This is a genomic window from Calidithermus terrae (assembly GCF_003574345.1).
Lineage (GTDB): Bacteria > Deinococcota > Deinococci > Deinococcales > Thermaceae > Calidithermus > Calidithermus chliarophilus.
Map to the genome: position 1 here is coordinate 1 of NZ_QXDL01000008.1, position 42,713 is coordinate 42,713.

Consider the following 42,713-nt stretch of genomic DNA (forward strand, 5'->3'; position numbering starts at 1 on the left):
CTCGGGGGCCTCGGGGGGCGGGGGGTTGCCCAGGCGCTCCAGCGCCAGCCGCACGCCGCGCAGCTCGGCGCGGGCGGCTTCCTCCTGCTGGCGCGCCTCCTTGAGCGCGGGGTCCTGGAGCTGTTGCCGCAGCTCGGCGGCCCGGGCGCTGAGGGCCTGGACCTGGGCGCTGAGGGCTTCGGCCTCGGAGCGCACCTCGGCCAGGCGGCGGCGCTGGGCCAGCATCTGCCCGCCGCGCTGCACCCGGCCGCCGGTGATGGCGCCGCTGGGCTCGAGCAGCTCCCCCTCCAGCGTGACCAGCCGCGGGTGGTCGGGGTGCTGGCGGGCGAGGGTGAGGGCGGCCTCGAGGCTCTCCAGCACCAGGGTGTCGCCCAACAGGGTGGGCAGCGCCTCGGGGTGGGCGAAGCCGACGAGCTCGCGGGCCAGGCCGCGCACGCCGGGGAGCCGCGACCAGTCGCGGCGGGGCCGGTGGGCGGGCTTGAGCAGGGTCAGGGGGAGGAAGGTGGCGCGGCCGCCCTCGCGCTTGAGGTACTCGACGGCCTGCTTGGCGGCGCGCTCGTCGCGGGTGAGCACCCACTGCAGCCGGCCGCCCAGCGCGATCTCCAGGGCCAGCTCGAGGCCCTCGGGCACCTCGAGCAGGTCGGCCACCACGCCCAGCACCCCGGCGACCCCGGCGTTGCGGGCCTTGCGCGGGCCTTCGGCCAGGTCGGTGCCGCTTTGCAGGTAGGCCTCCAGGCGCTGGGCCTCGGAGCGGCTGGCCCGGAGGTCGGCGCCGAGGCCGCCCTCCTGCTTGACCACCCGGTCGAGCTCGGCGCGCAGCTGCTGCTCGCGGGCCTCGAGCCCCTGGCGGCGGGCCTCGAGCCCGGCCAGGGCGCCCTCCAGGCGGGAACGCTCGGCCTCCAGGTGCTGCTGCTGCTCCTGGGTCTGGCGGAAGGCGGCGAGGCGGGCCTCGTAGGTGGCCTGGGCCTTGAGGAAGGCCTCGTAGCGGGCCTGGGCCTGGCGCAGCTCGCGCTGCAGCTCGGCGAGGCGGGCCTCCGCCTGGCGCTGGCGTTGCTCGAGGCCCTCGACCTGCTGGGCGCCGGGCTCCGGGGTTTGGGGCTCCTGGGGCACGGGCAGGGCCTCGAAGCGGGCGACCTGGGCGCCGAGGCCCTCCGCCTCGCGGCGCAGGCGGGCCTCGAGGTCGCGCAGGTGGGCGGTCTCCTGCTCGAGCAGCCGCCGCTCGCCCTGCAGGGCCTCGGCCTGGCGCAGGGCCTCGCCGTGGGCGCGGTTGAGCCCCTCGAGGCCCTCCTGGAGGGCGGTCTTCTCCTGCTGCAAGGCGGCCAGCCGCCCGGCGAGCTGGGCCTTCTCGGCCTCGAGCTCGCCCAGCCGGGCCTGGGTCTTGCGGGCTTCGGCCTGGGACTCCTGGATGCGGGCCTGCACCAGGCCCCGCCGGAGCGCCAGGATCTGGCGGGAAAGCTCGCGCGCCCGGCGGGCGGCCTCGGCCTGGGCGGCCTTGGCCTGCAGGCCCTCCTTGAGCTCGGCGTGCTTGCGGCTCAGGGCCTCCATCTCCTGGGTGGCGGCCTCGAGGCGCTCCTCGGCGGTGCGGGTGGCGAGGGTGACGGCCTTGAGGCCGGCGGCTTCCTCGAGGTAGCCCAGCAGCACCTCGGGCCCCGCCTGCAGCACCTCGCCCACCTCGCCCTGGCCGATGATCGCGTAGCCGCCCCGGGCCAGGCCCGAGCCGGCCAGGGCCCGCTCGATGGCCTTGAAGGTGGCCTTGTGGCCCGACAGCCGCACGTCGCTAGCGCCGTCACGGTCGAGGCGGCGGGAGATCACCAGCCGCTCGCGGCCGCGCGAGAGCACCAGCTCGACCTCGGCGAAGCCCATGGGGGCGCGGCCCTCCGAGCCGTGGAACAGCAGGGCCTGGGCCTCCTCGCCCCGCAGCTCGCGGGCCCGGGCGCCCACGATCCAGCGCAGGGCCTCGACCAGGTTGCTCTTGCCCGACCCGTTGGGCCCCACCACCCCGGTCACGCTGGGGCCGAAGTCCAGCCGGGTGCGCTCGCCGAAGGATTTGAAACCCTGGAGGGTGATCTGCTCGATTCGCATGGTGTTCCTGGCCCCGGGGGCCGCTGATCGAGGGCTGAGTGTACCGCATGGGCGGGCGTTTGCCTACCGGCGGCTAATAAGTGAATAGATTCACGATAAATCCAGCTCGTGAAAACCTTCTGAACTTGTTGTGGCCCCCTACTGGGGCCGGACGATCGGCTCCAAAAGGCTCAGGTGGCCGAGGGATTCGACCTCCTTGCCCTCGAGCAGGAAGCGCACCGACTTGACCTGGGGGAACTCGAGCAGCGTGTAGGCCATGCCGTAGACCAGCATGACCTCGGCGGCGCTGCCCTGCTGGAGGCGGGCGTAGGCGGCGGGCAGGTTGACCATGGCCTGGTCGCCCAGGAGGTAGACCTTGGGCACGGGCAGGCCCACGGGGGCGATGGGGTAGGCGCCCTGGGCCTTGGGGCCCTTGAGCAGCTCGGCGAGGGCGAGCTCGAGGGGGCTGTCGCCCTCGGAGATCTCGAGGGTGCGGACCTCGATGGAGAATCCGTCGGCCTTGGCGTTGGCGAAGTGCAGCCGCACCGGGCGCTCGCCCAGCCGCTCGTCGCCCTTGCTGGGCAGGTTGACCACCGGCACCCGCAGCACGCCCTGGGTGTAGAACGTCACCCACAGGCCGCCGACGAGCACCAGCAGGCCGAAGATGTTGAAGAAGGTCAGGAAGCGTCTCATCGGCTGTTGCCTCCCCCGCCCGGCGCGGTGGGGTTGGCGGGCACGGGCTCCTCCAGGGGGACGTCGAGGTAGCGCAGGATGGCCTCGGTGAGGGCTTCGGCGATCTGCTTGCGCCGTTCGGGGCTGGCGGCCTCGTCCATGCCGACCTCGAGCAGCACCGCCGCGCCCCCCGCCTGCGAGAGCACGAAGTAGGGGCCCTGGGCCTCGAGGGGGACGAGCGCCCGGTTGGCCAGGGCCCCGGCGATCTCCTTCGACAGGCGCGCGCTCGCGTCGGGCTCGGCCACGAAGCGGCCGAGCACCTCGCGGCGGGGGGCGGGGGTCTTGGGCAGGAGCTGGCGGCCCTTGTCCAGGAAGGCCAGGCCGCGCTCGTCGGGGTAGGTGTAGGCGACGAGGTTCTTGCCGCTGGCGGCGTGCAGGCTGACGAAGACCTGGGCGAAGGTGGCCTGGCGGGCCCGCTCCGGGAGGGTGGGGTTGCGGTCGTCGCTGCGGGTCAGGCGGACGTCGAGGTTGCGGGCCTTGAGGCCCTCGGCCACGCGCTGCGCGAGGTTGAGGGTGACGTCCTTCTCGCGCACGCCGCCCACCGCGATGCCGGCGTCGGCGCCGCCGTGGCCGGGGTCGAGCACGACCCGGGGGTTGAACTTGCGCTCGCCCCACTCGAGCACCGCCTCGTTGGCGGAGTAGAACAGCCGCAGGGGGCCGGGGACGGGCGGGAGGGTCAGGCGCAGGCCGTAGCCGGCGGGGCTCAGCTCGTAGCCGCCGTTCTCGCCGGCCTCCACCACGCCGATGAGGGCGAAGGTCGGGGGGGTGGCGCTCAGGAGGCGCACCTGCACGTCGCGGTCGAAGCGCAGCACCACGCGGCTGAGGGCGTCGCTCGAGCTCTTGCGCACCGCCAGCAGCCGGGCCGGGCGCAGGCCGAGCACGTAGATGGAGCCCACCTGGCGGTACTCGAGGCCGAAGGCCGAGGCCAGCCCGCGGACGGGCAGCCAGGGCTCGCCCTCGCGCCGCCAGGCCTTGCCGGTGCTGCCCGCCTCCGCCGCGCTGTTGGCGTAGGGGAACCACTCCACCCGCCCGCCCAGGCTCACGTAGACCCCGGTGCGGTAGGCCACGAAGCCCAGCCCCAGCGCCTGGGCCATGGGCTCGGCGGGGCCGTAGGGGGCGTTGCCCGCGAAGGCCACGGCCACCGTGCGGTTGCCGACGGCCAGCGAGTACAGGCTCTGGGCGCCGGTGAGGTTGAACAAGAGCACGAGCGCCAGCGCCAGCAGCGGCCAGCGCCTCGAGGGCTTATCCACCTTGCCGAACATCGCTACAGTTCTAACGGCTGTGCCCGCGGCTTGCAAGCTCACCAGCTCTCCAGCTCGCGCTCCACGGCCCGGCGCTTGTCGTCGTCCTTCTTCTGGAAGGCCTTCTTGCCCCGCCCCAGGCCCAGCAGCAGCTTGGCCAGGCCGCGCTCGTTGAAGAAGATCTTAAGCGGGACCAGCGTGAGGCCCTTCTGCTCGACCCTAGCCCGCAGCTTGGCCAGCTCACCCTTGTGCAGCAGGAGCTTGCGCAGGCGGCGGGGGTCGTGGTTGGTGTAGCCGCCCTTCTCGTAAGGGGCGACGTAGAGGTTCTCGAGGAACAGCTCCCCGTTCTCGAAGCGGGCGAAGGCCCCGGTGAAGTCCACCTGGCTGGCCCGGATGGACTTGACCTCTGTACCCCGGAGCACCAGCCCCGCCTCGTAGGTCTCGAGGATCTCGTAGTCGTGGCGTGCGCGGCGGTTTTCCAGTCCGGCCATGAGCACTTCAGTCTAGAGGTAAAGCGGCTGAGATGCAAAGGTGGGAAAAGCGGTAAGCCGTCAGCGGTCAGCCGTCAGCGAAGGGCGGAAGGCATGTGGTGGACCCCTCCCTGGCTCTCCCTGCACACGGGGAGGGTGTATCCCCCCCAGCCCCCCTTGCTAAGGGGGGTGAAGAAAAGGGCGTTTCGCGTTTGGCGTTTTGCGTACGGCGTACGACGTAGGACGTACGACGTCCGACCCGCGCCCGGCTATGGGCTATCCGCTATGAGCTACCGACCATCGACATCTCGCGCTGAGCACCCGGCGCAGGCTGATATACTCTCGCCGATGAACGGTCTGAGGCTCACGGGGCTGCTGGGGGCGGCCGTGGTGCTGGGCCTGGCGCGCCTGGCCTGGGCGGTCGGGCTAGGGGGGGCCTGGCTCTACGGGGCGCTGGCGCTCGTGGCCGCCGGGGTCGCGGCGCTGGCGGTGGCGCGGCTGCCGCGGCGCACGCCCCTCACCCTGGCCGGCGGGCTGCTGGTGCCGGCGGGGGCGGGGCTGGGCTACCTCGAGCCCTGGCTCGTGCTGTTGAGCCCGCTGGGTGCGCTCCTGGCCTTCGCAGGGGCGCAGGGGCAGCTCTCCGAGCGGGAGCAGGCGAGCTTCTGGGGCTGGCTGCTGGTGTGGCCGGCGGTAGGCCTGCTGCTGGTGTGGCAGGTGCTCCCGGCCTTTTACGCGCTGTGGCTGTCCTTCCTCGACCGCTTCAACTTCATCGGGAACAGCCGCTTCGTGGGGCTGCTGAACTACGAGATCCTCCTGACCCGCGACCCGCTGTTCTGGAAGGCCATGAGCAACACCTTCTGGTTCGTGGCCTTCACGGTGCCCGCCGGGATCGGCCTCGCAACCCTCACCGCCATCCTGCTCAACGAGAAGGTGAAGCTGCAAGGGCTCTTCCGCACGCTGTACTTCCTGCCCTACATCACCGCGCTCACCGCGGCGGCGGCGGTGTGGGACTGGATCTACAACCCCGAGTTCGGCTTCCTGAACTGGCTGTTGGGCACGCCCGGCTTCCAGTGGCTGAGCACGCCGGAGGGGATCTTCGCGCGGCTGCTGGCGCCGCTGGGGGTCAAGCTCAGCGGGTTCTGGGCGGGGCCCAGCGTGGCCTTCGTGGCGGTGATGGTGATGAGCGTCTGGCACTTCCTGGGCTACCAGGTGGTGGTGCTGCTGGCGGGCCTGCAGAACATCCCCAAGGAGTACTACGAGGCCGCCGAGCTCGACGGGGCGAGCTGGTGGCAAAAGGTGCGCTTCATCACCTGGCCGCTGCTCTCCCCCACCACCTTCTTCCTCTTCACCCTCTCGCTCATCGGGGCGTTCCAGGTGTTCACGCAGGTGCTCATCCTCACGCCCACCGGCGGGGTGCTGCAGGACACGCTGACCATCGCGCTCTACCTCTACAACAAGGGCTTCCGCGACTCCAACTTCTCCTACGCCTCGGCGCTGGCGGTGGTGGTGTTCGTGGTGATCCTGGTGCTGACGCTGGTGCAGCGGCGGGTGCTCGAGCGGAGGGTGACGTATGAGGCCTAAGCCCCTGCGCTGGCGGGCCCTGCTGGGGCAGGTCGCCGTCTACGCCGTGCTCATCGCGGGTTCGGTGGTGATGGCCTTCCCCTTCTACTGGATGCTCGCCACCAGCCTCAAGAGCCCGCAGGAGGCCCAGCAGGCCGTGCCGGTGTGGGTTCCCGAGCGGCTCAAGCCGGCCAACTGGGCCGCGGCAGCGCGGCTGGGGGCGCAGGGGGGCTCGAGGTGGTGGGGCGGTTACCGCGCCGGGCGCAGCGTGGTGCTGCGGGTCTATACGGGCGAGAGGGGACCCGAGCCGGTGGTCACCATCCCCACGCCCCCGGCGGCCTTCTCCGACCCCCGGGCCGACAACACCCGCATCACCACGGCCTTCAAGGACGGCTGGTGGGAGGTCAGGCTCACCAACGGCGGGCCGGAGTCCTTCCGGCTGCTGCCGGTGCGGATGTACATCGCCAAGAGCTACCGGGAATTCCGCCCCGAGCTCCAGCCCGACAGCGTCAGCAGCCGCGGCGAGGACTGGGAGCTCTCCTGGAGCAACCTGGCCCCGGGCGTGCTGGGCTACGTGTTCCACAACTTCCGCGAGGCCTGGTACGCCGCGCCCTTCGGCCGCTACTTCTTCAACAGCTTCTTCACCGCGCTCGCGCAGGTGCTCGGCGGCCTGGTCATCGCGGCGATGGCGGCCTTCGCGCTCGCCCGCATCCCCTTCCCCGGCAAGGAATTCGTGTTCAGCCTGATCATCGCCACCCTGATGATCCCCGGCGAAGTGCTCTTAATCCCCAACTACATCCTGCTGGCGCGGCTCGAGTGGCTCGACACCTACTACGCCCTGATCGTGCCCTGGCTGGCCTCGGTGTTCGGCATCTTCCTGCTGCGCCAGTTCTACCTCTCGCTGCCCCAGGACCTCTTCGACGCCGCCCGCATCGACGGGGCGAGCTACTGGAGCCAGCTCTGGCGCATCGCCCTGCCGCTGTCGGTGCCGGGCATGATCACCTACGGCATCTTCACCTTCCTGGGCGCCTACAACGCGCTCTTGTGGCCGCTGATCGTGACGAACTCGCCGGAGATGCGCACCATCCAGCTCGGGCTGCAGTCGTTCATCGGGGAGGCGGGCAGCGACTACGGCGGGCTGATGGCGGCCTCGACGCTCTCGATCCTGCCGATCGTGCTGGGGTACTTCCTGGCGCAGAAGCAGTTCATCCAGGGCGTGGCGAGGAGCGGGATCAAGTGAAGGGCATAGCGGCTGCGGTCACCAACCGGATGCCACCTACCCGTTCTCGCCGGGGGCCCTTCCAGGCTCGAGCCGGATGATCGGGCGAGGTTGGGCAAGCACGGCCCCAACGCCTGCTTGAAGAAGCTGATGCTTGCATGCAGTTGGCTGTGAGCGAGAGCGCACCCTCCACCCTGCTGGGTCGTTCATCAAAACTCATGGCATTTGCAGGGTGGTTTTCTCAGTGAAGTACACGTCATCTTCCATCGTTACGCTAACCAACCACCTCCCATTTCGGGCAACGAAGTACTTATGACCCGGCATATTAATGAAGTCGGGAATGAGTTTGGCAAAATCCCTGTAGCTTAGCTCCAAAGCACAATCAGCGTAGTGGTCCTCGAAGAAGATCCCGAGCTCGCCAGCAATGCCAAAGTATTGGCCGATTGACAGAACAAGCTCCTTCTGTTGTTCGGCGTAACCAATACCGCTTAGCGCTTGTGTCCCAGAGTAACCGGCAGGTGGATGCAGGCTGATGTGTGGTATTTTTTCCCACGAGGTTCGCTGAGCATTATTGGGGAGAGCGGCAACAGCCCTGAAGTACGGATCAGCAGCTTTGATTTGCATTCTTCCTTGCGCCAACCCTTCCAGGATTGTCGTTAATGAGGCCTCGCTAAAGAGCGAAGCAGTATTGCTCTTGGTGAAGGTCTCGGCATTCACGGGCATCCGATCTCCTTGCCAGCAAAAACGTTGATATGCGCTCCATTTCTGCCATCGTGTTCAAGCCGTGCTGAATACGATAGCCAATCTTGCCATCAGCCGTGTTCATCCTAACAAAGCTCTTCAAGGCGGATGTTATTGGTGCCGGGGCTCGCCAAAACCTCCCGTGCCTTGTCGGTTACATAGACCTCATTAGGGTTTAAGTCGAGGTTGAAGAAATCTGAACCGTCCCATCGGGAAACATCGATGCGGGAGGATATTTTTGGTGGGTGCTTCCGTCTACCACACCGCTTACAAACAACCATGTCCTCCAGGTTAGAGCCCTCTCTCCAGCCGTGGCCTACCACCCTCAAGACAAACAGTCGAGGTATGGTTCCTCCTTCCAGTTCGAGCTTCTTTGGGAGTCTGACCGAAGGCTCAATTGCTATGAATCCCTTGAGGTCGGCTTCCCTCAGCAGGTTAAGGACGCGCTCTGAAACGACGACCTCCCCTGTCCAAGGGAAAAGAACGTCATGCGGCACATCTATGCGGTTAAGCTTCAGGATAGGACGTCCCAAGGCATCCCCGGGCCAGAATTGATAATCCTCGGGAAGGCCCATCACAGCCCGTAGATCTTCAATTAGCCGGTGCCAGTCAGAGTCTTGTAACACCCCTGGTCTCAGTTGCTTAGCCAGTCCTGATTTCCTCACTGCTTCAGCAAGAGGCAGGTAAAGTTTCCGAGAACCTGCCCATATTTGTCCACATGAATCACATTTGATTCCCGGGATCGAGAACTCATCTATCACCTCGAGCGGGTTTTGACGCGATCGCTGCAAGTCAGACTCGTACAAAGGTGGACAGAGGCGGAAGTAGTGCATGCAGCTCCCTCAAGGACATCTGGTCGGCACCTTATACCCAAGTAGTGGGCATCCGATCAAGGCTGAAGTCTTTAAATTGGCAAAGCTCCCAACTCCACCTGAGTTGCGTTAGGGGCATTGCGTGTCAACTACCTTGACCAAACCCTAACGGGTTCTGTCAGGGCTTGCAAGGACAGAATCATGGGAAACACGATTCGCTTCCCCCACGTTCGGCCCGCCAGGATTGCTCCTGGTGCGTAGTGAAGGGCCATCGGCCCCGGTCCTCGAATACCCCCCACTGAACGATTTGGGTGGTCTCGACCACCTCGGTCCGGCCCTCGCCGGTCCTCAGCTCGTTCTTGCCGGTGGTCTTGTCGTAGGTCAGCACCGGGGTGCCCTCCGGTTAGGTTTTGGAAAGCCTTATGACATAATCCTGACAAGCACTACCGAATGTAGGGCTGTAACCGAGGAGGAAGCATGAAACGGAGTTTCGCGCTGTGGCTTTCGTTGGGGATCGTTGGCTTAGCCGTGGCTCAGCCCAAGGCCGAGGACGTGATCAAGGAGCAGTGCGCCAAGGCCGAGGTGGTGGCCGAGCTGTGGCACGGCTTTACCGGGGGCGCGCCCAAGGCGGCGCTCGAGAACCTGATCGTGGAGTTCAACCGGGGCAAGGGCGGCGGCGCCTGCGTGCGCCCCGTGCCGCAGGGGAGCTACCGCGACCTCTCCACCAAGCTCAAGGCGGCGTTCGCGGCGAACAAGGTGCCGGCCATGGCGCAGGCCTTCGAGAACAACATCGCGCTGTACCTCGAGGGCGACGCGGTGCTGCCGGTCTCGAGCCTGGGCCTCGACCTCAAGGGCCTCAACCCCCTCTTCGTCAACGCCACGAAGATCAAGGGCCAGGTCTACGGCGTTCCGTTCAACAAGAGCGTCCAGATCATGTACTACAACAACGACCTCTTGAAGAAGTACGGCGCCAAAGTGCCCACCTCCATCGACGAGTTCGTGGCGACGGCCAAGCGCCTGTCGGAGGGCGAGAAGACCCCGGTCTACTTCTTCGTGCCCGACGCCTCCACCTACGCCTACTGGTTCTTCACCCGCGGCGGCAGCTACAACCAGAACGGCAAGATCGTGCTCAACTCCAAGGTGGGGGTCGAGACCCTGGAGTTTTTGGTGAAGGGCGTCAAGGACGGCTGGGCCAAGCCCATCACCCAGGGCTTCATCAACGCCAACTTCGGCTCGGGCACCTTCGGCTTCTCCACCGACACCTCCGCGGGCTACAGCTTCTACAAGAGCGCGGCCAAGTTCGACCTGGGCACCGCGCCCCTGCCCGGCAAGACCGGCAAGCAGCCCGGTTACGCGCTGGTGCAGGGCACCAACCTCATCGTCTTCAAGCAGGCCGACGCCAAGGAGCGCGCGCTGGCCGCTGAGTTCCTCAGGTTCGTGATCAGCCCCAAGGCCCAGGCGGTCTTCGGCGTGGCGACCGGTTACGTGCCGGTGCACCTGGGCTCGGGCGCCGACGCCACCGTGACCCGCTACGTCAAGGAAAACCCCTGGTTCGGCACCATCCTCACCCAAAGCCGCTTCGCCCGCTTCGAGCCGGCCATCTCCGAGTGGGAGCAGATCCGCTTCGACATCCTGGGCCAGGCCATCAAGGAGGCGGTGCTGGGGCAGGCCACGCCCAAGGCCGCGCTGGACAAGGCCCAGAAACAGGTGGACGACCTGCTCGCGGGCCGCACGCGCTAGCGGGCCGAACGCCAGAAGACGGCTCGTGGTTAAAGGTTTTTTCCCGCAGACCGCGAGCCACAAGCCACGGGCTTTCCGCCTTTAGCTATCAGCTACCGGCTATCGGCTATCGACGCTAAAACCGAATTGGGACATTGCTCCGCTCGAGGCTTTTCTCGGGCGGGGTAATCTATGGCAGGTGCGCTGCTTGGACGCGGTTCAGGAGCAGCCGGGTAAAAAAAGTGGGGTATAGTGTGACGGCTGCTGCGAGGCAGAACCCCACACAGGGAGGAACTATGCGCGTAGGAATCAACGGATTCGGTCGTATCGGTCGCCAGGTGTTCCGCATCCTCGAGGAGCGCGGGGTGGAAGTGGTCGCCCTCAACGACCTCACCGACAACTCCATCCTCGCCCACCTGCTGAAGTACGACTCCAACTACGGTAAATTCCCCGGCAGCGTCAGCTACGACGAGAACAACATCGTCGTCAACGGCAAGGCCATCCGGGTCTACGAGGAGAAAGACCCCGCCGCCCTGCCCTGGGGCGACATCGGCGTGGACATCGTCATCGAGTCCACGGGGCGCTTCACCAAGCTCGAGGCCGCCGAGGCCCACCTCAAGGCGGGGGCCAAGAAGGTCATCATCAGCGCGCCGGGCAAGGGCGACATGCTCACGGTGGTGATGGGCGTCAACGAGCAGGAGTACGACCCCGCCAAGCACCACGTCATCTCCAACGCGAGCTGCACCACCAACGGCCTCGCCCCCGTCGCCAAGGTGCTCAACGACCGCTTCGGCATCGAGAAGGGCCTGCTGACCACCGTCCACGCCTACACCGCCAGCCAGAGCCTGGTGGACGCCGCCAAGGACGACCCCCGCGACGCCCGCGCCGCCGCGCTCAACATCGTGCCCAGCGAGACCGGCGCGGCCAAGGCCGTGGGCCTGGTGATCCCCGAGCTCAAGGGCAAGTTCGGCGGCATGGCCTTCCGCGTGCCCACCAGCACGGTGAGCGTGGTGGACTTCACCGCCGTGCTCGCGCGCGAGGCGAGCAAGGAGGAGATCAACGCCGCGATGAAGGAGTACGCCGAGGGGCCCATGAAGGGCATCCTGGCCTACACCGAGGAGCCGCTGGTGTCGAGCGACCTCAAGGGCGACCCCCACTCCTCCATCTTCAGCGCCCTCGACACCTTAGTGGTGGGCAACCTCGCCAAGGTGGTGAGCTGGTACGACAACGAGTGGGGCTACTCCTGCCGCGTGGCCGACCTGACGCAGTACATCGGCAGCAAGCTGTAGCGACGCGGGGCACAAGACGCAAGTGTCCATCAGCTATCGGCGATCGACATATTCCATGGGGTGAACCATGCGTACCCTCGAGGACTTCGACGCATCCGGTAAGCGGGTATTGGTGCGGGTAGACTTCAACGTGCCCGTGAAGGAGGGCAAGGTCAAGGACGAGACCCGCGTCTCGGCGGCCATCCCGACGCTCAAGCGCCTGCTCGAGCAGGGCGCTACGCTGGTGCTCTTCAGCCACCTGGGCCGGCCCAAGGGCGGCTTCGAGGAGGCCAGCAGCTTGGCGCCGGTGGCGCCGGTGCTGGAAAAGCACCTGGGCCGCCCCGTGACCTTCATCGGCGGCAGCGCCGAGCTGACCCCGGCCTCGGAGGGCACGCTCGAGCGGGTCAGGGCCTTGCCTGAGGGATCGGTGGCCCTGCTCGACAACGTGCGCTTCGAGGCGGGCGAGGAGAAGAACGACGAGGGGCTGGCCCAGAAGTACGCCCGCCTGGGCGAGGCCTTCGTGCTCGACGCCTTCGGCAGCGCCCACCGCGCCCACGCCTCGGTGACGGGGGTCGCGAAGTACCTGCCGAGCTACGCCGGGCTGCTGATGGAGCGGGAGGTCTCGAGCATCAGGCGCGTCATCGACAACCCCGAAAAGCCTTACTGGGTGGTGCTGGGCGGGGCCAAGGTCTCCGACAAGATCGGGGTGATCGAGAACCTGCTGCCCCGCGTCAGCGGCATGGTGATCGGCGGGGCGATGGCCTTCACCTTCATCAAGGCCCAGGGCGGCAAGGTGGGCAAGAGTTTGGTGGAGGACGACAAGCTGGGGCTCGCCCAGGAGCTGCTGAAGAAGGCCGCCGGTCTGGGCGTGCGGCTGCTGCTGCCCAGCGACGTGGTGGCGGCGCAGAAGATCGAGGCGGGGGCCGAGACCCGCGTCATGCCCGCCCACGACATCGAGGAGGGCTGGATGGGCCTGGACATCGGCCCGGAGAGCGCCAAGACCTTCGCGGCGGCGCTGCAGGGGGCCAAGACCGTGCTGTGGAACGGCCCGATGGGCGTCTTCGAGGTGGACGACTTCGCCAAGGGCACCCTGGCGGTGGGCGAGGCCATCGCCGGGCTGCAGGGGGCCTTCACGGTGATCGGCGGGGGCGACTCGGTGGCGGCGGCCAACAAGCTGGGCGTGGCCGAGGAGTTCAGCCACGTCTCCACCGGCGGCGGGGCCAGCCTGGAGCTGCTCGAGCTCGGCACCCTGCCGGGCATCGAAGCCCTGTCCTAAAAGCAGGAAACGGCCCCGGGGGTGGACACCAGGTCCACCCCCGCCGTCTCGTGCCTCAGGCGGGACTCAGCCCGGGTAAAGGGAAAGCTCAAGCCCCCGCACGAGAGTGCGGTCATGCGGCGGTGGGGATTGTGGCTGGGCCGCCTGGCCCTGCTGGGGCTGGTGGCGGGGCTGGCGTTCGCGCTCAAGTCGTGCTACTTCATCGCGCCCTCGTCGGGCGGGGGCCAGACCGCCTTCGAGCCCCCGCGCCGGGTGAACCCGGCCGACGTGCAGCTCCCCCCGGGCTACCGCCTCGAGGCGGTGGCGCAGGGGCTCACCTTCCCGGTGGCCGTGGCCTTCGACGGCGAGGGGCGGGTGTACGTGCTCGAGGCCGGCTACTCCTACGGCGAGGTGCGCACGGTGCCGCGGCTGCTCGAGGTGCGCCCCGGGGGCGAGCCGCGCGAGGTGGCGCGCGGCGACAACCCGCCCTGGAACGGGCTGAGCTACCACGAGGGGGCCTTCTACATCGCCGAAGGCGGCGAGTTCGAGGGCGGGCGCATCCTGCGGCTGCGGGACGGGCAGCTCACCCCCCTCGTCACGGGACTGCCCAGCGTGGGCGACCACCACACCAACCGCGCGGTGATGGGGCCGGACGGCTACCTCTATTTCGGCCAGGGCACCGCCACCAACTCCGGCGTGGTGGGCCCCGACAACCACGACTTCGGCTGGCTCCGCCGCCGCCCCGACTTCCACGACACCCCCTGCAAGGACGTGAAGCTCGCCGGGCGCAACTTCGAAAGCCCCAACCCCCTCACCCCCGACCCCAATGACAGGGCCGTGACCGGGGCCTTCCTGCCCTTCGGCACGCCAAGCCAGCCGGGGCAGGTAATCCCGGGCCGGCTGCCCTGCAACGGCGCGGTGCTGCGGGTGCGCCCGGAGGGCGGGGCGCTCGAGCTCGTGGCCTGGGGCTTCCGCAACCCCTTCGGGTTGGCCTTCAGCCCCGACGGCACCCTCTACGTCAGCGACAACAGCTACGACGAGCGCGGCAGCCGCCCGGTCTTCGGCACCGGCGACGTGCTGTGGCGGGTGGAGCCGGGGGCCTGGTACGGCTGGCCCGACTTCCACGCCGGGCGCTCGCTGCTCGAGGCCGACCACTTCACCCCGCCGGGCAAGTCCCCGCCCGGCCACGTGCTGGCCGAGCACCCCGGCACCCCGCCCAAGCCCGTCGCCCTGCTGGGCGTCCACGCCTCGGCCAACGGCTTCGACTTCTCGCGCAGCGCGGCCTTCGGCTTCGCCGGGCAGGCTTTCGTCGCCGAGTTCGGCGACATGTCGCCCGGGGTGGGCAAGGTGCTGGCCCCGGTGGGCTTCCGGGTGGTGCGGGTGGACCCGGCCACGGGAGCCGTCTACGACTTCGCCGCCAACAAGGGCGACAGCTTCGCCCCGGCCTCCAAGCAGGGCTCGGGGGGCCTCGAGCGCCCCGTCGATGCCCGCTTCAGCCCCGACGGCGGCGCGCTGTACGTGGTGGACTTCGGGGTGATGACCGTGGGCGAGCGACCCCAGCCTAGAGAGGGCACCGGCGTGCTGTGGCGCGTCACGCAGGAGGGGCCGTGAGGGGTTTGGTCGCGCTCGCGCTCCTGCTGGCGGCCTGTGCCCCCCAGCGGGTGAGCATCGCCAACTACCCCGAGCTCGAGGCCACCCGCGGCGAGGCGCTGTTCATGCGCTACTGCCACCAGTGCCATCCCAACGGCGCCGCCGGGCTTGGCCCCTCCCTCAACGACAAGCCCCTCCCCGGCTTCCTCATCGCCCTACAGGTCCGCGTCGGCCTGGGCGCCATGCCCGCCTTCGGCTCCGGCGTCATCTCCGACGCCGAGTTGGACGAGATCGTGGCCTACGTGCAGGCGTTGCACCGGGTGGCGGGGGAGCGGTGAGGGTTGGTGGGGGGGGCGATGGCCGATAGCCAAGCGCTGAACGCGGGTCGTACGTCGTACGTCCTACGTCGTACGCAAGACGCCTTGTCACCCCCTTAGCAAGGGGGCTGGGGGGATACCCCCTCCCCGGGCGCGGGGAGGGACAGGGTGGGGTCCACCACACGCCACGGGCCTTCCGCTGACCGCTGAAGGCTGACGGCTTCCCGCCACATTTCCCGTTTGCCTTAGTATTGGAGCCGTATGCGCAAGACTCTCGTCGCTGGCAATTGGAAGATGTATAAGACGCCCACCGAGGCGAAGGCCTGGTTCAAGGAATTGCTGCTCAAGATTCCCACCTCCCTCCCGGCGGAGGCCGCGCTGATGGTGCCCTTCCCCTTCCTCCCGGCGGCGCAGGAGGTGCTGCTCGGGACGGCCGTGGCGTACGGGGCGCAGGACGTGTCGGCGCACGTGGAGGGGGCGTACACGGGCGAGACCTCGGTGCGGATGCTCGCCGACCTCACCTGCAAGTACACCATCGTGGGGCACTCCGAGCGGCGCAGTTACCACAAGGAGTCGGACGCACTGGTGGCCGAGAAGGCCAAGCGGCTGCTCGAGCACGGCATCATCCCCATCCTCTGCGTGGGGGAGCCGCTCGAGGTGCGCGAGGCCGGGAACGCGGTGGAGTACACGCTCGGCCAGCTCCAGGGGAGCCTCGAGGGGGTGCCCCTCGACGACTACGACCGCCTGGTGGTCGCTTACGAGCCGGTCTGGGCCATCGGCACCGGCAAGACCGCGACCCCCGAGGACGCCGAGGCCATGCACCGCGAGATCCGGGCCTGGTTCGCCCGGCGCTTCGACCTGGCCTTCGCCAACGGGGTGCGCATCCTCTACGGCGGCTCGGTCAAGCCCGACAACGCCGCCGCGCTCTTCGCGCAGCCCAACGTAGACGGGGGGCTGGTGGGCGGGGCCAGCCTGCAGCTCGAGAGCTTCCTGGCGCTGCTCGAGGCCGCCCCGCGCAGCAAGGCCTGAGGCTTTTTGACGAGGCCGCGGCCCGCGGGTAGGCTGGGGCCAGCATGAAGCTTCAGGACTTCGACCACTACCAGCGCGAGTCGCGCAAGACCTGGAACTTAGTCCACACCGACCACCCCATCGTCTACCCCACCCTGGGGCTAGCCAACGAGGCGGGGGAGGTCGCGGGCAAGGTCAAGAAGCTCTTCCGCGACAAGGGCGGGCAGATCGGCGAGGCCGACCGCGAGGCGCTCAAGCAGGAGCTGGGCGACGTGCTGTGGTACCTCGCCCAGATCGCCACCGAGCTGGGCCTGAGCCTGCAGGAGATCGCCGAGGCCAACCTCGCCAAGCTCTTCAGCCGCCTCGAGCGCGGCCAGATCGGCGGGGAGGGCGACAACCGCTGAAGGGCGCGGTATCTTGACGCTATGCCCGCCGAGTTCCACCCCCGCACCAAGGTCACCACCGAGAGCATCTTCTCCCGGATGAGCCGCCTGGCGCTCCAGCACGGCGCGATCAACCTGGGGCAGGGCTTCCCCTCCAACCCCCCGCCCGGCTTCCTGCTCGAGGCCGCCCGCCGGGCGCTGGGCCGCGTGGACCAGTACACCCCACCCCCTGGCCTGCCCGCTTTGCGCGAAGCCCTGGCCGAGGACCTGGGGGTGACGCCCGAGCAGGTCATCGTGACCGCCGGGGCCACCGAGGCGCTCTCCTCGCTCGCCGACTCGCTCTACGGCGAGGGCGACGAGGTGGTGATGCTCGAGCCCTACTTCGACGCCTACTTGCCCCAGACCCTGATGGTGGGGGCTAAGCCGGTGCTGGTGCCCATGCGCCTGCAACCCACCGACTCAGGATCGCCCGGGGGCGGCTGGGAGCTCGACCTGGAGGCGCTCGAGGCCGCCATCACCCCGCGCAGCAAGGTCCTGCTGCTCAATAGCCCCTACAACCCCACCGGCTCGGTCTTCTCGCGGGAGGAGCTCGAGGCCATCGTGGCCCTGGCCCGCCGCCACGACCTCTGGGTCATCAGCGACGAGGTCTACGACGAGCTGTACTTCGGGGCGCCGCCCACGCCCCTGCGCACGCTCGCCCCCGAGCGGGTCTTCACGGTGGGCTCGGCGGGGAAGCGGCTCGAGGCCACCGGCTGGCGCATCGGGTGGATCGTCACCCCGCCCGGCCTGGCCCCCGAGGTGGCCGGGATGCGCCAGTGGTCGAGCTTCTGCTCGGCCGCCCCGCTGCAAGCCGCCGTGGCCGAGGCCCTGCCCCTCGCCCGCGCCGAGGGCTTCTACGCCGAGCTCCGCGAGAGCTACGGCCGCCGCAAGGACCTGCTCGCCCAGGGGTTGCGGGGCATGGGCCTCGAGGTCTTCGAGCCCCAGGGGACCTACTTCCTCACCGTACGCATGCCCGAGATCGGCGCCGAGGTGCTGGTGCAGGAGGCCCGCGTCGCCATCATCCCCGGCAGCGCCTTCTACGCCTCGAGCCCGCCCCCGCAGGGGCTCTACCGCTTCGCCTTCTGCAAGACCGCCGACGACATCGAGCAGGCGCTGGAGCGGCTCGAGCGCTTCTTGCGGGTGCGGGGGTGAGGGTGTGGGTGGGTGATAGCCGATAGCTGATAGCCAAGCGCAAGACGCCGGTCGTACGTCCTACGGCGTACGTCGTACGCCTTGGCCCTAGACCCTCGACCCTCGACCAACCACAAGCTGACGGCTGACCGCTGATGGTTTACTGCTTTCCTTGTGTATTATTTCACGATAAATCTTGCTCGTGAGTTTTTTCTTTGCATCGGGTTGATCCCCGCCGGCCTAACGGGCGTTAGGGTAAACTGGGCTTCGTGGACCCAATTCGTTACCTCGATGATGACGGAAAGCCCCTGCGGGACATACCTCTGAGCGAGGAGGAGTTGCTGCAGGGCTACCGGGCGCTCCGGAGAGCGCGGCACTTCGACGAGCGCGCCCTGGTGTTGCAGCGGCAGGGGCGGCTGGGGGTTTACCCGCCTTTCCGGGGGCAGGAGGCCGCGCAGGTGGGGGTGACCCTCAGCCTGGAGAAGTCGGACTGGCTGTGCCCGAGCTACCGGGAGACGGCCGCCGCCCTGACCTTCGGGATGCCGCTGTCGAGGCTGATCCTCAACTGGCGGGCCGACCCCGCGGGCTGGCGCATCCCTGAAGGGGTCAACATGATCCAGTTCTACATCCCCATCGCCACCCAGGTGCCCCAGGCCGCCGGGCTGGCCTACGCCGAGAAGCTCAAGGGGAACAGCGCGGTGGCGGCGGTGTTCATCGGCGACGGGGGGACCTCGGAGGGCGACTTCCACGAGGGGCTCAACTTCGCCTCGGTCTTCGACGCGCCGCTCTTAATCGTGGTGCAGAACAACGGCTGGGCCATCAGCGTGCCCACCCACAAGCAGATGAAGGTACAGCGCGTGGCGCTCAAGGCCCAGGGCTACGGCATCCCCGGCGTGACGGTGGACGGCAACGACCTCGTGGCGGTGTGGACGGTGGCCCGCAAGGCCGCGGCCAGGGCCCGCGCCGGGGAGGGCCCCACCCTGATCGAGGCCCTGACCTACCGCGTCGCCCCCCACACCTCCTCCGACGACCCCGGCCGCTACCGCACCGAGGACGAGGCCGAGGCCTGGAAGAAGCGCGACCCCATCGCGCGGATGCGGGGCTGCCTGGCGCACTTGGGGCTGTGGGACGACGAGAAGGAGAAAGCGCTCGAGGAAGAGCTCGAGGCCGAGTTCGTGGCCGCGGTGGACGAGGCCGACCAGGCCCCCGAGCCCAAGCCCTGGGAGATCGTCGAGCAGGTCTACGCCGAGATGCAGCCCGACCAGCAGGCGGCGTGGAACTACCTGCGCACCGGAGGTGAGGCATGATCGCCGAGCGCGGCACCCGCGTGATTAACCTGGTCCAGGCGGTGAACGAGGCGCTCGACCTCGCCCTCGAGCGCGACCCCCGGGTGGTGCTCTTCGGCGAGGACGTGGGCAAGATGGGCGGGGTTTTCCGGGCCTCCGACGGCCTGCAACCCAAGTACGGCGACAAGCGCGTCTTCGACACCCCGCTCGCCGAGAGCGGGATCGTGGGCTTCGCCATCGGCATGGCGATGGCCGGGCTGCGCCCGGTGGCCGAGATCCAGTTCGCGGGCTTCCTCTACCCTGCCCTCGACCAGATCCTCTCGCACTTAGGCCGCATGCGCCACCGCACCCGGGGCCGCTTCACCATCCCGCTGGTGATCCGCGCCCCCTACGGCGGCGGGGTCAAGACCCCCGAGCAGCACGCCGACAGCCCCGAAGCCATCCTCTGCCACGTCCCCGGCGTCAAGGTGATCATCCCCAGCAGCCCCGAGCGGGCCAAGGGCCTGCTGCTGTCGGCCATCGAGGACCCCGACCCGGTGTTCTTCCTCGAGGCCATCAAGCTCTACCGCGGCGTGAAGGCCGAGGTGCCCGAGGGCTACTACACCTTGCCCATCGGCAAGGCCCGCGTGGTGCGCGAGGGGGGCGCGGCAACGCTGATCGCCTACGGCGGCATGGTCGAGGTGTGCCAGAAGGCCGCCGAGGTGGCCGCGCGCGAGGGGGTGGAGCTCGAGGTCATCGACGTGGAGACCCTGGTCCCGCTCGACACCCCGACCCTGGTGGAGTCGGTGGCCAAGACGGGCCGGGCCGTGGTGGTCTACGAGGCCATGCGCACCGGCGGCTTCGGCGCCGAGATCGTCGCCCGCCTCGCCGAGGAAGCCACCGACTACCTCGAGGCCCCCGTCGTCCGCGTGGCCGGCTGGGACGCGCCCTACCCGCCCTTCAGCGCCGTGGAGAACTTCTACCGCCCCGACACCAAGCGGGTGCTCGAGGCGGTGCGCAAGGTGCTGACGCACTGAGGGCGCTTCCCACGAATACCCTCAGGCGTTTTCGGGACTGCGAGAAGCACTGAGACGCGCTAAAGCAAAGCCCACTGGTTTTCTCCAGTGGGCTCGTGTATTTTAGACACACTGCAACTTTTGGGCGTATCCGGTGAGGGCACTCGAGGGGGTGGGGATGCGACTGTTGAGGCGTTTTGCAGCATTGACCGCCGTCTGTCTGGGGCTAGCCGCTGCTTCCCCCGGCATGCTTCGTGAATTCCTGACGAAGCTCAACACCGCCTGGGACTCCGGGCATTACCTCAGCGCGCTGGTTCAGGCCGAGACGGCGTTCAGGGGGCCACCGCCGGGTCACGACGGCGCTTTCTTCGCCCAAGTGCTCGCCTGGGCCCGCTCCTACGTCGGAGATACCCAGGGGGCCAGAGAGGCTTTCGGCAGCGCTTTCCCGGCCGGTACGGCCACGGAAATACCCGCAGGCGCCCGGCAGGAAGAAGCCGTTGGGGCCATCGTCCGGGCCGCCAAGGAGCGGCGGGTAGTGATCCTAAACGAGGCGCATCACGTCCCCATGCACCGCGCGTTCGCCCTGCGCCTGGCCTTGGCCTTGCGGGAGGAAGGCTTCACCCACTTCGCCGCGGAAACCTTCCTGCCCGGCGTGGCCGAGCTCGCCCGCAAGGGCTACCCGAGCCTGGGGATGGGGCACTACTCCAAGGAGCCGGTCTTCGGTGACCTGATCCGGAACGCGATGAGGGTAGGCTACCGGCTCGTGCCTTACGAGCCGGAAGGGGACGTTCAATCCATAGAGGCCCGAGAGCAGGCCCAAGCCGATAACTTGCAGCGGATCCTGCAGCGCGATCCCACGGCTAGGGTTTTGGTCTATGCGGGCTTTCACCACGTCTTTGAGAGTCCCGATCCCCTTGGCAACGTATGGATGGCCCAGCGCCTCAAGGATCTAGCAGGGATAGATCCGCTCACCATCGACCAGACCACTGAGGCGGCCTTCCCCGTCACCACCTCCGCAGTCCTGCGCTCGGCGAACGGCGTTTTTGTTACGCTCGGCCAATATGCGGGCCGGGTGGACATCCAAGTTCTCCATCCTAGGGAGGTGTTGGTGGGCGGGCGACCCTCCTGGTTGCGCGAGTGGTTGGGTAGGAAGCCAGTGGAAGTTCCGTCCGCTTTGCTCCCCGTTGCTCAGCGGGTCTTGGTACAGGCTTTCGTGGCGGGCGAGGGCAGTGACGCGGTGCCCTTTGATCAGATCGTGGCGGAGCCGGGCCGCAAGCTGATGCTCACCCCAGGCCGCTATGAGCTGGTCTCCCAGGATGATATGGGCAGGATCCTCGCACGGCGGAGCCTCGAGGTGCGCTGACCCGCTCGAGGAGCGACAAGAGGCGGACATGAGAGCCCTTCTGATCGTGGTTTCCTTAGCCTCGACCTGCTGCGTGGCGCAGGCGACGCCCCAATCGTGCGTGCCCCCGGTGGACGGGGTGCAAGTGGCGGTCGGCTCGGACGACTCGGCCACGGTGTCGGCGCGTGTGAAGCAACTGTTCGACGAGGATCAGGCCGCCCGGGAAGCTTTCCGGGGCCGCGCCCCGACCCAGGAGGAGCTCGAGCGGCTCATCCGATCTGACACCGAGCGCAGGGCCGAGGTGCTGGGCTATCTCAGGGCGGGAAAGCTCGCGTTCTATCACGACTTCTACCACGCCGCCTTCATCTTCCAGCACGGCAATTGCCTCGAGCACATCAAGCTCGCCGCCGAGCTGGCCCGCCAGGCGATGGCCCTGGCGGACACCCGGAGCGCCCGCTGGATTTACGCCGCGGCGACGGACCGCTACCTCGTCCTGCAGGGCAAGCCGCAGAAGTACGGCACCCAGTTCTCCGCGAACCCGGCGAACGGGCCGTGCCTCTACCCGGTGGACCCGGCCACCAAGGGACGAGGAGCGCCTGGCGTACGGGGTACCCCCGCTAGCCGAGTCGCTCAAGAGGGTCGAGGGCAGATATTGCGAGTTCAAGCCTTAGCCACGGGAGGGGTCGTCAAGCTCGCTTGACAATTTGTCGCCGACACTTTACACTTCTGTCAAGCTTCCTTGACAGGGGGTGGGCGATGAACCAATGGCACCTGTTCGAAGCTGAGGCAAAGGCGAAGGTGGAGCAACTGCAAGCCGACGCCTTACGGCAGCGCCTCCTTGCCCCGGTGGGCGTGCCCGCCTGGCGCAGCGCGCTTGCAGGGGTGCTCGTGGCGATGGCTCGGCGGCTCGACGGGCGGCTCGAGGTCCGGCGCGTGAGCCTGAAGCTGGGAGAGGGGTAAGCCATGCTGTGGGTTGTCCTGATCGTCGCGGCTCTCCTCGTGGTTATGTCGCTGTGGTTGCGTCACAACGCGCGGGAGGACGAGTTCACCCGGGGGCTCCGCCGGCAGGGGCTCGAGTACGGGGCGATGGCCGTTTTCGGGCTGGCGGTCGGGGCTGCGGCCTGGGGCGAAATTTCCGGGGTGGACGCCGCGCGCCCGTATGCCGTAGGTGCGGTCCTGGCGATTCTGGGACTCAACCTTGGTGAGCTTCTGTACGCCTGGTGGAGGCTGCGCCGGTGAAGAACCGCTTGCGGGTTTTACGGGCGGAGTACGGCTGGAGCCAGGCCGACTTGGCTGAGCGGCTTGAAGTTTCGCGCCAGACCGTCAACGCCATCGAGACCGGGAAGTACGACCCCAGCCTGCCGCTGGCCTTCAAGATCGCCCGGCTGTTCGGCCTGACCATCGAGGACATCTTCGAGGACGAGAACGCGACTGAGGAGGCGAAGCATGTTGGTAAAGCGTAAGTACGAGGTCAACCTCGAGTGGCCCCTCCTCCTGCTGGCGGGCCTGATCGCCTGGCGCTATGGCGGCTACGTCACCGCGCAGGTCGTGGCCTGGGGCATGGTGGCGATCCTGCTCGTCGCCTTCGCGCTCTTGAGCCTCGTCACCTCGACCAACCCCTACCATTCGTCGGTTCAGATCGGCGGGGTGAAGGTGGAGAGCCGGGTCAGCCCCCTGCCTTCCCGGCGCACGCTGCTCACGCTCGGGGCGGGGGCGCTGGCCTTCGTTTACCTCGCCTGGCACGGGCACCCCTGGGCGCTCGTGGGCGCGGTGGCGCTGCTGCTCGAACTGCTGCCTGGGACACCCTCGCTGTGGGACGAGTACGTGGCCGACGTGCTGCGCCGGGCGCTGGTCCAGGCCGGCTTCGCCGGGATGCTGGCGGCGGTGCTGGGCGCGGTGTTCGGGGTGAGCGCCCTCGAGGTCGCGGTGCTGGCCCTGAGCGGCTACCTGCTGACGCTGCAGCTCTACCTCTACCGCTGGCAGAAAGCCCAGGGGGCCGGGGGCGAAGCGGGCAGCGCCTGAGACTCAGCCCGCGCTCCGCTGGCCCTTCTACCCTGAAGGGCATGACCGACCCCAAAACCCCTGAAGCGCGGCTGGAACTGGCTCGAGACCTCTTCGAGCTGCCGATGGCGGTGCTCTCGCTGGCGATGCTGGGGCTGGTGGTGCTCGAGGCGGCGCTGCCGCTCTCCCCAGGCGCCGCGAGGGCCGTCGAGGCGGCGCAGTGGCTGATCTGGGGGGCCTTCACCCTCGAGTACTTCACCTTTTTGCTGCTCTCCCCCGACAAGCTGGCCTACGTGCGCGAGAACTGGTTCGGGCTGCTCACCGTGATCCTGCCGTTCCTGCGGGTGTTCCGGGCCTTCCGCGCGGTGCGGGCAGTACGGGCGCTGCGGGCGGTGCGCGTCGCCAACCTGACCCGGCGGGGCGCGGTGCAGTTCCGCAGCCTCCTGCAGTGGAGCAGCTTCGCCTACTTCATGACCGTGGTGGCGCTGATCGTCCTACTGGCCCCGGCGGCGATGGTGTGGCTCGAGCCGGCGGGCGGGCTCGGCAGCTACGGGGCGGCGCTGTGGTGGGCGGTGGGCATCGTCACCACCATCGGCTCCTCGCTCGAGCCCCGGACCCTCGAGGGCCGGCTGCTGGCCGGGCTGCTCTACGTGCTGGGCCTGGCGGTCCCGGCCTACTTAGGCGGGGTGATCGCCTCGACGCTCATCGGGCAGCGGCAGCAGGACGTGGGCGAGGCCCGGCCCGGAGAGGGCGAGGGGGTGTACAGCCTCGAGGAGCGCCTCGAGCGGCTGGAGGCCAAGCTCGACCGGCTGCTGGAGGGCAGGCCGGGCGGCGGGGCCTGAGCCGGCCTTAGCTGGCGATCCCCCGCACGGCCCAGGCCCGGGCCTTGAGCGTGATCGAGCCGTCGGCCGCCGCCGGGAGCCGCTCGCGCAGGCGCTCGCGCAGGCGGGCCCGGGCGTCGTCCTCGAGCGAGGCGACGTAGCCGGGCGCGGGCCCCTGCCCGCCCAGGAAGGGTTCCCAGTAATCGTCGAAGCTGGCGAAGGGGGTGGGCACCTCGAGGGCGGTCTTCCGCAACTCCTGCAGCCTGGCCCCGGCGAAGAGGTCGGCGAGGGCGTCGGGGGCGCACAGCGGGAAGCGAGCGGCTTCGTCCAACGGCGCGGCAGCGGGGTCGAGCGATAGCACGCAGTCCCAGAAGAGGCGGATGAGCTCCATGCCCCCGGCGTAGTCCCACACGTAAGCCCCCACGACGCCGTCCGGGGCCGTAACCCGCACCATCTCGGCCAGCGCGGCGGGGGCGTCGGGGACGAAGTTGAGGACCAGCCCGGACACCACCGCGTCCACCGACTCGTCGGCCAGGGGGATGGCGGCCCCGCTGCCGGGGTAGAGCTCGACCCGGCCGGCCAGGCGCGCCCGCGCGGCCTCGCGAAAGCCCTCCGACGGCTCGACCCCCACGACCGCCGCGGGCGAACAGCCCTCCAGGATGGCCGCGCAGAGCGCGCCCGTGCCGCACCCCACGTCCAGCCAGCGCCTCCGGGCGGGAACGCCCAACCAGGCGAGGAAAAGGGGCGCGACCCGGCGGCTCCACCGGCCCACGTACCGCTCGTAGGGGTCGCCCTGCTCCCAGGTGTCCGGCGTAGGGTGAGGCATGGGTTGTTCCTCCTTCCGACCATCATAGGCCGGCCCAGCCCCCCGGGGCCCATCCCGTGCACGGCCGCCTCGAGCCCGGGTAAAATCCCCTGGTGCAACGAGCCTTTATCGAAGAGATCAGCAAGCACGAAGGCCAGGAAGTGCTCATCCGCGGCTGGGTCACGGGCCGCCGCAGCAAGGGCAAGATCCACTTCCTCACCCTGCGCGACGGGACCGGCTTCATCCAGGCCACGGTGTTCAAGGGCGAGCTCCCCGACGAGCAGTTCGAGCAGGCCGACCACCTCCCCCAGGAGGCGGCCCTCGAGGTCACGGGGCTGGTGCGGGCCGACCCCCGCGCGCCGGGCGGCTACGAGCTGGGCGTGAAGGGCCTCAAGGTCATCAGCCTGCCCAGCCGGGAGTACCCCATCACGCCCAAGGAGCACGGCGTGGACTTCCTGATGGACCACCGCCACCTGCACATGCGCCACCGCCGGGCCTGGGCGGTGCTGCGGGTGCGCGACGAGCTCGAGCGCGCCATCCACGACTTCTTCCACGCGCGGGGCTTCGTGCGCCTGGACTCCCCCATCCTCACCCCCAACGCCGTCGAGGGCACCACCGACCTCTTCGAGGTTGACCTCTTCGACGGGGAGAAGGCCTACCTCTCGCAGTCCGGGCAGCTCTACGCCGAGGCCGGGGCCATGGCCTTCGGCAAGGTCTACACCTTCGGCCCCACCTTCCGCGCCGAGCGCTCCAAGACCCGCCGCCACCTGCTGGAGTTCTGGATGGTCGAGCCCGAGGTGGCCTTCATGACCCACGAGGAGAACATGCAGCTCCAGGAGGACCTGGTGGCCTACCTCGCGGGGCGGGTGCTGGAGGAGAAGAAGCTCGAGCTGCAGATGCTCGAGCGCGACACTGCCGTGCTGGAGACCACCGCGCAGGGCAATTACCCCCGCATCCACTACACCGAGGCGGTGGAGATGGTCAATAAGATCGCGGCGGAGCAACCCGAGCAGGGGCTCGAGCCCATGCAGTGGGGCGACGACTTCGGCGCCCCCCACGAGGCCGCCCTCACCCGCCGCTTCGACCGGCCCATCTTCGTCGAGAAGTACCCGGCGGCGGTGAAGGCCTTCTACATGCAGCCCGACGACGAGGACCCCCGGCTGGTCAAGAACGCCGACATGCTGGCTCCCGAGGGCGTGGGCGAGATCATCGGCGGCAGCCAGCGCATCCACGACCCCGGGCTATTGCTGCGGAAGATCCGCGAGCACGGCCTGCCCGAGGAGGTCTTCGACTGGTACATGGACCTGCGCCTCTTCGGCACGGTGCCCCACTCGGGCTTCGGGATCGGGCTCGAGCGCACCGTTCGCTGGATCTGCGGCATCGAGCACATCCGCGAGGCCATTCCCTTCCCCCGGATGTACACCCGCATGCGCCCCTAGCGGCCGGGGGCTCAGTGCCCCCACCACCGCCCCGTCAGCACCAGCACCCCGCGCACCGCCAGCGGGAGCAGCGCGAACAGGGCCAGGGCGAAACCGGGCCCGCCCCAGGTCGCGGCCAGGAGGTACGCGAAGCCGAAGATGGCCCCGAAGGGCAGCCAGCCGATCTGGGGCAACAGGCGCTCGTTGGTGAGCTTGTGCAGGGCCCCGACGGCCAGGGCCAGGGCTGTGCCGATGAGCACCGGGCCGGGCAGGAGCGCGAGCACGTAGCCGAAGGCAGGGGCCAGGCCACCCCCGCCGCGAAAGCCGAAGAACACCGGCCAGATGTGCCCCGCGGTCAGGGCCGCGCCCGTCCAGGGGCGAAGCTCCGGGCTCACCGAGTGGGCGAGCCAGGCGACCAGGGCCCCGCGGCCGACGTCGGCCAGGGCGACGGCCGTGCCCCAGGCCGGCCCGAACTGGCGGAACACGCCGGAGGCCCCGGCGATGTCGTGCCGGCGGATGTCGAGGCCCCTGAAACGACCGGCGAGGATGGCGAGGTTGAGGGAGCCGACGAGGTAGGCAGCGGTGAGCAAGAGCCAATCCATGCTGCTTCCAGACTACAGGAGCGGGGGTTTTCCCGCCGGGGAGCCTTGCTATACTAGCTAACGAGCGTTTGTTAGACCTGAGGAGGACGGATGAAGCTGAGCAGTTACGCGGTAGGGGGCTGGTATCAGGCCAGCGAGGACGGAACCTTGGTTAACGACGCCGTCTACGGGCAGCCCGTGGCCTTAGTGAGCAGCGCGGGGCTGGACTTCGGGGCGATGGTGCGCCACGCCCGCGAGGTGGGCGGGCCCAACCTGCGCCGCTACACCTTCCACGAGCGGGCCGCGATGCTGCGGGCGCTCGCGCAGTACCTCATGGAGCGCAAGGAGAGCTTCTACGAGCTCTCCTTCAAGACCGGCGCCACCCGCCGCGACGGCTGGGTGGACATCGAGGGCGGGATCGGGACCTTCTTCTCCTACTCCAGCCTCGCCCGCCGCGAGCTGCCCAACGAGCAGTTCCTGGTCGAGGACGACGTGCAGCAGATCTCCAAGGCCGGGACCTTCCTGGGGCGGCACATCCTGGTGCCCCGCGAGGGCGTGGCGGTGCACATCAACGCCTTCAACTTCCCCGTGTGGGGGATGCTCGAGAAGCTGGCCCCCGGCCTGATCGCCGGGGTGCCCGCCATCGTCAAGCCCGCCACCCAGACCGCTTACCTCACCGAAGCCGTTTTCCGGGCCATGATCGAGTCGGGGATTCTGCCCGAGGGGGCCGTCCAGCTCATCTGCGGCGGCACCGGCGACCTGCTGGACCACCTCAGCGAGCAGGACCTCGTGACCTTCACCGGCTCGGCCTCCACCGGGCGCAAGCTCAAGACCCACCCCAACCTCGTGGCCCACTCGGTGCCCTTCAACCTCGAGGCCGACAGCCTCAACTGCTCGGTCCTGGGCAAGAGCGTCGAGCCCGGCGACCCCGAGTTCGACCTCTTCGTGCGCGAGGTGACCAACGAGATGACCGTCAAGGCCGGGCAGAAGTGCACGGCCATCCGGCGGGTGATCGTGCCCGCCGGCAAGGTAGAGGCGGTGATCGAGGCGATCAAGCAGCGGCTCGCCAAGACCACCATCGGCGACCCCAGCCGCGAGGACGTGCGGATGGGCCCGCTGGTGAGCACGAGTCAGCGCGAGGAGGTCAAGGAGCGCGTGGGCGAGCTGCGCCGCAGCTGCGAGGTGGTGCTCGAGGCCCCCCTCGAGCTCCTGGGCGGCGACCCCGAGAAGGGCGGTTTCCTCAGCCCGCGGCTGCTGTACTGCGACCGGCCGCTCGAGGCCCTCGAGCCCCACGACGTCGAGGCCTTCGGCCCGGTGGCTACCCTGCTCCCCTACCGCGACCTCGACGAGGCCGTCCAGCTCGCCAAGATGGGCCGCGGCAGCCTCGCCGGCTCCATCGTCACCCACGACCGCGCCGAGGCCCGCACGCTCTTCTTCGGCTGCGCCAGCTCCCACGGGCGCCTGCTGATCCTCAACCGCGAGAACGCCAAGGAGAACACCGGCCACGGCTCCCCCCTGCCCCAGCTCATCCACGGCGGGCCGGGGCGGGCCGGGGCGGGCGAGGAGATGGGCGGGGTGCGCGGCATCAAGCACTTCATGCAGCGCAGCGCCGTCCAGGCCGACCCCACCACCCTGAGCTTCATCTCCCGCGAGTACGTGCGCGGCGCCGAGACCAAGAGCGACGGCGTGCACCCCTTCCGCAAGTACTTCGAGGACCTCCAGGTCGGCGAGAGCTTCCTCACCCACCGCCGCACCGTCACCGAGGCCGACATCGTCAACTTCGCCAACGTCAGCGGCGACTACTTCTACGCCCACGTGGACGAGCTCGGGGCCAAGGAATCCATCTTCGGCAAGCGCGTGGCCCACGGCTACTTCCTGATCTCGGCGGCGGCGGGCCTCTTCGTGAGCCCGGCCCCGGGGCCGGTGCTGGCGAACTACGGGCTCGAGAAGCTGCGCTTCATCGAGCCGGTGGGCATCGGCGACACCATCCAGGCCCGCCTGACGGTGAAGAACAAGACCAAGAAGGACCCCAAGCCCGGCGAGCGCCTGACGGGGGTGGTGACCTGGGCGGTGGAGATCACCAACCAGGAGGGCAAGACCGTGGCGCTGTACGACATCCTGACCCTGGTCGAGCGCCGGGGCGAGGCGCAGGCGCAGGCCTGAAAGCACTGCCCGGCGGAAGTCCGGGATTACCCCTCTCCCCCTCCCCGGCCGCAGGGAGGGGGAAAAGGCTCAGGCTTCCTCGGCCTTCGCGGCTTTAGCCCCGCAGGACTGGCGGATCACCAGCGGGGTTTCCAGGATCACGTGCCGCTCCTGTGGGGTTTTGCCGTGCATCAGCTTCATCAGCATCTCGGCCGCCACGCTGCCGTGCAGTACGGCCTGGGTGCGCACGGTGGTGAGCGGCGGGAAGGCATAGGCCGCGGTGGGGATGTCGTCGTACCCCACCACCGCGACGTCGTCGGGGATCCTGAGGCCCTTCTCGTGGAGGGCGGCCATCGCCCCCAGGGCGATGGTGTCGTTGCCGGCGAAGAGCGCCCTGGGGTAGGGTTTCCTCTCCAGCAGCGTGAGCATGGCTTCGTAGCCGCTCTCGGCGCTGTAGTTGCCGTAGGCCACCAGGGCAGGGTCGGCCTCGAGCCCGGCCGCCTCGAGGGCCTCCGTGTACCCCTGCAGGCGCAGGTTGGCCGCGTGGTATTCCGGCGGGGCGTAGGCGATGTGGGCGATGCGCCGGTAGCCCAGGCGCAGGAGGTGATCCACCGCGTGCCGGGCGGCGGTGCGGTTGTCGGTGTCCACCGAGTAGATCCCCTCGTGGGTCGCGAGCCGCGCACCCATGAGGACCAGCGGGAAGCCCATCTGGGCGAGCTCGAGCAGGTGGGGGTCGTCCTGGGTGCGCGCGTTGACTACGATCAGCCCGTCGATGCGCTTGCCGTAGACGAGCTCGAGGTAGGCACCGGGCTTGGCGGCGTCCTCGACGGGCTCGAGCAGCACGCGGTAACCGTGGCGGTAGCTGACCTCGTTGAGGCTGTAGAGGAGCTGTGGGAGGAACGCGTCCACCTTGAGGTGCTCGGCGTGCGGGATGACCAGGGCGATGGTGCCGGTCTGGCCGCTTACCAGCGTGCGCGCGGCGGCGTTGGGCACGTAGCCCAGCTCCTTGGCCGCGCGCAGGACCCGCAGGCGCGTCTCCGGGCTGATGACGACGCCCGGGACGTTGTTGAGCACGAAGGAAACCGTAGTCCTGGAGACGCCGGCGTGCTTGGCTACTTGCTGGCTGGTCACCCGCGGCTTGCGTGTGGGCATGCCCCTTTCCCGTCCCTCCTAGGGGACCAGGATACTCGACCGTTGGCGCAACGGCTCAGGGATCCACTCCCCGTGGGCCTCGAGCAGCTCATCGACCAGATTCCAGATCTGCTCGAGGTCGAGCTCCGCGGCGGTGTGGGGGTCGAGCATGGCCGCGTGGTAGACGTGCTCGCGCTTGCCGGTGAGGATGGCCTCGACGGCGAGCTCCTGCACGCCCACGTTGGTGCGCATGAGGGCGGCCAGGTGCGGCGGCAGGCTGCCGATGCGGGTGGGCTGGACGCCGTTCTCGTCCACCAGGCAGGGCACCTCCACGCAGCAGCCCTGCGGCAGGTTGTCGATGAGGCCGTGGTTGAGCACGTTGCCGTAGACGACGCGCGGGGTGCCGGTCTCCTGGCTGTGGATGATGAGCGAGCCGTACTCGTGGCTGCGGTGGACGGGGAGGGGCTCATTGCTGTGCTCGAGCTCGGCCCGCAGGTGCTCCCAGCCCGCGATCTGCACCTCGCAGCGGCGGATGTACTCGTCGAGGGGGATGCCGAATTTCTCGATGAGGTCGGGGCGGTCCCGCTTGATGAAGTAGGGGGTGTACTCGCTGAAGTGCTCGCTGGACTCGGTGACGAAGTAGCCCAGGCGGCGGAACATCTCGTAGCGCACCTTATCGGCCATGGGGGCGCCCTCCACCGGCCGCTGGGGGGACTGCCCGCTCTCGAGGTACTCCCGGATGCGCGGGTAAAGGTCTTCCCCGTCGCGCTCGAACTTGAGGTAGAAGGCCATGTGGTTGATCCCGGCGCAGAGGTAATTGATCTCCTCGACGGGTACCCCGATGTCGCGGGCGAGCTGCTCGGCGGTGCCCTGCACGCTGTGGCACAGCCCCACGGTCTTGACGCGCGTGGCCCTGAGCAGGGCCCAGGTGTTCATGGCCATGGGGTTGACGTAGTTGAGGTGCAGCACGTCCGGGCACAGCCGCTCCATGTCGCGGGCCATCTCCAGCAGCACCGGTACGGTCCGCAGCGCCCGCATGATCCCGCCGATGCCCAGCGTGTCGGCGATGGTCTGGCGCAGCCCGTACTTCTTGGGGATCTCGAAGTCGATGACGGTGGCGGGCCTGTACCCGCCGACCTGGACCATGTTGATCGCGTAGTCGGCGCCCTCGAGCGCCCTCTCGCGGTCGGTGGTGGCGACGATGCGGGGCTTCACGCCTAGGCTCTGGGCCAGCCGGTGGGCCACGACCTCCGAGGTTTTCAGGCGCTCGGGGTTGATGTCGTACAGCACCAGGGTAGAGCCGGAAAGTTCGGGAAAGCTCAGGATGTCGCCCATGAGGTTCTTGGCGAAAACCGTGCTCCCCGCGCCGATAAAAGTGATTTTAGGCATAGGTTTCGTCTCCTTGGGCCTTTGCGAAGTTGCCGCGGGTTGCCTCAGGTTCAACGCGCCTGGCGCGACCATCGACTATTGACCGTCGCGCGGGCCCTCGAGGCGCCTGGGAAGGAGTTTGCAAGCACCTCGAGGGCCACGTTCGCCACTTCCGGCTATCGCTTAAAGACCGCGTTGACCTTGGCGTTGGCGTCCTTGAGCGCGTCGGCGGCCCTGGCCTTGCCCAGGAAGACCGAATCCATCGCGGCGCTCATGATGCTGGTGATCTCGGAGGCGTAGTCGGTGATGGGGAACAAAAAGGTAGCGCCCTTGGCGTTGGCGATGGTGGTGAAGGCGGTCACGTCCAGGCCGTTCTTCTTGTACACCTGCAGCGCCGCGTCCACGCCCGACTTGATCGCCGGGAAGACCACGCCGTAGGAACCGACGATGTTCTGGCAGGCGGGCGAGCCCAGGAACTTGACCCACTTCCAGGCCTGCTCCTGCTTCTTGCTGCCCGTCCATATGGAGTCGGCCAGGCCGTTGAACATGCTCTTACGCCCGTTGGGGCCTGCTGGAAGCAGGGCGAAGCCCACGTCGAACTTGGCGTTGTCCTTGAACCACTTGATCATCCACGAGCCGTGAGGCAGCATCGCCACCTTGCCCGAGGTGAACAACGCTTCAGACCCCAGGCGGCTCACGTCGGAGGTGGGGACGGCGTAGCCTTTCTTGAGGCTGAGGTCGGCCAGCCACTGGATGGTCTCGGCCAGCTTGGGGCTGTCGTAGTAGTACTTGGTGTCCCAGGGACCGTCGTTGAACTTGAAGCCGTTGGATACCGCCAGCCAGCTCCACTCGGTCTGGCCGTAACCGCCGCCGGAGCCGTTGGTGACAAAGCCGTACTGCACGACGTTCTTGGGGTCGAAGTTCTTGGAGAGCCCGTTGTTGCCGTTCTTGTCCTTGCTGAGCTGGGCGATGACCCGTTCGAAGGTGCCCCCGTCCTTGGGGTTCCAGGTCCAGGTGCGGAGGGTGGCCTCGCTGATCCCGGCTTCCTTCAGAAGCTTCTTGTTGTAGACGATGGCGATGGTGTCCCAGTCCTTGGGCAGGCCGTACTGCTTGCCTCCGCGGCCCCACAGCTCGTAGAGCCCCGGGTAGTAGAGGTCGGTCTTGACGCCATCGCGCTTGATCAGCGGGGCAATATCCACGATCTGGCCGTTGCTGGCGAACTCAGGGTACTTGGCGAGGTGGTTGGTGAAGACGTCGGGAGCGGTGCCGGCGACGAAGCCGGTGGTGAGCCCGGTCCAATAGTCGTCCCAGCCTTTCTGCACGACGCTCACCCTGATGTCGGGGTTCTCCTTCTGGAAGGCGTTGGCGCAGGCCTGGTACGCCGGCTGCTGGTTGGAGTCCCACAGCCAGTAGGTGATCTCGGTCTGGGCGAAAGCCTGGGCGGCTAAAGCCGCGACCGCCGCGATGGCCGTCCTGCGAAACACGTGGTGCATGGTCCCTCCTGTTCTAGAGATTCCTGTTGCCGGTGGTCGAAAAGCTTGAAACCGTGGATTTCCCGCTGGCCGTCTACCTCACCCCTTTCGGTTAGCTCGAGCTTTCCCAAAACGCGAAAGAAGAAGCCTACTTCAGACCGCTGAACTGTAGCGACTCCACCACCTGCCGCCCCAGCACCACCAGCAGGATGAACACCGGGATGATGGCCAGGAAGGTCGCGGCCATCAGCCCCGTCCAGTCCGGCGAGCCCTGCGGCGTCTGGGACTGGAACATCTTGAGCGCGACGGTGAGCACCTGGAGGTTGTTGTCCTTGCCGACGATCCAGGGCCAGAAGAACTCGTTCCAGGCGTTGATGGTGGTGAGGATGCCCAGCGTGACCAGCGGGGTCTTGCTGATGGGCAGGATGATGCGCCAGAAGATGTAGAAGGGCGTGGCCCCGTCGAGGTAGGCGGCCTCCTCGAGTTCCTTGGGCACCGCCAGGAAGAACTGCCGCAGGAAGAACACCGCGAAGGGCGTCATCAGCACGAAGGGTGCCACCATCCCCTGGAAGGTGTTGAGCCAGCCCAGGTTCTTGATCAGGATGAAGTTGGGGATGAACAGCACCGCGCCCGGGATCATGGTCGCGGCCAGGAAGAGGAAGAAGATCACGTCGCGCCCGGGGAAGCGCAGCCGGGCGAAGGCGTAGGCGGCCAGGGCGCTGAAGAAGGTCTGGAAGACGACAATGGTGAGGGTGAACAGCACCGAGTTTCGCATGGCGGTGAGGAAGTTGATGTTAGCCACGCCACCCACCGCCAGGTTCTCCTCGAGGCTCACCATCCCCAGCGCCCGCCGGAAGTTGAGGAGGGTGGGGTCGGTGGGGAACAGCAGGGTGGCCTGCCCGAAGAGTTCCTTGGGGTGAGTGATCGCGGTCTTCACCACGATCCACAGCGGGAACAGCGTGACGAAGATCAGCGCCGCCAGCAGCGCCCAGGCCAGGACCCGCCCGGGGGTCAGCCGTTGTACCTCGCGTGTGTAGGTCGTGCCGGAATGCATGCCCACCCTCTTACGACAGGTCCGACTGGTTGGCCCGGAACACCCGCATCTGGATGAGGGTGAAGGCCACCAGGATCAGGAACAGCACCATCGACATGGCCGAGGCGTAGCCCATCCTGAAGAACTGGAAAGCGTTCTCGTAGATGTACCAGACGATCACCCGAGTCGCGTAGCTGGGACCGCCCCCCGTCGCCACCGCCACGGTGTCGAAGATCTGGAAGGAGCCGATGACGCTGGTGACGAGCACGAAGACCGTCACCGGGCGCAGCAGGGGCAGGGTGATGCGCCAGAACATGCGCCACTCGCCAGCCCCGTCGATGGCGGCAGCCTCATAGAGCGAGCGCGGGATGGACTGAAGCCCGGCGTAAAACAGCAGCGCCGTGAAGCCCATGTGCCGCCAGATGTTGACCCCGGCCACCGTCGCCAGGGCCTGGTCGGGGGAGCCGAAGAAGGGTTGGCGCTCGAGCCCTAAGAGGCCCAGGAACACGTTGACGTAGCCCAGGATGGGGTGGAGCAGCCACAGGAAGATCATCGCCACCACCACGTTCGACAGCAGGTAGGGCAGGATGACCACCGCCCGCACGAAGATCGAGCGCACCAGGCGGTCCATCAGCACCGCAAGCAGGAGCGCGAGCACCGTTTGCAGGGGGATGTTGAAGAGCACGTACAGCCCGGTGACCTTCAGGGCGTGCCAGAAGTTGGGGTCGGCCAGCAAGGCCTCGTAGTTCTCTAACCCCACCGGCCGGGGCGGGCGCAGGAGGTTCCAGTCGGTGAAACTGATGGAGAAGGCCCGGACCGAGGGCAGCAGGTAGAAGAGCACGAAGCCTACCAGCGCCGGCAGGATGAAGAGCCAACCCGTAATCGCCTCCCGGTTGAACACCCGCCGCCAACTCGAGGCCACCCTCCCAGGCCTTTGCACCGTTCCAGTCTCCGGGACCTGCTCCACGGTCACCTCCTGAACAGCCGCACGCTCGATAGAGCGAACTAACTCGTGTTACTAACGCGTGTCAATAAAGTAGCCCAAATACCTCGCACTGTCAATAAGGCCACAAGAAGATCGGCTCCCAAACCAGGATTGATCCCTCTCGATCGCGCGATACCACTTGAGATCTTGTGGCTACAGCAGATAACCCCCCTTCCACGCCGGAGCGATTTACGTGACGCGGTTTTCAGTCCAGGAATTCATGGTTGTGCTAAAATGGGCATGTGATTATGTCTAAAACAGAAAATACCAAGGAACCCAAAGAACTCAGGGGCCTCGAGGCCCTCACCGCCCCCCTGACGGCCGAGGAGATCGAGTGGAAGGTGCAGGTCAACAAGAACGGCAAGACCATGATCGCCCCCTACATCGACAGCCGCGCCGTGATGTCGCGCTTCGACCGGGCCTTTGGCCCCCTGGGCTGGCAGAACCAGCTCAAGGAGGTGAGCTTGGGCGACGGCGAGGTGGCCTGGCTGTGCGGCATCGGCGTGCGCACCGAGAGCGGGGAGTGGGTGTGGAAGTGGGACGGGGCCGGGGCGAGCGACCTCGAGCCCGTCAAGGGCGGCATCAGCGGGGCCATGAAGCGCGCCGCTACGCAGTGGGGCGTGGGGCGGGAGCTCTACAATTACCCCCGCGTCTTCATCAGCGGCGAGCACAAGTACGTCCCCTTCGAGGTGCTCAAGCGCCTGGAGGGCCTGCCCGCCGCCATCGCCGCCGGGCGCCGCCTGCCCGAGGTGATCACCCTCGCGCCGGACGGCTCGGACGTGCGGAGGGCGGCGTAAAGCCCGTGGCGGTAGCCAAAAAGACATAGGGCGCTCCGGGTGGGCGCCCTCGCGTTTGGGTGAGCCGGGGCTAGGGGTTGGCGGGCTCGGCCCGGTAGCCTTTATCCCCCACGACCAGCTTCCCCAGCGGGTGCCCCGGCTCGTGGGTGAAGACCAGCAGGTAATCGCCCTCGAGCCAGCGCGCGTACGTGCGCTTGCGGGTCTCGAGCGTGGTCATGGGGTAGAGGTCGAAGGCCATGATGTAGGGCAGCGGGGTCTGCATGAGGGTGGGAATCAGGTCGGCGGTGAAGGCCAGGCGCTGCCCCTCGGACTCCAGCTCCACCGCCTGCATGCCCAGGGTGTGGCCCGGCACCGGGACTAAGCGCAGGCCCCTCAACAGCTCGGTCTCGCCTTCGACGGCCTCGAAGAGGCCGGCCTCGAGCACGGGCCCGATGTTCTCGGGGAGGTAGCTGGCGCGGCTGCGCTCGTGGGGGTGGGTGGCTTCCTCGAGCTCCTGCCGCTGCACGACGTAGCGGGCGTTGGGGAAGGTGGGGAGCAGGCGGCCGCCCTGCCAGCGGGTGTTGAGCCCAGCGTGGTCGAAGTGCAGGTGGGTGTTGATAACCCACGAGATGTCCTCGGGGGCCACGCCGAGAGCGGCGAGCTGCGCGAGCAGCGGGTTTTCGTCGCCGAGCTTGTAGAGCTCGCGGTGCTTGGGGCCGGGCTTGCGGTCGATGCCGGTCTCGACCAGCACCCACTGACCGGCGACCCGCGCCAGCAAGGGGTTCATGCTCAGGCGGATGCGGTTTTGCTCGTCGGGCTCGGTGAGGCGGGTCCAGACCACCCGGGGCACCACCCCGAAGGTCGAGCCGCCGTCGAGCCAGATGTCGCCGTCGTTGAGCACGAACAGCTCAAGCGCGCCGAGCTTCAGGCGGAGCGGGGGTCGCATCGAGCTCGATTATCTCAGGCTCGTAAGGGGCGAGTCTACGGCGCATGACCTCGAGGGCCGCCGGGTTCTGGTCCACCAGCACGAAGCCCCGCCCGTGCCGCGCGGCCGCCTCGCCGGTGGTGCCCGAGCCGGCGAAGAAGTCGAGCACGACGTCGCCGGGGTTGGAGTGCACCTTGACGACGCGCTCGAGCAGCTTCAGGGGTTTTTGCGTGGGGTAGCCGGTCTTCTCGCGGCTGGTCGTGGGCACGATGGTCTGCCACCACACGTCGGTGGGGGTCTTGCCGCGGGCGGCCTTCTCGGGGCCGACCATGCGGGGCGTCATGTAGGGGATGCGGTCGATGGCCTCGTAGTTGAAGGTGTAGGCCCCCGGGTCGCGGGCGTACCACAGCAGGGTGTCGTGCTTGGCGGGCCAGCGCCGGCGCGGGCGGCCCCCGTAGTCGTAGGCCCAGACGATCTCGTTGATGAAGCTCCGGCGGCCAAAGATGCCGTCGAGCAGCACCTTGACGTAGTGCACCTCGCGGTAGTCGAGGTGGACGAAGAGCGAGCCGGTCGGGGTCAGCAGGCGGTGGGCCTGGCGCAGGCGGGGCTCGAGGAAGGCCAAGAAGTCGTCGAAGGCGTCGAGGTAGGCGGGGGACTCGAGCGGCTCGGCGCGGTACTTCCTGCCGCCGAAGCCGAGGCGCGAGCCGCCCTCGTCCTGCACCACCCGCATGCGGTTGCGCTTTTGCACCTTGCCGGTGTTGAAGGGCGGGTCGAGGTAGATGAGGGGGAAAGAGCCGTCCGGGAGGGTCTGGATGTAGCTCAGGCACTCCGCCCGGACGATGCGCTTCATGGTTTGGATTGTACCGGGTGGGGGTTGGAAGGCGTCGAGGGTCGATAGCTGATAGCCGAACGCCCAATGCCGGGCGCGGGTCGTGCGTCCTGCGTCGTACGTCCTACGCAAAACGCCGGTTGTACGTCTTACGTCTTACGTCTTACGTCTTACGTCTTACGTCTTACGCCCTGGCCCTCGCCCCTCGACAAACCACAAGCTGATGGCTGAGCGCTGACGGCGGTAAGCTTACCGCCGTCTACCGCGAGCTACAGCTAAACCCTTCCTCCTACCTCCGCTTCAGACGCTCACCTGCCTGAAAAGCCCCTGCCGCACCTCTTCCAGGACGGGCTCGAGCGGCCGCCCTTCCTCGTGGGCGCGGATGAGGGCGCTGGCGATCACCGCGCCGTCGGCGGCCTGGGCGGCTTGGCGGGCGGTGGTCTGGTTGGAGATGCCGAAGCCGATGGCTACGGGCGCGGCGGTGTGCTGTTTGATGCGCTGGACGAGTTCGGGTAAGCCATCGGGCAGCTTGTCGCGTGCGCCCGTCACGCCGGCCACCGAGACCGTGTACACGAAACCCGTGCAGTGGGGCGCGACGGTGGCGATGCGGGCGTCGGTGGAGGTGGGGGCCAGCAGGAAGGTGGTCTCGAGGCCCACCCCGTGGGCGAGCGCCACCAGCGCGGGGTCTTCGTCCGGGGGGAGGTCGGGGAGGATGAGGCCGGTGGCCCCGGCGGCCTTGAAGGCCTCGAAGAAGCGGCGGGGGCCGGTGGCGATCACCGGGTTGATGTAGGTCATGATGAACAGCGGCTTGTCGGTGAGGGAGCGCACCTGGCGCACGAACTCGAGCACGTCCTTCAGGCGGGTGCCCTGGCGCAGGGCCCGTTCGGAGGCCCGCTGGATCACCGGGCCGTCGCCCAGGGGGTCGGAGTAGGGCAGGCCGAGTTCGAGCAGGTCGGCGTAGGGCAGCACGCGGCGCACGGTCTCGAGCGCCCCCTGCGCGTCGGGGTAGCCGGCCATCACGTAGGGGATCAGCGCGGCGCGGCCCTCGTAAGCAGCGCGTTCGAAGGCTTCGCGGGTGGTCATCGGGCCACCTCCTGTGGCCCTCGGCCCTCGGCCCTCGACCCTCGACGCTCCTCCAGCACCCGCATCACCTCCACCACGTCCTTGTCGCCCCGGCCCGAGAGGTTGATGACGATGACCTGCTCGGGGTCCATCTCGGGGGCCAGCTTGGCGGCGTAGGCGATGGCGTGGGCGCTCTCGAGCGCGGGCAGGATGCCCTCCAGGCGCGAGAGCAGCTTGAAGCCCTCGAGGGCCTCGTCGTCGGTGATGCCCACGTACTCGGCGAGGCCCTGCTCGGCGTAGTAGGAGTGCTCCGGCCCCACGCCGGGGTAGTCCAGGCCCGCCGAGACCGAGTGGGCCGGCTGGATCTGGCCGTCGTCGTCGTAGAGCAGGTACATCATCGAGCCGTGCAGCACGCCCTTGCGGCCCGCGCCGATGGAGAGGGAGTGCAGGCCCGAGGCCTGGCCGTGCCCCGCGGCCTCGACCCCGATCAGGCGGGGGCGCGGCTGCTGGTAGGCGAAGGGCGCGAACACCCCGATGGCGTTGGAGCCGCCGCCCACGCAGGCGATCACCGCGTCGGGGTTCGGACGGCCCTCCTTGACGAGCAACTGCTGCTTGACCTCCTCGCCCACGACGCTCTGGAAGTCGCGGGCCATGGCCGGGTAGGGGTGCGGCCCCACCACCGAGCCGATGATGTAGAAGGAGTCGCGCACGTTGGTCACCCAGTCGCGGATGGCCTCGTTGGTGGCGTCCTTGAGGGTGCGGGTGCCGCTCTCCACCGCCCGCACCTCGGCCCCCAAAAGCTGCATGCGAAACACGTTGAGCGCCTGGCGGCGCACGTCCTCGGCGCCCTGGTAGACCACGCACTCCAGGCCCATCAGCGCCGCGACCGTCGCCACCGAGACCCCGTGCTGGCCCGCGCCGGTCTCGGCGATGACCCGCTTCTTGCCCATGCGCTTGCAAAGCAGCGCCTGGCCCAGGGTGTTGTTGATCTTGTGGGCCCCGGTGTGGTTGAGGTCCTCGCGCTTGAGGTAGATCTTCGCCCCGCCGAGGTGGCGGGTGAGGTTCTCGGCGAAGTACAGCGGCGAGGGGCGGCCCACGTACTCGCGCAGGTAGCACTCGTACTCCCCCAGGTAGTCGGGGTCGTGCTTGAAGTGCTCGTAGGCGGCGGTGAGCTCCTCGAGCGCGGGGATCAGGGTCTCGGGGACGTAGCGCCCGCCGAAGTCGCCGTAGCGGCCTCGAGGGTCGGGCAGGGGGTAGCTGGGTAGCTGCATGGGCACCTCGTTAAAGGTCGATAGCTGATAGCTGATAGCTGATAGCCGATGGCCAAAAGCCCAACGCCGACGACCAGACGCCATCGGTTCGGGGTTATTGCTTTGGGTGCTTTACGTTTCGCGTCTGGCGTCTTGCGTACGGCGTAAGACGTACGACCCAGGAGTACGACCCGCGCCCGGCGTTCAGCGTTGGGCGTGGGGGCAGAGCCTCCACTTCTGGTGGTGCCACTTGAAGCTGCGGGGGGTGCGGGGGCGGGGGCCCTTCATGCTGCCCCCAGGGTAGCGGCCCTTACAGGGGGCCGTCAAGCTTCGGGTAGAGTGTTGGGGCATGAGCAACAACGATTTCGCCAACAAGCTCGACCGCTTGGCGCAGGTGGCGGTAAAGATCGGCCTCAACCTGCAGCCCGGGCAGGAGCTCGTCATGACCGCCCCCGTCGAGGCGCTCGAGCTCACCCGCAAGATCACCGAGCACGCCTACAAGGCGGGGGCCTCGCTGGTAACGACCCTCTTCTCCGACGACGCCGCCACGCTCGCCCGCTTCCAGCACGCCCGGCCCGAGAGCTTCGACAAGGCCCCGGTGTGGTTCTACGACGCCATGGCCGAGGCCTACCGCAGCGGCGCGGCCCGGCTGGCGATCAGCGGGCAAAACCCGGGGCTGCTCAAGGGGCAAAACCCCGACCACGTGGCGCGCTCGAGCAAGGCCCAGTCGTTGGCGATGCGGCCCGCGCTCGAGCTCATCACCAGCTTCCACATCAACTGGACCATCGTCTCCTACGCCACCCCCTCCTGGGCTCAGATGGTCTTCCCCGGCGACCCCGAGGAGGTAGCTGTCGCCAAGCTGTGGGAGGCCATCTTCCAGGCCTCGAGGGTGGACCAGGACGACCCCGTGGCCGCCTGGGAGGCCCACAACCGGCGGCTCAAGGAGCGCGTGGACTTCCTCAACGAGCGCCGCTACGCCGCGCTGCACTTCCGCGGCCCCGGCACCGACCTGCGGGTGGGCCTGGCCGACGGGCACCTGTGGTCCGGGGGCAGCGGCCGCGCCAAGAACGGCGTGGTCTGCAACCCCAACATCCCCACCGAGGAGGTCTTCACCACGCCGCACAAGGACCGCATCGAGGGGTACGTGAGCTCGAGCAAGCCCCTCTCCTACCAGGGCAGCCTGCTCGACGGCATCCGGGTGCGCTTCGAGGGGGGCAAGATCGTGGAGGCCACCGCCGAGCAGGGCGAGGAGATCCTGCGGCAGGTGCTGCAGACCGACCCCGGCGCCAGCAGCCTGGGCGAGGTCGCGCTCGTGCCCCACTCCTCCCCCATCTCCCAGAGCGGCATCCTCTTCTACAACACCCTCTTCGACGAGAACGCGGCCAGCCACATCGCGCTGGGGCAGGCCTACACCGAGTGCATGATCGACGGCGACAAGCTCAGCGAGGAGGAACTGGCGGCGCGCGGGGCCAACTCGAGCCTCATCCACATCGACTGGATGATCGGCTCGGGCGAGGTTGACGTAGACGGCATCGCCCAGGACGGGACCGCCGAGCCGCTGATGCGCGCCGGCGAGTGGGTGAGCTGAGCAGGTAAACACACAATTTGCACTCGCTCGTCTGAACGCGGGTTATTTGCCGCAGGGATTTGCTCCGCGGCTTGCTACCCTCAATCTCGGGTTATGACTCTCGTTCAGGCCATCGAGATCGTGCTACGGGAAGCGGAGGGACCGCTTTACCACCGGGAAATCACCCGGCGCATCGTGGAAAAGGGGCTCTGGAAAGAAACCGAGAGCCTGCCTGACAACGTCCTCCAAAAACTCACCGCCAGCGTCCGCTGGGCCTACTCCCCCTTCGAGCGCGTCTCCCCCGGCTACTACGCCCTGCGCCCCAGGGATCTCGGCTTCGATCTCGAGGAATCCCTCCAGGAGTCGGCAGCGGATTAGCTCGAGGCTTACAGGCACGGCCCTTAGGGGCCGTGTTTTTGGTTCGCTGTCAGCCGTCTGCTATCAGCGGTCCGCCGTCAGCTCGTGGTTTGTCGAGGGTCGAGGGCCAGGGCGTAAGACGTAAGACGTACAACCGGCGTTTTGCGTTTGGCGTTTGGCGTTTGGCGTTTGGCGTCTTGCGTTTTGCGTCTTGCGTACGACGTAAGACGTACGACCCGCGTTCGGCTATCAGCCATCGACCCTCGACATCCCCCCAACCCCCTCGTTACCAATTTCCCAATCTGTGCCATGCCCTACACACCCGACCCATAAGAAGGGCTAACTTTTCATACGTATGAATCATTCCGCTCCCCGGCTCGACGAGCTCGAGGCCCTCGCACTGCAGGTGTTGTGGCGGATGCGCCAGGACGCACAGCGGGCCTATGAGCCGCTGGGTTTTTCGCCGATGCAGTGCTTGGCGCTCAACCTTATCCGTTCGGGGGTCGAGCAGCCTGGGGCGCTGGCGGAGGTGCTCGAGGCCTCCCCGCCCGGCGTGTCGCAGCTTCTCAACAGCCTCGAGGACCGGGGCCTGATCCGGCGCGAGATCGAGGCCAGTGACCGCCGGCGGATCCGGCTGACCCTCACGGCGCAGGGGGAGGAGCAGCTCGGCGAGCTCAACCGGCGCTGGCGCGAGGTCACGCTGCCGCGCTACCGGCAGCTCAGCGAGGGGGAGATCGAGACGCTGATCGCGGTGTACCAGAAGATGCTGGGCGGGCTGGAGGAGGCCCCGTGAGGCGGCACCTGGGGTGGATCGTGCTGCTGGGCGGGCTGGCGGGGGCGCAGGGCTTCTTCGCGCCGCTCGAGCAGCACCCCAGCCTGCGCCAGGCCTACTACGGCGTGCTGGCGGCCGAGGCCAACGTGCGGGCGCTGGAGAGCCCCGTCGCGCTCCAGGGGCAGGGCGGGCTCGTCTCCCTGGGCTACGCGCCCCCGCCCGCCGACTGCCAGCCGGGCGACCCCCGCC

General features: G+C 68.2%; 42 protein-coding genes and 1 pseudogene. 26 read left to right on the forward strand and 17 right to left on the reverse strand.

All coding sequences use genetic code 11. From position 1 onward, the window contains the following. The 4 genes from Mterra_RS01860 to smpB all read right to left on the reverse strand — a co-directional run. Positions 1 to 2,082: AAA family ATPase (locus Mterra_RS01860; RefSeq protein ID WP_147372499.1), on the reverse strand; the 2,082-nt coding region annotated here is incomplete at its 3' end. Positions 2,083 to 2,220: 138 nt separating this feature from the next. Then, positions 2,221 to 2,754, reverse strand: coding sequence for a GerMN domain-containing protein (locus Mterra_RS01865; protein ID WP_119313614.1), 534 nt, complete (start codon positions 2,752 to 2,754; stop codon positions 2,221 to 2,223). Next, on the reverse strand, positions 2,751 to 4,055 hold the full coding sequence (locus tag Mterra_RS01870) for an N-acetylmuramoyl-L-alanine amidase family protein (protein ID WP_119313615.1): 1,305 nt from the start codon (positions 4,053 to 4,055) through the stop codon (positions 2,751 to 2,753). The genes Mterra_RS01865 and Mterra_RS01870 overlap by 4 nt, the downstream gene beginning before the upstream one ends. A gap of 38 nt (positions 4,056 to 4,093) precedes the next feature. After that, positions 4,094 to 4,525, reverse strand: coding sequence for an SsrA-binding protein SmpB (gene smpB / locus Mterra_RS01875; RefSeq protein ID WP_119313616.1), 432 nt, complete (start codon positions 4,523 to 4,525; stop codon positions 4,094 to 4,096). Positions 4,526 to 4,852: 327 nt separating this feature from the next. Here smpB and Mterra_RS01880 point away from each other — a divergent pair, with 327 nt between their 5' ends. Together Mterra_RS01880 and Mterra_RS01885 are read left to right on the forward strand one after the other, a co-directional pair. Further along, entirely contained in the window at positions 4,853 to 6,085 is a 1,233-nt protein-coding gene (locus Mterra_RS01880) for a carbohydrate ABC transporter permease (RefSeq protein ID WP_119313617.1), read from the forward strand. Next, on the forward strand, positions 6,075 to 7,304 hold the full coding sequence (locus Mterra_RS01885) for a carbohydrate ABC transporter permease (protein ID WP_119313618.1): 1,230 nt from the start codon (positions 6,075 to 6,077) through the stop codon (positions 7,302 to 7,304). Before Mterra_RS01880 ends, Mterra_RS01885 begins: the two co-directional genes overlap by 11 nt. A gap of 195 nt (positions 7,305 to 7,499) precedes the next feature. Here the strand turns inward: Mterra_RS01885 and Mterra_RS21715 are convergent, their stop codons facing one another. Together Mterra_RS21715 and Mterra_RS01890 are read right to left on the reverse strand one after the other, a co-directional pair. Next, a complete protein-coding gene (locus Mterra_RS21715; protein ID WP_147372500.1) occupies positions 7,500 to 8,000 on the reverse strand; it encodes a hypothetical protein in 501 nt (166 codons plus the stop codon). A 110-nt stretch (positions 8,001 to 8,110) separates the two neighbouring features. After that, on the reverse strand, positions 8,111 to 8,857 hold the full coding sequence (locus Mterra_RS01890) for a double-CXXCG motif protein (RefSeq protein WP_119313619.1): 747 nt from the start codon (positions 8,855 to 8,857) through the stop codon (positions 8,111 to 8,113). A gap of 456 nt (positions 8,858 to 9,313) precedes the next feature. Between Mterra_RS01890 and Mterra_RS01900 the strand changes: the two genes are divergently transcribed. The 17 genes from Mterra_RS01900 to Mterra_RS01980 all read left to right on the forward strand — a co-directional run bounded on the left by Mterra_RS01900 (position 9,314) and on the right by Mterra_RS01980 (position 24,012). Then, positions 9,314 to 10,576, forward strand: a complete 1,263-nt coding sequence (locus Mterra_RS01900; protein WP_119313621.1) for an ABC transporter substrate-binding protein — start codon at positions 9,314 to 9,316, stop codon at positions 10,574 to 10,576. A 275-nt stretch (positions 10,577 to 10,851) separates the two neighbouring features. Next, the gene (gap, locus tag Mterra_RS01905) at positions 10,852 to 11,844 is read left to right on the forward strand and encodes a type I glyceraldehyde-3-phosphate dehydrogenase (protein ID WP_119313622.1); all 993 of its coding nucleotides are present in this window, start codon (positions 10,852 to 10,854) and stop codon (positions 11,842 to 11,844) included. A gap of 67 nt (positions 11,845 to 11,911) precedes the next feature. Beyond that, the gene (locus Mterra_RS01910) at positions 11,912 to 13,099 is read left to right on the forward strand and encodes a phosphoglycerate kinase (protein WP_119313623.1); all 1,188 of its coding nucleotides are present in this window, start codon (positions 11,912 to 11,914) and stop codon (positions 13,097 to 13,099) included. 114 nt (positions 13,100 to 13,213) lie between these two features. Next, positions 13,214 to 14,689 carry a PQQ-dependent sugar dehydrogenase gene (locus tag Mterra_RS01915; protein WP_119313624.1) on the forward strand — a complete coding sequence of 492 codons (1,476 nt, stop codon included), beginning with the start codon at positions 13,214 to 13,216 and terminating at the stop codon, positions 14,687 to 14,689. After that, on the forward strand, positions 14,686 to 15,006 hold the full coding sequence (locus tag Mterra_RS01920; protein ID WP_119313625.1) for a c-type cytochrome: 321 nt from the start codon (positions 14,686 to 14,688) through the stop codon (positions 15,004 to 15,006). The genes Mterra_RS01915 and Mterra_RS01920 overlap by 4 nt, the downstream gene beginning before the upstream one ends. A gap of 240 nt (positions 15,007 to 15,246) precedes the next feature. After that, a complete protein-coding gene (tpiA, locus tag Mterra_RS01925; RefSeq protein WP_119313626.1) occupies positions 15,247 to 16,014 on the forward strand; it encodes a triose-phosphate isomerase in 768 nt (255 codons plus the stop codon). A gap of 44 nt (positions 16,015 to 16,058) precedes the next feature. Further along, positions 16,059 to 16,397 carry a nucleoside triphosphate pyrophosphohydrolase family protein gene (locus Mterra_RS01930; protein WP_119313627.1) on the forward strand — a complete coding sequence of 113 codons (339 nt, stop codon included), beginning with the start codon at positions 16,059 to 16,061 and terminating at the stop codon, positions 16,395 to 16,397. Positions 16,398 to 16,418: 21 nt separating this feature from the next. Then, positions 16,419 to 17,567 carry a pyridoxal phosphate-dependent aminotransferase gene (locus Mterra_RS01935; RefSeq protein WP_119313628.1) on the forward strand — a complete coding sequence of 383 codons (1,149 nt, stop codon included), beginning with the start codon at positions 16,419 to 16,421 and terminating at the stop codon, positions 17,565 to 17,567. Positions 17,568 to 17,815: 248 nt separating this feature from the next. Beyond that, entirely contained in the window at positions 17,816 to 18,853 is a 1,038-nt protein-coding gene (gene pdhA / locus Mterra_RS01940) for a pyruvate dehydrogenase (acetyl-transferring) E1 component subunit alpha (protein WP_119313629.1), read from the forward strand. Continuing rightward, positions 18,850 to 19,848 carry an alpha-ketoacid dehydrogenase subunit beta gene (locus Mterra_RS01945; RefSeq protein WP_119313630.1) on the forward strand — a complete coding sequence of 333 codons (999 nt, stop codon included), beginning with the start codon at positions 18,850 to 18,852 and terminating at the stop codon, positions 19,846 to 19,848. Before pdhA ends, Mterra_RS01945 begins: the two co-directional genes overlap by 4 nt. A gap of 157 nt (positions 19,849 to 20,005) precedes the next feature. Next, complete coding sequence (locus Mterra_RS01950) at positions 20,006 to 21,190, forward strand: hypothetical protein (protein ID WP_147372501.1); 1,185 nt, start codon at positions 20,006 to 20,008, stop codon at positions 21,188 to 21,190. 28 nt (positions 21,191 to 21,218) lie between these two features. Continuing rightward, positions 21,219 to 21,869: a hypothetical protein gene (locus tag Mterra_RS01955; RefSeq protein ID WP_119313632.1), complete on the forward strand. Its 651-nt coding sequence runs from the start codon at positions 21,219 to 21,221 to the stop codon at positions 21,867 to 21,869. 56 nt (positions 21,870 to 21,925) lie between these two features. After that, positions 21,926 to 22,129, forward strand: a complete 204-nt coding sequence (locus Mterra_RS01960) for a hypothetical protein (protein WP_119313633.1) — start codon at positions 21,926 to 21,928, stop codon at positions 22,127 to 22,129. A 3-nt stretch (positions 22,130 to 22,132) separates the two neighbouring features. Beyond that, on the forward strand, positions 22,133 to 22,408 hold the full coding sequence (locus Mterra_RS01965) for a hypothetical protein (protein ID WP_119313634.1): 276 nt from the start codon (positions 22,133 to 22,135) through the stop codon (positions 22,406 to 22,408). Beyond that, positions 22,405 to 22,632 (forward strand): helix-turn-helix transcriptional regulator, encoded by a 228-nt coding sequence (locus Mterra_RS01970; RefSeq protein WP_119313635.1) that lies wholly within the window; start codon positions 22,405 to 22,407, stop codon positions 22,630 to 22,632. Before Mterra_RS01965 ends, Mterra_RS01970 begins: the two co-directional genes overlap by 4 nt. Continuing rightward, positions 22,616 to 23,191: a hypothetical protein gene (locus Mterra_RS01975; RefSeq protein ID WP_119313636.1), complete on the forward strand. Its 576-nt coding sequence runs from the start codon at positions 22,616 to 22,618 to the stop codon at positions 23,189 to 23,191. The genes Mterra_RS01970 and Mterra_RS01975 overlap by 17 nt, the downstream gene beginning before the upstream one ends. A 41-nt stretch (positions 23,192 to 23,232) precedes the next feature. Next, positions 23,233 to 24,012, forward strand: a complete 780-nt coding sequence (locus Mterra_RS01980; protein WP_119313637.1) for a potassium channel family protein — start codon at positions 23,233 to 23,235, stop codon at positions 24,010 to 24,012. 7 nt (positions 24,013 to 24,019) lie between these two features. Here Mterra_RS01980 and Mterra_RS01985 read toward each other — a convergent pair whose 3' ends face one another. Beyond that, a complete protein-coding gene (locus Mterra_RS01985) occupies positions 24,020 to 24,817 on the reverse strand; it encodes a class I SAM-dependent methyltransferase (RefSeq protein ID WP_119313638.1) in 798 nt (265 codons plus the stop codon). 92 nt (positions 24,818 to 24,909) lie between these two features. On the opposite strand from Mterra_RS01985, the gene asnS reads away from it, so the two are divergent. Continuing rightward, complete coding sequence (asnS, locus tag Mterra_RS01990) at positions 24,910 to 26,235, forward strand: asparagine--tRNA ligase (protein WP_119313639.1); 1,326 nt, start codon at positions 24,910 to 24,912, stop codon at positions 26,233 to 26,235. An 11-nt stretch (positions 26,236 to 26,246) separates the two neighbouring features. Here asnS and Mterra_RS01995 read toward each other — a convergent pair whose 3' ends face one another. Further along, positions 26,247 to 26,816, reverse strand: coding sequence for a glycerol-3-phosphate acyltransferase (locus Mterra_RS01995; protein ID WP_119313640.1), 570 nt, complete (start codon positions 26,814 to 26,816; stop codon positions 26,247 to 26,249). 90 nt (positions 26,817 to 26,906) lie between these two features. Between Mterra_RS01995 and paaZ the strand changes: the two genes are divergently transcribed. Beyond that, complete coding sequence (paaZ, locus tag Mterra_RS02000; RefSeq protein WP_119313641.1) at positions 26,907 to 28,958, forward strand: phenylacetic acid degradation bifunctional protein PaaZ; 2,052 nt, start codon at positions 26,907 to 26,909, stop codon at positions 28,956 to 28,958. Positions 28,959 to 29,027: 69 nt separating this feature from the next. Here the strand turns inward: paaZ and Mterra_RS02005 are convergent, their stop codons facing one another. The 5 genes from Mterra_RS02005 to Mterra_RS02025 all read right to left on the reverse strand — a co-directional run bounded on the left by Mterra_RS02005 (position 29,028) and on the right by Mterra_RS02025 (position 34,908). Next, entirely contained in the window at positions 29,028 to 30,089 is a 1,062-nt protein-coding gene (locus Mterra_RS02005) for a LacI family DNA-binding transcriptional regulator (protein ID WP_119313642.1), read from the reverse strand. A gap of 18 nt (positions 30,090 to 30,107) precedes the next feature. Continuing rightward, a complete protein-coding gene (gene melA / locus Mterra_RS02010) occupies positions 30,108 to 31,457 on the reverse strand; it encodes an alpha-glucosidase/alpha-galactosidase (protein WP_119313643.1) in 1,350 nt (449 codons plus the stop codon). 155 nt (positions 31,458 to 31,612) lie between these two features. Next, on the reverse strand, positions 31,613 to 32,929 hold the full coding sequence (locus Mterra_RS02015) for an ABC transporter substrate-binding protein (protein ID WP_119313644.1): 1,317 nt from the start codon (positions 32,927 to 32,929) through the stop codon (positions 31,613 to 31,615). Positions 32,930 to 33,056: 127 nt separating this feature from the next. Then, the gene (locus tag Mterra_RS02020) at positions 33,057 to 33,962 is read right to left on the reverse strand and encodes a carbohydrate ABC transporter permease (RefSeq protein ID WP_119313645.1); all 906 of its coding nucleotides are present in this window, start codon (positions 33,960 to 33,962) and stop codon (positions 33,057 to 33,059) included. Between the two features lie 10 nt (positions 33,963 to 33,972). Beyond that, positions 33,973 to 34,908 carry a carbohydrate ABC transporter permease gene (locus Mterra_RS02025; RefSeq protein WP_218022859.1) on the reverse strand — a complete coding sequence of 312 codons (936 nt, stop codon included), beginning with the start codon at positions 34,906 to 34,908 and terminating at the stop codon, positions 33,973 to 33,975. A 266-nt stretch (positions 34,909 to 35,174) separates the two neighbouring features. Between Mterra_RS02025 and Mterra_RS02030 the strand changes: the two genes are divergently transcribed. Beyond that, on the forward strand, positions 35,175 to 35,723 hold the full coding sequence (locus tag Mterra_RS02030) for a Rad52/Rad22 family DNA repair protein (protein ID WP_119313647.1): 549 nt from the start codon (positions 35,175 to 35,177) through the stop codon (positions 35,721 to 35,723). 70 nt (positions 35,724 to 35,793) lie between these two features. Here Mterra_RS02030 and Mterra_RS02035 read toward each other — a convergent pair whose 3' ends face one another. The 4 genes from Mterra_RS02035 to trpB form a co-directional block, all read right to left on the reverse strand. Next, positions 35,794 to 36,648 carry an MBL fold metallo-hydrolase gene (locus tag Mterra_RS02035; RefSeq protein ID WP_119313648.1) on the reverse strand — a complete coding sequence of 285 codons (855 nt, stop codon included), beginning with the start codon at positions 36,646 to 36,648 and terminating at the stop codon, positions 35,794 to 35,796. Next, positions 36,611 to 37,477: a DNA-methyltransferase gene (locus tag Mterra_RS02040; protein WP_119313649.1), complete on the reverse strand. Its 867-nt coding sequence runs from the start codon at positions 37,475 to 37,477 to the stop codon at positions 36,611 to 36,613. The genes Mterra_RS02035 and Mterra_RS02040 overlap by 38 nt, the downstream gene beginning before the upstream one ends. Before the next feature lie 279 nt (positions 37,478 to 37,756). Next, entirely contained in the window at positions 37,757 to 38,539 is a 783-nt protein-coding gene (gene trpA, locus Mterra_RS02045; protein WP_119313650.1) for a tryptophan synthase subunit alpha, read from the reverse strand. Continuing rightward, complete coding sequence (trpB, locus tag Mterra_RS02050; RefSeq protein WP_119313651.1) at positions 38,536 to 39,789, reverse strand: tryptophan synthase subunit beta; 1,254 nt, start codon at positions 39,787 to 39,789, stop codon at positions 38,536 to 38,538. Before trpB ends, trpA begins: the two co-directional genes overlap by 4 nt. A 328-nt stretch (positions 39,790 to 40,117) precedes the next feature. Here trpB and Mterra_RS02055 point away from each other — a divergent pair, with 328 nt between their 5' ends. The 4 genes and pseudogenes from Mterra_RS02055 to Mterra_RS02075 all read left to right on the forward strand — a co-directional run. Beyond that, positions 40,118 to 41,356 (forward strand): aminopeptidase, encoded by a 1,239-nt coding sequence (locus Mterra_RS02055; RefSeq protein ID WP_027893070.1) that lies wholly within the window; start codon positions 40,118 to 40,120, stop codon positions 41,354 to 41,356. A 93-nt stretch (positions 41,357 to 41,449) separates the two neighbouring features. Next, a complete protein-coding gene (locus tag Mterra_RS02060) occupies positions 41,450 to 41,713 on the forward strand; it encodes a winged helix-turn-helix domain-containing protein (protein WP_027893069.1) in 264 nt (87 codons plus the stop codon). A gap of 334 nt (positions 41,714 to 42,047) precedes the next feature. Next, positions 42,048 to 42,485 (forward strand): MarR family winged helix-turn-helix transcriptional regulator, encoded by a 438-nt coding sequence (locus Mterra_RS02070; RefSeq protein WP_036218560.1) that lies wholly within the window; start codon positions 42,048 to 42,050, stop codon positions 42,483 to 42,485. Next, positions 42,482 to 42,713 (forward strand): annotated as a pseudogene (locus Mterra_RS02075) (TolC family protein); the annotation flags it as partial. The gene Mterra_RS02070 and the pseudogene Mterra_RS02075, both read left to right, overlap by 4 nt.

Coding starts and splice junctions, on each gene's coding strand:
- Mterra_RS02035 (WP_119313648.1), bottom strand. CDS start 36,648: ATGCGACCCCCGCTCCGCCTGAAGCTCGGCGCGCTTGAGCTGTTCGTG.
- Mterra_RS01915 (WP_119313624.1), top strand. CDS start 13,214: ATGCGGCGGTGGGGATTGTGGCTGGGCCGCCTGGCCCTGCTGGGGCTG.
- Mterra_RS01935 (WP_119313628.1), top strand. CDS start 16,419: ATGCCCGCCGAGTTCCACCCCCGCACCAAGGTCACCACCGAGAGCATC.
- Mterra_RS01980 (WP_119313637.1), top strand. CDS start 23,233: ATGACCGACCCCAAAACCCCTGAAGCGCGGCTGGAACTGGCTCGAGAC.
- Mterra_RS02015 (WP_119313644.1), bottom strand. CDS start 32,929: ATGCACCACGTGTTTCGCAGGACGGCCATCGCGGCGGTCGCGGCTTTA.
- Mterra_RS01910 (WP_119313623.1), top strand. CDS start 11,912: ATGCGTACCCTCGAGGACTTCGACGCATCCGGTAAGCGGGTATTGGTG.
- Mterra_RS01865 (WP_119313614.1), bottom strand. CDS start 2,754: ATGAGACGCTTCCTGACCTTCTTCAACATCTTCGGCCTGCTGGTGCTC.
- smpB (WP_119313616.1), bottom strand. CDS start 4,525: ATGGCCGGACTGGAAAACCGCCGCGCACGCCACGACTACGAGATCCTC.
- trpB (WP_119313651.1), bottom strand. CDS start 39,789: ATGCAGCTACCCAGCTACCCCCTGCCCGACCCTCGAGGCCGCTACGGC.
- Mterra_RS02070 (WP_036218560.1), top strand. CDS start 42,048: ATGAATCATTCCGCTCCCCGGCTCGACGAGCTCGAGGCCCTCGCACTG.
- Mterra_RS02040 (WP_119313649.1), bottom strand. CDS start 37,477: ATGAAGCGCATCGTCCGGGCGGAGTGCCTGAGCTACATCCAGACCCTC.
- Mterra_RS01930 (WP_119313627.1), top strand. CDS start 16,059: ATGAAGCTTCAGGACTTCGACCACTACCAGCGCGAGTCGCGCAAGACC.
- Mterra_RS01950 (WP_147372501.1), top strand. CDS start 20,006: ATGCGACTGTTGAGGCGTTTTGCAGCATTGACCGCCGTCTGTCTGGGG.
- Mterra_RS01885 (WP_119313618.1), top strand. CDS start 6,075: ATGAGGCCTAAGCCCCTGCGCTGGCGGGCCCTGCTGGGGCAGGTCGCC.
- trpA (WP_119313650.1), bottom strand. CDS start 38,539: ATGACCACCCGCGAAGCCTTCGAACGCGCTGCTTACGAGGGCCGCGCC.
- Mterra_RS01995 (WP_119313640.1), bottom strand. CDS start 26,816: ATGGATTGGCTCTTGCTCACCGCTGCCTACCTCGTCGGCTCCCTCAAC.
- Mterra_RS01960 (WP_119313633.1), top strand. CDS start 21,926: ATGAACCAATGGCACCTGTTCGAAGCTGAGGCAAAGGCGAAGGTGGAG.
- Mterra_RS01890 (WP_119313619.1), bottom strand. CDS start 8,857: ATGCACTACTTCCGCCTCTGTCCACCTTTGTACGAGTCTGACTTGCAG.
- Mterra_RS01900 (WP_119313621.1), top strand. CDS start 9,314: ATGAAACGGAGTTTCGCGCTGTGGCTTTCGTTGGGGATCGTTGGCTTA.
- Mterra_RS02060 (WP_027893069.1), top strand. CDS start 41,450: ATGACTCTCGTTCAGGCCATCGAGATCGTGCTACGGGAAGCGGAGGGA.
- Mterra_RS01965 (WP_119313634.1), top strand. CDS start 22,133: ATGCTGTGGGTTGTCCTGATCGTCGCGGCTCTCCTCGTGGTTATGTCG.
- Mterra_RS01880 (WP_119313617.1), top strand. CDS start 4,853: ATGAACGGTCTGAGGCTCACGGGGCTGCTGGGGGCGGCCGTGGTGCTG.
- Mterra_RS01955 (WP_119313632.1), top strand. CDS start 21,219: ATGAGAGCCCTTCTGATCGTGGTTTCCTTAGCCTCGACCTGCTGCGTG.
- Mterra_RS01985 (WP_119313638.1), bottom strand. CDS start 24,817: ATGCCTCACCCTACGCCGGACACCTGGGAGCAGGGCGACCCCTACGAG.
- Mterra_RS02005 (WP_119313642.1), bottom strand. CDS start 30,089: ATGCCCACACGCAAGCCGCGGGTGACCAGCCAGCAAGTAGCCAAGCAC.
- gap (WP_119313622.1), top strand. CDS start 10,852: ATGCGCGTAGGAATCAACGGATTCGGTCGTATCGGTCGCCAGGTGTTC.
- Mterra_RS02030 (WP_119313647.1), top strand. CDS start 35,175: ATGTCTAAAACAGAAAATACCAAGGAACCCAAAGAACTCAGGGGCCTC.
- Mterra_RS01870 (WP_119313615.1), bottom strand. CDS start 4,055: ATGTTCGGCAAGGTGGATAAGCCCTCGAGGCGCTGGCCGCTGCTGGCG.
- Mterra_RS02020 (WP_119313645.1), bottom strand. CDS start 33,962: ATGCATTCCGGCACGACCTACACACGCGAGGTACAACGGCTGACCCCC.
- paaZ (WP_119313641.1), top strand. CDS start 26,907: ATGAAGCTGAGCAGTTACGCGGTAGGGGGCTGGTATCAGGCCAGCGAG.
- Mterra_RS02055 (WP_027893070.1), top strand. CDS start 40,118: ATGAGCAACAACGATTTCGCCAACAAGCTCGACCGCTTGGCGCAGGTG.
- tpiA (WP_119313626.1), top strand. CDS start 15,247: ATGCGCAAGACTCTCGTCGCTGGCAATTGGAAGATGTATAAGACGCCC.
- Mterra_RS01945 (WP_119313630.1), top strand. CDS start 18,850: ATGATCGCCGAGCGCGGCACCCGCGTGATTAACCTGGTCCAGGCGGTG.
- Mterra_RS01975 (WP_119313636.1), top strand. CDS start 22,616: ATGTTGGTAAAGCGTAAGTACGAGGTCAACCTCGAGTGGCCCCTCCTC.
- melA (WP_119313643.1), bottom strand. CDS start 31,457: ATGCCTAAAATCACTTTTATCGGCGCGGGGAGCACGGTTTTCGCCAAG.